56 protein-coding genes and 1 tRNA gene (2 of these 57 only partly in view) are annotated in these 56,552 nt (G+C 75.8%); 40 read left to right on the top strand and 17 right to left on the bottom strand.

What is annotated here, in order from left to right; translation table 11 throughout:
• The 6 genes from ACI8AC_RS12515 to ACI8AC_RS12490 form a co-directional block, all read left to right on the top strand.
• Window positions 1–493 carry the 3' portion of a site-specific tyrosine recombinase XerD gene (locus ACI8AC_RS12515; protein ID WP_456898132.1) on the top strand. The gene continues 476 nt to the left of window position 1, outside the view, so 493 of the gene's 969 nt are visible here — the last part of the coding sequence; the start codon falls outside the window, past its left edge; the stop codon is at window positions 491–493.
• Window positions 494–710: 217 nt separating this feature from the next.
• Window positions 711–1,622 (top strand): ParA family protein, encoded by a 912-nt coding sequence (locus ACI8AC_RS12510; RefSeq protein WP_456898107.1) that lies wholly within the window; start codon window positions 711–713, stop codon window positions 1,620–1,622.
• The gene (locus ACI8AC_RS12505) at window positions 1,619–2,119 is read left to right on the top strand and encodes a hypothetical protein (protein WP_456898106.1); all 501 of its coding nucleotides are present in this window, start codon (window positions 1,619–1,621) and stop codon (window positions 2,117–2,119) included. Before ACI8AC_RS12510 ends, ACI8AC_RS12505 begins: the two co-directional genes overlap by 4 nt.
• 22 nt (window positions 2,120–2,141) lie before the next feature.
• Window positions 2,142–2,978 carry a segregation and condensation protein A gene (locus tag ACI8AC_RS12500; protein ID WP_456898105.1) on the top strand — a complete coding sequence of 279 codons (837 nt, stop codon included), beginning with the start codon at window positions 2,142–2,144 and terminating at the stop codon, window positions 2,976–2,978.
• Window positions 2,975–3,811: an SMC-Scp complex subunit ScpB gene (gene scpB / locus ACI8AC_RS12495; protein ID WP_456898104.1), complete on the top strand. Its 837-nt coding sequence runs from the start codon at window positions 2,975–2,977 to the stop codon at window positions 3,809–3,811. Before ACI8AC_RS12500 ends, scpB begins: the two co-directional genes overlap by 4 nt.
• A gap of 223 nt (window positions 3,812–4,034) precedes the next feature.
• Window positions 4,035–4,871, top strand: a complete 837-nt coding sequence (locus ACI8AC_RS12490) for a pseudouridine synthase (protein ID WP_456898103.1) — start codon at window positions 4,035–4,037, stop codon at window positions 4,869–4,871.
• Between the two features lie 51 nt (window positions 4,872–4,922).
• Here the strand turns inward: ACI8AC_RS12490 and ACI8AC_RS12485 are convergent, their stop codons facing one another.
• Window positions 4,923–6,164, bottom strand: coding sequence for an ROK family protein (locus tag ACI8AC_RS12485; RefSeq protein ID WP_456898102.1), 1,242 nt, complete (start codon window positions 6,162–6,164; stop codon window positions 4,923–4,925).
• Window positions 6,165–6,256: 92 nt separating this feature from the next.
• Between ACI8AC_RS12485 and xylA the strand changes: the two genes are divergently transcribed.
• The 6 genes from xylA to ACI8AC_RS12455 all read left to right on the top strand — a co-directional run bounded on the left by xylA (window position 6,257) and on the right by ACI8AC_RS12455 (window position 11,664).
• Complete coding sequence (gene xylA / locus ACI8AC_RS12480) at window positions 6,257–7,462, top strand: xylose isomerase (protein WP_456898101.1); 1,206 nt, start codon at window positions 6,257–6,259, stop codon at window positions 7,460–7,462.
• A complete protein-coding gene (xylB, locus tag ACI8AC_RS12475; protein WP_456898100.1) occupies window positions 7,462–8,862 on the top strand; it encodes a xylulokinase in 1,401 nt (466 codons plus the stop codon). The genes xylA and xylB overlap by 1 nt, the downstream gene beginning before the upstream one ends.
• 92 nt (window positions 8,863–8,954) lie before the next feature.
• On the top strand, window positions 8,955–9,317 hold the full coding sequence (aroH, locus tag ACI8AC_RS12470; RefSeq protein ID WP_456898099.1) for a chorismate mutase: 363 nt from the start codon (window positions 8,955–8,957) through the stop codon (window positions 9,315–9,317).
• A gap of 104 nt (window positions 9,318–9,421) precedes the next feature.
• The gene (cmk, locus tag ACI8AC_RS12465; RefSeq protein WP_456898098.1) at window positions 9,422–10,135 is read left to right on the top strand and encodes a (d)CMP kinase; all 714 of its coding nucleotides are present in this window, start codon (window positions 9,422–9,424) and stop codon (window positions 10,133–10,135) included.
• Window positions 10,132–11,478 (top strand): ribosome biogenesis GTPase Der, encoded by a 1,347-nt coding sequence (der, locus tag ACI8AC_RS12460; RefSeq protein ID WP_456898097.1) that lies wholly within the window; start codon window positions 10,132–10,134, stop codon window positions 11,476–11,478. Before cmk ends, der begins: the two co-directional genes overlap by 4 nt.
• Window positions 11,479–11,590: 112 nt before the next feature.
• Window positions 11,591–11,664 (top strand) — tRNA-Pro (locus ACI8AC_RS12455).
• Window positions 11,665–11,766: 102 nt separating this feature from the next.
• Here the strand turns inward: ACI8AC_RS12455 and ACI8AC_RS12450 are convergent.
• Window positions 11,767–11,994: a hypothetical protein gene (locus tag ACI8AC_RS12450; RefSeq protein ID WP_456898096.1), complete on the bottom strand. Its 228-nt coding sequence runs from the start codon at window positions 11,992–11,994 to the stop codon at window positions 11,767–11,769.
• 222 nt (window positions 11,995–12,216) lie between these two features.
• Between ACI8AC_RS12450 and ACI8AC_RS12445 the strand changes: the two genes are divergently transcribed.
• The 3 genes from ACI8AC_RS12445 (at window position 12,217) to ACI8AC_RS12435 (ending at window position 15,304) form a co-directional block, all read left to right on the top strand.
• Entirely contained in the window at window positions 12,217–12,816 is a 600-nt protein-coding gene (locus ACI8AC_RS12445) for a GNAT family N-acetyltransferase (protein ID WP_456898095.1), read from the top strand.
• A gap of 386 nt (window positions 12,817–13,202) precedes the next feature.
• Window positions 13,203–14,165: an AraC family transcriptional regulator gene (locus ACI8AC_RS12440; protein WP_456898094.1), complete on the top strand. Its 963-nt coding sequence runs from the start codon at window positions 13,203–13,205 to the stop codon at window positions 14,163–14,165.
• Between the two features lie 815 nt (window positions 14,166–14,980).
• Window positions 14,981–15,304, top strand: coding sequence for a helix-turn-helix domain-containing protein (locus tag ACI8AC_RS12435; protein ID WP_456898093.1), 324 nt, complete (start codon window positions 14,981–14,983; stop codon window positions 15,302–15,304).
• A gap of 307 nt (window positions 15,305–15,611) precedes the next feature.
• Here the strand turns inward: ACI8AC_RS12435 and ACI8AC_RS12430 are convergent, their stop codons facing one another.
• The 4 genes from ACI8AC_RS12430 to ACI8AC_RS12415 form a co-directional block, all read right to left on the bottom strand.
• Window positions 15,612–15,890, bottom strand: coding sequence for a hypothetical protein (locus ACI8AC_RS12430; RefSeq protein ID WP_456898092.1), 279 nt, complete (start codon window positions 15,888–15,890; stop codon window positions 15,612–15,614).
• A gap of 181 nt (window positions 15,891–16,071) precedes the next feature.
• On the bottom strand, window positions 16,072–16,440 hold the full coding sequence (locus ACI8AC_RS12425) for an ANTAR domain-containing protein (protein WP_456898091.1): 369 nt from the start codon (window positions 16,438–16,440) through the stop codon (window positions 16,072–16,074).
• A 65-nt stretch (window positions 16,441–16,505) separates the two neighbouring features.
• Window positions 16,506–17,384 carry a PAS domain-containing protein gene (locus ACI8AC_RS12420; RefSeq protein WP_456898090.1) on the bottom strand — a complete coding sequence of 293 codons (879 nt, stop codon included), beginning with the start codon at window positions 17,382–17,384 and terminating at the stop codon, window positions 16,506–16,508.
• A gap of 888 nt (window positions 17,385–18,272) precedes the next feature.
• Window positions 18,273–19,520, bottom strand: a complete 1,248-nt coding sequence (locus tag ACI8AC_RS12415) for a PP2C family protein-serine/threonine phosphatase (protein WP_456898089.1) — start codon at window positions 19,518–19,520, stop codon at window positions 18,273–18,275.
• Between the two features lie 216 nt (window positions 19,521–19,736).
• Between ACI8AC_RS12415 and ACI8AC_RS12410 the strand changes: the two genes are divergently transcribed.
• The 7 genes from ACI8AC_RS12410 to ACI8AC_RS12380 all read left to right on the top strand — a co-directional run bounded on the left by ACI8AC_RS12410 (window position 19,737) and on the right by ACI8AC_RS12380 (window position 26,562).
• Window positions 19,737–20,240 (top strand): ATP-binding protein, encoded by a 504-nt coding sequence (locus ACI8AC_RS12410; RefSeq protein WP_456898088.1) that lies wholly within the window; start codon window positions 19,737–19,739, stop codon window positions 20,238–20,240.
• 900 nt (window positions 20,241–21,140) lie between these two features.
• Window positions 21,141–21,944: a TIGR02587 family membrane protein gene (locus tag ACI8AC_RS12405; RefSeq protein WP_456898087.1), complete on the top strand. Its 804-nt coding sequence runs from the start codon at window positions 21,141–21,143 to the stop codon at window positions 21,942–21,944.
• Between the two features lie 15 nt (window positions 21,945–21,959).
• Window positions 21,960–22,373 (top strand): hypothetical protein, encoded by a 414-nt coding sequence (locus tag ACI8AC_RS12400; RefSeq protein WP_456898086.1) that lies wholly within the window; start codon window positions 21,960–21,962, stop codon window positions 22,371–22,373.
• An 864-nt stretch (window positions 22,374–23,237) separates the two neighbouring features.
• Window positions 23,238–23,996, top strand: coding sequence for a GAF and ANTAR domain-containing protein (locus ACI8AC_RS12395; RefSeq protein ID WP_456898085.1), 759 nt, complete (start codon window positions 23,238–23,240; stop codon window positions 23,994–23,996).
• Window positions 23,997–24,351: 355 nt separating this feature from the next.
• Window positions 24,352–24,771: an STAS domain-containing protein gene (locus ACI8AC_RS12390; RefSeq protein WP_456898084.1), complete on the top strand. Its 420-nt coding sequence runs from the start codon at window positions 24,352–24,354 to the stop codon at window positions 24,769–24,771.
• 216 nt (window positions 24,772–24,987) lie between these two features.
• The gene (locus tag ACI8AC_RS12385) at window positions 24,988–25,767 is read left to right on the top strand and encodes an ANTAR domain-containing protein (protein WP_456898083.1); all 780 of its coding nucleotides are present in this window, start codon (window positions 24,988–24,990) and stop codon (window positions 25,765–25,767) included.
• A gap of 318 nt (window positions 25,768–26,085) precedes the next feature.
• Window positions 26,086–26,562, top strand: coding sequence for a hypothetical protein (locus ACI8AC_RS12380; protein WP_456898082.1), 477 nt, complete (start codon window positions 26,086–26,088; stop codon window positions 26,560–26,562).
• Between the two features lie 232 nt (window positions 26,563–26,794).
• Here the strand turns inward: ACI8AC_RS12380 and ACI8AC_RS12375 are convergent, their stop codons facing one another.
• Window positions 26,795–27,850, bottom strand: a complete 1,056-nt coding sequence (locus ACI8AC_RS12375) for a serine hydrolase domain-containing protein (RefSeq protein ID WP_456898081.1) — start codon at window positions 27,848–27,850, stop codon at window positions 26,795–26,797.
• Between the two features lie 278 nt (window positions 27,851–28,128).
• Window positions 28,129–29,700, bottom strand: a complete 1,572-nt coding sequence (gene dacB / locus ACI8AC_RS12370) for a D-alanyl-D-alanine carboxypeptidase/D-alanyl-D-alanine endopeptidase (RefSeq protein WP_456898080.1) — start codon at window positions 29,698–29,700, stop codon at window positions 28,129–28,131.
• A 175-nt stretch (window positions 29,701–29,875) separates the two neighbouring features.
• Here dacB and ACI8AC_RS12365 point away from each other — a divergent pair, with 175 nt between their 5' ends.
• From ACI8AC_RS12365 to ACI8AC_RS12350, 4 genes are all read left to right on the top strand, one after another.
• Entirely contained in the window at window positions 29,876–31,633 is a 1,758-nt protein-coding gene (locus tag ACI8AC_RS12365) for a sensor histidine kinase (RefSeq protein WP_456898079.1), read from the top strand.
• Entirely contained in the window at window positions 31,621–32,268 is a 648-nt protein-coding gene (locus tag ACI8AC_RS12360; RefSeq protein ID WP_456898078.1) for a response regulator transcription factor, read from the top strand. Before ACI8AC_RS12365 ends, ACI8AC_RS12360 begins: the two co-directional genes overlap by 13 nt.
• Window positions 32,269–32,377: 109 nt before the next feature.
• A complete protein-coding gene (locus ACI8AC_RS12355; RefSeq protein ID WP_456898077.1) occupies window positions 32,378–32,707 on the top strand; it encodes a hypothetical protein in 330 nt (109 codons plus the stop codon).
• Window positions 32,708–33,165: 458 nt separating this feature from the next.
• On the top strand, window positions 33,166–34,542 hold the full coding sequence (locus ACI8AC_RS12350) for an alkyl/aryl-sulfatase (RefSeq protein WP_456898076.1): 1,377 nt from the start codon (window positions 33,166–33,168) through the stop codon (window positions 34,540–34,542).
• A 95-nt stretch (window positions 34,543–34,637) separates the two neighbouring features.
• On the opposite strand, the gene ACI8AC_RS12345 is transcribed toward ACI8AC_RS12350, so the two are convergent.
• Complete coding sequence (locus ACI8AC_RS12345; RefSeq protein ID WP_456898075.1) at window positions 34,638–35,321, bottom strand: hypothetical protein; 684 nt, start codon at window positions 35,319–35,321, stop codon at window positions 34,638–34,640.
• Between the two features lie 43 nt (window positions 35,322–35,364).
• The gene (locus ACI8AC_RS12340; RefSeq protein ID WP_456898074.1) at window positions 35,365–35,610 is read right to left on the bottom strand and encodes a lipopolysaccharide assembly protein LapA domain-containing protein; all 246 of its coding nucleotides are present in this window, start codon (window positions 35,608–35,610) and stop codon (window positions 35,365–35,367) included.
• 289 nt (window positions 35,611–35,899) lie between these two features.
• Here ACI8AC_RS12340 and ACI8AC_RS12335 point away from each other — a divergent pair, with 289 nt between their 5' ends.
• Both ACI8AC_RS12335 and ACI8AC_RS12330 read left to right on the top strand, forming a co-directional pair.
• Window positions 35,900–36,658 (top strand): HdeD family acid-resistance protein, encoded by a 759-nt coding sequence (locus ACI8AC_RS12335; RefSeq protein WP_456898073.1) that lies wholly within the window; start codon window positions 35,900–35,902, stop codon window positions 36,656–36,658.
• A gap of 175 nt (window positions 36,659–36,833) precedes the next feature.
• A complete protein-coding gene (locus ACI8AC_RS12330; protein WP_456898072.1) occupies window positions 36,834–37,370 on the top strand; it encodes a hypothetical protein in 537 nt (178 codons plus the stop codon).
• A 53-nt stretch (window positions 37,371–37,423) separates the two neighbouring features.
• On the opposite strand, the gene ACI8AC_RS12325 is transcribed toward ACI8AC_RS12330, so the two are convergent.
• Together ACI8AC_RS12325 and ACI8AC_RS12320 are read right to left on the bottom strand one after the other, a co-directional pair.
• Entirely contained in the window at window positions 37,424–38,323 is a 900-nt protein-coding gene (locus ACI8AC_RS12325; RefSeq protein WP_456898071.1) for a DUF1028 domain-containing protein, read from the bottom strand.
• A 413-nt stretch (window positions 38,324–38,736) separates the two neighbouring features.
• Entirely contained in the window at window positions 38,737–39,690 is a 954-nt protein-coding gene (locus ACI8AC_RS12320) for an EamA family transporter (RefSeq protein WP_456898070.1), read from the bottom strand.
• Between the two features lie 150 nt (window positions 39,691–39,840).
• Between ACI8AC_RS12320 and ACI8AC_RS12315 the strand changes: the two genes are divergently transcribed.
• The 7 genes from ACI8AC_RS12315 (at window position 39,841) to ACI8AC_RS12285 (ending at window position 45,628) form a co-directional block, all read left to right on the top strand.
• The gene (locus ACI8AC_RS12315) at window positions 39,841–40,836 is read left to right on the top strand and encodes a patatin-like phospholipase family protein (protein WP_456898069.1); all 996 of its coding nucleotides are present in this window, start codon (window positions 39,841–39,843) and stop codon (window positions 40,834–40,836) included.
• 1 nt (window position 40,837) lies between these two features.
• Window positions 40,838–41,914: a 1-acyl-sn-glycerol-3-phosphate acyltransferase gene (locus ACI8AC_RS12310; protein ID WP_456898068.1), complete on the top strand. Its 1,077-nt coding sequence runs from the start codon at window positions 40,838–40,840 to the stop codon at window positions 41,912–41,914.
• A 79-nt stretch (window positions 41,915–41,993) separates the two neighbouring features.
• Entirely contained in the window at window positions 41,994–42,479 is a 486-nt protein-coding gene (locus tag ACI8AC_RS12305) for a DUF2975 domain-containing protein (protein WP_456898067.1), read from the top strand.
• Complete coding sequence (locus ACI8AC_RS12300) at window positions 42,479–42,748, top strand: helix-turn-helix domain-containing protein (RefSeq protein ID WP_456898066.1); 270 nt, start codon at window positions 42,479–42,481, stop codon at window positions 42,746–42,748. Before ACI8AC_RS12305 ends, ACI8AC_RS12300 begins: the two co-directional genes overlap by 1 nt.
• On the top strand, window positions 42,745–43,686 hold the full coding sequence (locus tag ACI8AC_RS12295; RefSeq protein WP_456898065.1) for an ABC transporter ATP-binding protein: 942 nt from the start codon (window positions 42,745–42,747) through the stop codon (window positions 43,684–43,686). Before ACI8AC_RS12300 ends, ACI8AC_RS12295 begins: the two co-directional genes overlap by 4 nt.
• Window positions 43,683–44,492: a hypothetical protein gene (locus tag ACI8AC_RS12290; protein WP_456898064.1), complete on the top strand. Its 810-nt coding sequence runs from the start codon at window positions 43,683–43,685 to the stop codon at window positions 44,490–44,492. The genes ACI8AC_RS12295 and ACI8AC_RS12290 overlap by 4 nt, the downstream gene beginning before the upstream one ends.
• Window positions 44,489–45,628, top strand: coding sequence for an FAD-dependent oxidoreductase (locus tag ACI8AC_RS12285; protein ID WP_456898063.1), 1,140 nt, complete (start codon window positions 44,489–44,491; stop codon window positions 45,626–45,628). Before ACI8AC_RS12290 ends, ACI8AC_RS12285 begins: the two co-directional genes overlap by 4 nt.
• 134 nt (window positions 45,629–45,762) lie before the next feature.
• Here ACI8AC_RS12285 and ACI8AC_RS12280 read toward each other — a convergent pair whose 3' ends face one another.
• Complete coding sequence (locus ACI8AC_RS12280) at window positions 45,763–45,936, bottom strand: hypothetical protein (protein WP_456898062.1); 174 nt, start codon at window positions 45,934–45,936, stop codon at window positions 45,763–45,765.
• Window positions 45,937–46,335: 399 nt separating this feature from the next.
• Between ACI8AC_RS12280 and ACI8AC_RS12275 the strand changes: the two genes are divergently transcribed.
• Window positions 46,336–47,031 (top strand): LuxR C-terminal-related transcriptional regulator, encoded by a 696-nt coding sequence (locus ACI8AC_RS12275; RefSeq protein WP_456898061.1) that lies wholly within the window; start codon window positions 46,336–46,338, stop codon window positions 47,029–47,031.
• 9 nt (window positions 47,032–47,040) lie between these two features.
• On the opposite strand, the gene ACI8AC_RS12270 is transcribed toward ACI8AC_RS12275, so the two are convergent.
• The 4 genes from ACI8AC_RS12270 to ACI8AC_RS12255 are packed head-to-tail and all read right to left on the bottom strand — an operon-like array spanning window position 47,041 to window position 50,519.
• Window positions 47,041–47,889 (bottom strand): ABC transporter permease, encoded by an 849-nt coding sequence (locus ACI8AC_RS12270; protein WP_456898060.1) that lies wholly within the window; start codon window positions 47,887–47,889, stop codon window positions 47,041–47,043.
• Window positions 47,886–48,944: an ABC transporter ATP-binding protein gene (locus tag ACI8AC_RS12265; RefSeq protein ID WP_456898059.1), complete on the bottom strand. Its 1,059-nt coding sequence runs from the start codon at window positions 48,942–48,944 to the stop codon at window positions 47,886–47,888. The genes ACI8AC_RS12270 and ACI8AC_RS12265 overlap by 4 nt, the downstream gene beginning before the upstream one ends.
• 2 nt (window positions 48,945–48,946) lie before the next feature.
• Window positions 48,947–50,017: a hypothetical protein gene (locus ACI8AC_RS12260; RefSeq protein WP_456898058.1), complete on the bottom strand. Its 1,071-nt coding sequence runs from the start codon at window positions 50,015–50,017 to the stop codon at window positions 48,947–48,949.
• On the bottom strand, window positions 50,001–50,519 hold the full coding sequence (locus ACI8AC_RS12255) for a sigma-70 family RNA polymerase sigma factor (RefSeq protein ID WP_456898057.1): 519 nt from the start codon (window positions 50,517–50,519) through the stop codon (window positions 50,001–50,003). The genes ACI8AC_RS12260 and ACI8AC_RS12255 overlap by 17 nt, the downstream gene beginning before the upstream one ends.
• A gap of 475 nt (window positions 50,520–50,994) precedes the next feature.
• On the opposite strand from ACI8AC_RS12255, the gene ACI8AC_RS12250 reads away from it, so the two are divergent.
• The 4 genes in view from ACI8AC_RS12250 to cydC are tightly spaced (at most 19 nt apart) and all read left to right on the top strand, a layout consistent with a single transcriptional unit that may run on beyond the window.
• A complete protein-coding gene (locus ACI8AC_RS12250) occupies window positions 50,995–52,419 on the top strand; it encodes a cytochrome ubiquinol oxidase subunit I (protein WP_456898056.1) in 1,425 nt (474 codons plus the stop codon).
• A 2-nt stretch (window positions 52,420–52,421) separates the two neighbouring features.
• Window positions 52,422–53,456, top strand: coding sequence for a cytochrome d ubiquinol oxidase subunit II (gene cydB, locus ACI8AC_RS12245; protein WP_456898055.1), 1,035 nt, complete (start codon window positions 52,422–52,424; stop codon window positions 53,454–53,456).
• 19 nt (window positions 53,457–53,475) lie between these two features.
• The gene (gene cydD / locus ACI8AC_RS12240) at window positions 53,476–55,134 is read left to right on the top strand and encodes a thiol reductant ABC exporter subunit CydD (protein WP_456898054.1); all 1,659 of its coding nucleotides are present in this window, start codon (window positions 53,476–53,478) and stop codon (window positions 55,132–55,134) included.
• A protein-coding gene (cydC, locus tag ACI8AC_RS12235; RefSeq protein ID WP_456898053.1) for a thiol reductant ABC exporter subunit CydC crosses the window boundary here: on the top strand, window positions 55,131–56,552 show its 5' portion. 222 nt of this gene lie beyond the right edge of the window; only the first 1,422 of its 1,644 coding nucleotides appear in the window; its start codon is at window positions 55,131–55,133; its stop codon lies beyond the right edge, outside the window. Before cydD ends, cydC begins: the two co-directional genes overlap by 4 nt.

Here is a 56,552-nt window from a genome sequence, read left to right as displayed (position 1 = left end):
CGGGGCGCGGATCTCCGAGGCGGTCGGGCTGGCCGTGGACGACCTCGACCGCGGGCAGGCCGTGGTGCGGCTGGCCGGCAAGGGCGGCAAGCAGCGGGTGGTGCCGGTCGGCTCCTACGCGCTGCGCGCCGTGGAGGACTACCTCGTGCGGGCCCGCCCGGCCCTGGCGGCGGCCGGCCGGGCCGGCGTGCGCGGCGGGGCCCTGTTCCTCAACGCGCGCGGCGGCCCGCTGTCCCGGCAGAGCGCCTGGGCGATCCTCCGGACGGCGGCCGAGCGGGCCGGCGGCGCCGACGGCGACCTGGCCCGGCACGTCTCCCCGCACACGCTGCGGCACTCCTTCGCCACGCACCTGCTCGACGGGGGCGCCGACGTCCGGGTCGTGCAGGAGCTGCTCGGGCACGCCTCGGTGACGACGACCCAGGTCTACACGCTGGTCACCGTCGACCGGCTCCGGGAGGTCTGGGCGACCAGCCACCCGCGCGCGGTGAGCTGACAGACCGCCCGGCGCGCAGACGGCAGGTGTTGCCGTCATCCCAGCCGGTCCCGCGCCTCTGTGTCAGCAACCGTCGCCAAGTCGACACGGCGCGCGGCGTGCCTCCTCGGTGAACGCTGTCCGTCTCCCTAGCGTCGGGGGCACCCGGCGGGCGGAACGGCCGCCCGCGACCGGCGGTGACCGGCCGGGACGGGCACGAGGTGGAGGCAACAGACCGATGGCGATGCGAGGGGACGCGGCCGGCCCGGCCGTTCCGTTCCCGACCGACACCGGACCCGAGATGGGCGCCGCCGCCTCGCGCGGGCTGGACCCGGCCCGCGCGCGGGTGCGCCCGCTGCCCGAGCCGCGGCCGCTCACCCAGCACGGCCCCGCCCGGGTCATCGCCCTGTGCAACCAGAAGGGCGGCGTCGGCAAGACGACGTCCACCATCAACCTGGGTGCCTCCCTGGTGGAGTACGGCCGCAAGGTGCTGCTGGTCGACCTCGACCCGCAGGGCGCGCTGTCGGTGGGCCTGGGCGTCCCGGCGCAGAACCTGGACCGCACCATCTACAACGCGCTGATGGAGCGGCGGACCTCGCTGAAGGACGTGCTGGTGCACACCGACGTCCCGGGTCTGGACCTCATCCCCAGCAACATCGACCTGTCCGCCGCCGAGGTGCAGCTGGTCAGCGAGGTCGCCCGCGAGCAGACCCTGCTGCGGGTGCTGGCCGACGTGCGGGCGGACTACGACTACGTCCTCATCGACTGCCAGCCCTCGCTCGGGCTGCTGACGGTCAACGCGCTCACCGCCGCGCAGGGCGTGATCATCCCGCTGGAGTGCGAGTTCTTCTCGCTGCGCGGGGTGGCGCTGCTGGTCGACACCATCGAGAAGGTCAAGGAGCGGCTCAACCCCGACCTGGAGATCTCCGGGATCCTGGCCACGATGTACGACACGCGCACCGTGCACTGCCGCGAGGTGTTCAGCCGGGTGGTCGAGGCCTTCGGCGACACGGTGTTCCGGACCGTCATCCAGCGCACCGTGCGCTTCCCGGAGACGACGGTCGCCGGGCAGCCGATCACCACGTGGGCGCCCACGTCGTCGGGCGCGTCGGCCTACCGCGACCTCGCCAAGGAGGTGCTGGCGCTGTGACGCGGCGTCCCGTGCTCCCCGGCGCGGCGGAGCTGTTCCGCCGCACGGACGCGCCCGAGACCCCCGAGGTCACCGAGCTGCCGAGCATCAGCGCCACGGTGAGCTCCCCGGCGTTGCGGGGGGGCGGCCCCCGGCGCGGCGAACCGGCCGCCCCGGCCGGCGGCGAGCCCACCTCGCTCACCCTGGTCCCCGGCGGCGCGCAGGACGACCCGCTGGCCGCCTACCGCACCCCGGCTCCGGTGCCCGCGCCGCCGGGGCGCCCGACCCGCGGCCGCGCGCAGCGCACGGAGCGCACCCGGCACGACGAGAAGATCACCGTCTACCTCTCGGCCGAGGAGCTGCTGGCGCTGGAGAGCGCCCGGCTGTCGCTGCGCGCCGAGCACGGCGTGGCGGCCGACCGGGGGCGGATCGTGCGCGAGGCGATCGCGGTGCTGCTGGCCGACCTCGCCGACTCCGGCGCCGACTCGGTGCTCGTGCGGCGGCTCACGGGCCGGTGAGCCCCGGGCTACGGTCGGTGGTGTGAGCGCAGACCGGGCGGCCGAGGCGGCACCCCGCTTCACCGTCCGGCTCACCAACTTCGAGGGCCCGTTCGACCTGCTGCTGCAGCTGATCGGGCGGCACAAGCTCGACGTCACCGAGATCGCGCTGTCGCGGGTCACCGACGAGTTCATCGCCCACCTGCGGGCGCTCGGCGACGAGCTCGACCTCGACCAGGCCAGCGAGTTCCTCGTCGTCGCGGCCACCCTGCTCGACCTCAAGGCGGCCCGCCTGCTGCCGGCCGCCGACGTGGAGGACGACGAGGACCTCGAGCTGCTCGAGGCCCGCGACCTGCTCTTCGCCCGGCTGCTGCAGTACCGGGCCTACAAGCAGGCGGCGGGGTTCCTCCGCGAGCGGGAGGCCGTCGCCGTCCGCCGCTACGCCCGGGACGTCGCGCTCGAGCCGCGGTTCGCCGGCCTGGTGCCCGAGGTGCTGCTGGGGGTGACCCCGCAGCGGCTGGCCGAGCTGGCCGCCCGCGCGCTCACCCCGCGCTCCCCGGCCACGGTCAGCACCGCGCACCTGCACGCCCCGCCGGTCAGCGTCCCGGAGCAGCTGCTCCTGGTGCGCAACCGGCTCATGGCCGCGGGGACGGCGAGCTTCCGCGCGCTCACCGCCGACTGCACCCGCACCCTCGAGGTGGTGGCCCGGTTCCTCGCCCTGCTGGAGCTGTACCGCCAGCAGCGGGTGGTGTTCGAGCAGCTGACCCCCCTCGGCGAGCTGCACGTGCGGTGGACCGGCGGCGAGGAGCCGGACGCCGTCCCTCTCGATGCCGTGCCCCCGGGTGCTGAGGCTCCCGCTTCCACGGAGGAGGTCCCGTGAGCGGGGACGAGCGCCCGCCCGTCTCCTGGGAGGCCCTCGCCGCGGAGCTGGCCGCCACCCGGGAGGAGGCCGAGGACCGCGGCGCCGACCCGGCGACGTGGGACGCCGTGGCCGCCGAGCTGGCCGCCCGCGTCGCCGAGCGGCCGTCCGCGCGGCCCGGGACGCCGGCCGACCCGGTCGCCGAGCCGCCCCCGCTGGCGCCGCCGTCCGCGACCCCGGCCGCGGCACCCGGACCGGCGCCGGAGCCCGAGCCCGAGGCCGAGCCGGAGCCGGAGCCGGAGCCGGAGCCGGCGGCGCTGCTCGGCGGTCTGGAGGCGCTGCTGTTCGTCGTCGACGGCCCCGCGGAGGAGACCGCGCTCGCGGACGCGCTGCGCTGCTCGGTGCCACGGGTCCGCGCGGCCCTGGCCGAGCTGGCCGCCGGCTACGACGCCCGCGGCGCGGGGATCACGCTGCGCCGGGTGGGCGGGGGCTGGCGGCTCTACACCCGGGAGGAGCACGCCGAGGTGGTCGAGCGCCACCTCGTCGGCGGGCAGCGCAGCCGGCTGACGCAGGCGGCGCTGGAGACCCTCGCCGTCATCGCCTACCGGCAGCCGGTGACCCGGGCGCGGGTGGCGGCGATCCGCGGTGTCGGGGTGGACGGGGTCATGCGCACCCTGCTCGCCCGCGGCCTGGTGCAGGAGGTCGGCAGCGACCCGGACAGCGGCGGCGGCCTGTACGCGACCACGCCCCTGTTCCTCGAGCGGCTGGGGCTGACCGGCCTGGACGAGCTGCCCGAGCTCGGCCCGCTGCTGCCCGATCCCGCGGTGCTGGCCGACGAGCACCCCGACGTCTGAGCGCCGCCGGCTGCGCACCGGTCCGCCCGGCGGCAGGCATCCCGGGTGACCCGTGCCGTGCCGTGCCCGGGCGAGCAGGGAACCGGACGGGCGGTAGACCGGGCGGCGGGGGAACCGGACGCCGCCGACGCGGGGAGCGGGCGTCGCGGCGGGGAGCGGGCGTCGCGAGGGAACAGCGGGAGGCGCGCAGCGCGCCGCCGCGCGGGTGGGAGACTGGTCGGCGATGGACACCGCCCCGCAGGACGACAGCACCCCCACCGACGCCGGGTGGCCCGACGGCGTGGAGCTGGCCCCGCCGCACCCGGCCGACCGCGCCGCCGAGCCCGAGGGAGAGCCGCAGGGCGAGCGGCTGCAGAAGGTCCTGGCCCGCGCCGGCGTGGGTTCCCGCCGGGTCTGCGAGGACATGATCGAGGCCGGGCGGATCGCGGTGAACGGCCGCAAGGTCACCGTGCAGGGCATGCGGGTCGACCCGCGGCGGGACCGCATCTCCGTCGACGGCGCCCGGCTCGAGCTCCGGGACGACCGGGTCACCTACGCCCTGAACAAGCCCGCCGGCGTCCTCACCGCGATGAGCGACGACCGGGCCCGCCCGACCGTGGGGGACATGGTCGGCGACCTCGCGCCCGGCCTGGTCCACGTCGGCCGGCTCGACCAGGACACCGAGGGGCTGCTGCTGGTCACCAACGACGGGGAGCTGGCCCACCGGCTCGCCCACCCCTCGTACGAGGTGCGCAAGACCTACCTGGCGCAGGTCTCCGGGTCGGTGCCCCGGGACCTCGGCCGCCGGCTGCGGGCGGGGGTGGAGCTGGAGGACGGCCCGGTGCGGGTCGACTCGTTCGCGGTCGTCGACACCCACGCCGGCCAGTCCGTGGTCGAGGTGGTGCTGCACGAGGGGCGCAAGCACATCGTCCGGCGGCTGCTCGCGCACGTCGGGCTGCCGGTCTCCCGGCTCACCCGCACCGCGGTCGGCCCGGTGCAGCTGCAGCGGATGCGCTCCGGTTCGATCCGGCGGCTCTCGCGCGCCGAGGTCGGCGCGCTGCAGGAGCTCGTCGGCCTGTAGCGGCCCGCCCGGCGGCCCCGCCGTCTCCCGCGCCACCCGGGCGCCCACCGCTCAGCGGCTGACGGCCGGCCTCGGCAGGCGAGCCGGGGCCGGCGCGCCGTCCCCGAGCCAGCGGGCCGGGTCGGCCACCACCCCGGCGAGGACGCGCAGCGCCGCCCCGGTCGCCCCGGCGGCGGGCGCGGCGACGGCGGCCTCGACCCGCGGCCGGCGCCAGCGGGCCGACAGGACGCGCCGGGCCAGGTGCTCCTCGACCCGCGGGGCGAGCAGCCCGCCGAGCTCGCCGAGCTGGCCGCCCAGCACGACCACCGGGACGTCGAGCACGTTGAGCACGCCGGCCAGCGCGACGCCCAGCGCCCACGCGGCCCGCTCCAGCGCCGCCCCCGCCAAGGCATCGCCGGCCGCGGCGCGGTCGGCCAGCTCCCGCGGACCGGCGCTCCGCGGCAGCCCGGCCGCGGCCATGAGGGCGTGCCGGCCGGCGTACTGCTCCAGGCAGCCGGTGGAGCCGCACCGGCAGGCCGGCCCGTCGGGGTCGACGCACACGTGCCCGACCTCCCCGGCCCAGCCCGCGCTGCCGGTCAGGGCCGCGCCGCCCAGGACGACCGCCCCGCCCACCCCGATCTGGCCGGAGAGGTAGAGCAGGTCCCGGTACCCCCCGGGCCGGCCCGGGGCGGCCTCGGCAACGGTGCGCGCGGCGAGGTCGGCCTCGTTGCCCGGGACCGGGACCAGTTCCGGCGGCAGCAGCCCGGCGAGGGTGTCGGCCGGCCGGACGGCGGACCAGCCGAGGTTCGGCGCCCGCAGCAGCACCCCGGTGCCGGGGTCGACGATGCCGGGCAGGGCCAGGCCGGCGCCCACCACGCGCACCCCGCCCGGCAGCGCGGCCAGGACCTCGCCGGCCAGCCCGGCCAGCCGGGTCAGCGTCGGGCCCGGCGCGCTGCCGACCAGGTCCCCCTCCACGACGCGCTCCGCGCGCACCCGGCCGCGCAGGTCGAGCACCCGGGCGGTCAGCAGCCCGGCGTCCACCTGCAGGCCGAGCGCGGCGACGCGGGCGCCGGGCGCCAGCGGGGTGGCCGGGCGCCCGCGGCGGGCCGGGGCCGGGCGCGCCACCTCGTCGAGCAGGCCGCCGGCGACCAGCTCGTCGACCAGCCGGGAGGCCGTGGCGCGCGTGGTGCCGGTCGCCGCCGCCACGTCGGCCCGGGACGGGGGGCCGTCCCAGCCGCAGACCGTGCGCAGGACGCGCGCCAGGTTCGCCGGGCGCACCGACGGCGAGCGGGCGGCCCCCTCGGGATCGGGCACGCCGCGAGGCTAGCTGTGACGCCGATTATGTTCCACACTGATACAAAGTCCGGCCCCCCATCGGGTCGACCCGCAGCCCCCGGAGGAACGAGATGACGACGCCAGCGACGACGACTCCCCAGCCCACCGCCGACGACCGGTTCTCCTTCGGCCTGTGGACCGTCGGCTGGCCGGCCCGCGACCCGTTCGGCGATGCCACCCGCCCGGACCTCGACCCGGTCGAGTCGGTGCACGAGCTGGCCGAGCTCGGGGCGTGGGGCGTGACCTTCCACGACGACGACCTGGTCCCGTTCGGCAGCGACGACGCCGCCCGCGCCCGGCGGATCGAGGCGTTCAAGAAGGCGCTGGCCGACACCGGCCTGGTCGTGCCGATGGTGACCACCAACCTGTTCACCCACCCGGTGTTCAAGGAGGGGGCGCTGACCGCCAACGACCGGGGCGTCCGCCGGTTCGCGCTGCGCAAGGTCATGCGCAACATGGACCTCGCCGCGGAGCTCGGCGCGCAGACCTACGTGCTCTGGGGCGGCCGGGAGGGTGCCGAGGTCGACAGCGCCAAGGACCTCCGGGCCGCGCTGGACCGCTACCGCGAGGGCATCGACACCCTGGCGCAGTACTCGGAGGACCGCGGCTACGGCCTGCGCTTCGCCCTGGAACCCAAGCCCAACGAGCCGCGCGGCGACATCTTCCTGCCGACCATCGGGCACGCCATCGCCTTCATCGCCACCCTCGAGCACGCCGACCTGGTGGGCGTGAACCCCGAGGTCGGGCACGAGCAGATGGCCGGCCTCAACTACACGCACGGCATCGCCCAGGCGCTGTGGCAGGGCAAGCTGTTCCACCTGGACCTCAACGGCCAGAAGGGCCCGCGCTACGACCAGGACTTCGTCTTCGGCCACGGCGACCTGCTGTCGGCCTTCGCCACCGTCGACCTGCTGGAGAACGGGTTCCCCTCCGGCGGCCCGCGCTACGAGGGCCCACGGCACTTCGACTACAAGCCGCTGCGCACCGAGGACGTGACGGGCGTCTGGGAGTCCGCCGCGGCCAACATGCGCACCTACCTGCTGCTCAAGGAGCGGGCGGCCGCGTTCCGCGCCGACCCGGAGGTGCAGGAGGCGCTCGCCGACGCCGCGGTGCCCGAGCTCGCGCAGCCGACCCTCGGCGACGGCGAGACCCACGAGCAGCTGCTGGCCGACCGCTCGGCGTTCGAGGACTTCGACGCCGAGGCCGCCGGTGCCCGCCGCGGTGGCCAGGTGCGGCTGTCCCAGCTGGCCCTCGAGCACCTGCTCGGCGCCCGCTGATGTCCCTGGTCGCGGGGGTCGACACCTCGACCCAGGCCTGCAAGGTCGTGGTCCGGGACGCGGCGTCCGGAGCCCTCGTGCGCGAGGGCCGGGCACCGCACCCGGAGGGCACCGAGGTGGCCCCCGCGGCCTGGGCCGCGGCGCTGGAGCAGGCGGTGGCGCAGGCCGGCGGCCTCGACGACGTCGCCGCGGTCGCCGTCGGCGGGCAGCAGCACGGCATGGTCTGCCTCGACGAGGACGGCCGGGTCGTGCGCGACGCCCTGCTCTGGAACGACACCCGCTCCGCCGGGGCCGCCGCCGACCTCACCCGGGAGCTCGGCGGCCCGCAGGCCTGGGCCGACGCCGTCGGCCTGGTGCCGGTGGCGTCGTTCACCGTCACCAAGCTGCGCTGGCTGGCCGAGCACGAGCCGGGCAACGCCGCCCGCACCGCCGCGGTCTGCCTGCCGCACGACTGGCTGACCTGGGTGCTGGCGGGGGAGCCGGGCCTGGAGGCCCTCGTCACCGACCGCGGCGACGCCAGCGGCACCGGCTACTGGTCGGCGGCGACGGGGGAGTACCGCCCGGACCTGCTCCGGCGGGCGCTCGGCAGCACCCCGGTGGTGCCGCGGGTGCTCGGCCCGGCCGAGGTCGCCGGGACGTCCACCACCGGCGCCGTCCTGGGCCCCGGCACCGGCGACAACGCCGCCGCGGCGCTGGGGCTGGCGGCCGAGCCCGGCGACGTCGTCTGCTCGATCGGCACCTCCGGCGTCGTGTCGATCGTCTCGACGACACCGGCCGCCGACGCCAGCGGCGCCGTGGCCGGGTTCGCCGACGCCACCGGCAACTACCTGCCGCTGGTGGCCACGCTCAACGCCGCCCGGGTGCTCGACGCCACCGCGCGGCTGCTCGGGGTCGACCACGACGAGCTGTCCCGGTTGGCGCTGTCGGCCCCGGCCGGCGCCGGCGGCCTGGTCCTGGTGCCCTACCTCGAGGGCGAGCGGACACCGGACCGCCCCGGCTCGACCGGCGCCCTGCACGGGCTGACCCTCGCGACCTCCACCCCGGCGCACGTGGCCCGCGCCGCCGTCGAGGGGCTGCTGTGCGGCCTGGCCGACGGCCTCGACGCCGTCCGGGCCACCGGGGCGCAGGTGCACCGGGTGTTCCTGGTCGGCGGCGGCGCCCGCTCCGAGGCGGTCCGCCGGATCGCGCCCGCCGTCCTCGGCGTGCCGGTGCTCGTGCCGCCGCCGGGGGAGTACGTGGCCGACGGCGCCGCCCGTCAGGCCGCCTGGGTCCTCTCCGGCGCGCAGGCGCCGCCGGAGTGGCCGCGGCCGGGCACCGAGGTGCACGAGGCCGACCCGACCGCCGCCGTCCGCGAGCGCTACGCCGAGGTCCGCGACCTCACCGCCGGGCGGCCGGGCTGACCGGCGGCGCCCGGGGGCCGGTGGCGGGCGCTCCCTAGACTCGACCGAGGGGCACGCCGGACGCGTGCCCCTCGCCGATCGAGGGGAGTGCCGTGGCCGTCCGCGCCATCCGGGGTGCCACACAGGTGGACGCCGACGACCGGGAGGAGATCCTCGCGGCCACCCGCGAGCTCGTGAGCACGGTGATCGAGCGCAACGGCCTGACCTCCGAGGACCTGATCAGCATCCTGTTCACCGCCACCCCGGACCTCGTCTCGGAGTTCCCGGCGCTGGCGGCACGGGAGCTGGGGCTCGGGGACGTCCCGCTGATGTGCGCGACCGAGATCGACGTGCCGCACGCGCTGCCGCGGGTGCTGCGGCTGATGGCGCACGTGGAGACCCAGCGGCCGCGGGGCGAGGTGCAGCACGTGTACCTGCGGGGGGCCGTGGCGCTGCGGAGGGACATCGCACAGTGAGCGAGCGGAGCGAGCGGATGAGCACTGTGCGGGGTGATCGCACAGTGAGCGAGCGGGTGAGCACTGTGCGGGGTGATCGCACAGTGAGCGAGCGGAGCGAGCGGATGACCGCCCTGCGGGGTGAGGGTGCGGGGTGCGGCTTCCGGGGGCAGGTGACCCTCGACGGACCGTCGGGCACCGGCAAGTCCAGCGTGGCGCGGGCGGTGGCCACCCGGCTGGGCGCGGCCTACCTCGACACCGGGGCGATGTACCGGGCGGCGACCGTCGCCGTCCTCGACGCCGGCGTCGACCCGGAGGACGCCGCGGCCGTGGCCGCGGTGGTCGGCCGGGCCCGCATCGAGGTCGGGACGGCGGCCGACACCGAGCTGGTGCAGGTCGACGGCGTGGACGTCGCGGTGCGCATCCGCGGGGCCGAGGTGACCCGGGCGGTGTCGGCGGTGTCCGCGGTGCCCGCCGTCCGCCGGCAGCTGGTGGACCAGCAGCGGGCCCTGGTGGCCGAGGCGGACGCCGTGGTGGTCGAGGGCCGCGACATCGGCACCGTCGTCCTCCCCGACGCGACGCTGAAGGTCTACCTCACCGCCGCCCCCGAGGCCCGGGCCGAGCGGCGGGCCGGGCAGCTCGGCATCACCGACCCCGACGAGGTGCGGGCGCTGGCCGCCGACCTGCGCCGGCGCGACGAGTACGACAGCAGCCGCGCCGACAGCCCGCTGCGGCCGGCCGCCGACGCGGTGGTCGTCGACAGCACCGACCTCTCCCGCGAGGGCGTGGTCGACCGGGTGGTCGAGCTGGCCACCTCGGCGGTCGGGGTGCGGTCGTGAGCGTCGAGGGCAGCGGCGGGCCGTTGCCGGTGGTGGCGATCGTCGGCCGGCCCAACGTGGGCAAGTCGACCCTGGTCAACCGCTTCCTCGGCCGGCGGGCCGCGGTGGTGCAGGACGTGCCCGGGGTGACCCGCGACCGGATCGCCTACGAGGCGCTGTGGAACGGCAGGCGGTTCACCGTCGTCGACACCGGCGGCTGGGACCCCCGGGCCGCCGGGCTCGGCGCCTCGATCACCCGCCAGGCCGAGTACGCGATGCGCACCGCCGACGTCATCGTGCTCGTCGTCGACAGCTCGGTGGGCGCCACCGACACCGACCTGGCCGCCGCCCGCGTCCTGCGGCGCAGCGACCGGCCGGTGCTCGTGGTGGCGAACAAGGTGGACGACGAGCGCAGCGAGGCCAACGCTGCGGAGCTGTGGTCGCTGGGCCTGGGGGAGCCGCAGCCGGTCAGCGCCCTGCACGGCAGGGGCAGCGGCGACCTGCTCGACCTGGTGCTCGACGCGTTGCCCGAGGCGCCCCGCGAGCAGCCCGAGGAGGGCGGCCCGCGACGGGTGGCCCTGGTCGGGCGGCCGAACGTCGGCAAGTCCAGCCTGCTCAACCGGCTGGCCAAGGACGAGCGGTCGGTCGTCGACTCGGTCGCCGGCACCACGGTCGACCCGGTGGACTCCATCGTCACCCTCGGCGGCGAGGAGTGGCGGTTCGTCGACACCGCGGGGCTGCGGCGCAAGGTGAACACCGCCAGCGGCACCGAGTACTACGCCAGCCTGCGCACCGAGGCCGCCATCCAGGCCGCCGAGGTCGCCGTCGTCCTGCTCGCCGCCGACGAGGTGATCAGCGAGCAGGACCAGCGGGTCATCACGCAGGTGGTGGAGGCCGGCCGGGCGCTGGTGCTGGCGGTGAACAAGTGGGACACCCTCGACGAGGACCGGCACGCCCAGCTCGAGCGGGAGATCGAGCGCGACCTCGCCCGGGTGCGGTGGGCCTCCCGGGTGAACATCTCCGCCACCACCGGGCGCGGGGTGGGCAAGCTCGCCCAGCACCTGCGGGACGCGCTGGCCTCCTGGGAGACCCGCGTGCCGACCGCGGAGCTGAACACCTTCGTCCGGGCCCTGGTGCAGGAGACCCCGCCGCCGGCCCGGGGCGGCCGCGCGCCGAAGATCAAGTACGTCACGCAGGCCGACGTCCGCCCGCCGCGGTTCGTGGTCTTCTCCACCGGGTTCCTCGAGGCCGGGTACCGGCGCTTCCTGGAGCGCAAGCTGCGCGAGCGGTTCGGCTTCCACGGCACGCCGATCGACATCTCGGTCAAGGTCCGGGAGGGGCGGGGGACCGACAAGCGGGGCTGAGCGGCGCGGCGCCGACCGGCCCCAGCCGCCCGCGGAGCCGGGCGCAGCGGAGCGGGGGGCGTGCGGTAACCTCGACGGCGCAGCGATCGGGCGGTGCGAGCCGCCCGGCGCTCGGGCTGTAGCGCAGCTTGGTAGCGCACTTGACTGGGGGTCAAGGGGTCGCAGGTTCAAATCCTGTCAGCCCGACAGCGAAACCGCAGGTCAGAGGCGGGTCACCCGATGAGGGTGGCCCGCCTCCCGCATGAGTACAGCAACGCGTACAGCAAGGGGAAGCGCGGACAGCAGCGCTCACCAGCGAAGCGCCTGGTCGAGCCGGTCGGCCGCCTCCCGCTGCTGGGCCGGACCCACGTGGCTGTAGATGTCCGCCGTGATGACGTACGAGGAGTGCCCGAGGTGCTCCTGGACGACCTTGGTGTGCGTGCCGGCCGCCAGCAAGAAGCTGGTGACCGGACCGGGCGGGTAGGCGTGGTTGACGGCGTCGGCGACCGCCTCCCACGCGGCCAGCTCCAGCGCCACACGGTCGCTCTCGGATGGGTCGAGGGCATCGAGCCACCCGTCGAAGTCGCGCCGCAGCTACCGCAGCTCCCCCGGGGTGGTCGTGACCTCCTGACGCTGGCGGTGCTGTGGGACCCGCCGCGGTGAGGGCCACCGGTCCACCGGAGTGGAGGCGGGCGTGGCGAGGTGGGTGTTCGCCAACCACTCGGCCTCCGCGCCGCGCGCCGCGCCCGCGTGTGGGCGATGACCGACGACTCCGAAATGGGCTTCGCCGTAGGGGTCGCATGGTCGAGGGTGGCCGTCGTGCTGCGACCACTACGCGCGAGTGGCCTACCGGCGGTGCGCGACCTCGTCGTCGCGGCCGGCATGTTCACGGCCGAGGAGGCCGCCTTGCTCGACGACGAGCTCGGACCGCTCACCCGGAGACCGGGCGACGGCGACGGCGATGGCGATGGCCGGACCTGCCTGGTCGAGGAGGCCTGGTTGACGGTGCATCCCGCCGCGCTCGCCGGCCCGCCTGCGGCGCGGACGGTGACAGCGGTCGTGTGCTACCGGCCCGAAGAGGCCGCCGACCGCGTCTGGGACCTCACCATGATCGCGGTCCGTCCCGACGTGCAGGGTCGCGGTACCGGACGGATGCTGATGCGCCACGCCGAAGCCGACCTGTCCGCCCGCGGCGGGCGCTCGCTGGCCGTGCGCACCTCGGGCACCGCGCAGTACGCCGGCACCCGCGCCTTCTACGACCGGTGCGGCTACGAACGGGTCGGCCAGATCCCGAACTGGTGGACCGACGGTGACGACCTGGTCCTGTTCACCGAGCGGCTGACCGCACGGACGCGGTGAGCGGCCAATCGGCCGTCCTCACCGAGATCTCCACGGGTGCCCAGGCCGGCGACCGTCCGTGCCGGCAGCTTCGTCGGCCACTCCGCCCTTGTCGGCGAGCGGCATGGTCGCGCCGTGCGAGCCTGGGATTGCGGCGGGGTGCGTGGGCGTGATTGCGGTGGCGTGCGTGAGGTTGCGGCGGCGAGCGTGACTGCGGCGCCCGCCTGGGGTAGCCCCGTCCGCCGGCCCGGCCGTACTCCGTCAAGTGCGTGCGCGAAGCGGCATCCACTGCGCTGCGGGGCGAAGGGCTTCGCACAGCGGGTGTCGGCGGTTACCGTCGGCCGGGCCGGCGCTGCCGGCGGCGGCTCAGCCACGGCCCCTCGAACGCGCACCCTCGGAGTCGCGTCATGCCGGTCGAGGTCGTCGAGCTGTCCATCCGGGAGCCGGACGTCGCCCAAGCCGTGCTCACCGACCTCTACCGCTCGGAGCGTCCGCTCGCGTTCTCCGGCGTCCGCGGGTCGTTCACCTGCGAGCTCCGGTCGGCAACGGCCGGTCACCTGACCGCGGACCGGCTGAGGTTCACCGCGGGCATGCGCTGCGCGGTCGCCCCGCTGAGCGACCTGGTGGTGACCAGTCCGGTGAGCGGTGGGTGCCGGTACGTGGCGGGCCGGGAGCAGGTCACCACACGACCGGGTGTGGTGTTCCGGTGCCCGACCGGCGTGCCGTTCACGAACGAGTGGGACGACGTGGACGTGGGCATCGTGCGGCTGCCGCTGGCGGTGATCGAGCGGGTGGCCGAGGAGCGGCTGGGTGTCCCCGGGGCCGACGTCCGGTTCGACGGGATGAGCCCGGTGTCCGAGCCGATGCGCCGCACCTGTCTGGGGCTGATGCGGTTCGTGCACCAGCAGGTGGCCGATCCCGGCAGCGGGCTGGCCGAGCCGCTGGTCGCCGCGCAGCTGGCCGAGCTGGTGGCGGCGACCGCGCTGGCGGCGTTCCCGAACACCACGATGACGTCGGGCTACCTGCCCGGCGCCGGCGCGGTGGCGCCCGCGGTCGTACGGCGAGCGGTGGCGTTCGTCGACGCGCACGCCTCGCTGCCGATCAGCGTCACCGACGTCGCCCGCGCCGCCGGGGTCGGGCCGCGGGCGCTGCAGCTGGCCTTCGCCCGCCACCTCGGGCTCAGCCCGATGGGCTACGTGCGGCGGGTGCGGCTGGAAGGCGCACACCGGGAGCTGCAGGCCGCCGACCCCACCGCCGGGGACACGGTGGCGGCGATCGCGCGGCGCTGGGGGTTCGCCAAGCCCGACCGGTTCGCCGCCGCCTACCGCGCCGCCTACGGGGTGACCCCCGCCCACACCCTGCGCACCTGACGGTCCTGGGACTGACATCGCCCTGCGAGTTGACATCGCCTCACGAGCGGGAGGGGAGGGCGGCATGGGAACCGCCACACCGGGAGCACTACGGCGGCATGAGTACGCCACGTCTGACCCGGGCGAGGCGCGAGAGCTCATCGACAACCTCTTCGGCGGCCGGCTGCAGCTGAAGGCTTCCCCGGACACCAGGTGGGAGGCCAGCGTCAGGATGCTGGACGCGGGTGCATTCAGCATCAGCGATGTCATGGTGCCCGCCGACCTCACGTTCGACTTGGCCGGCCAGGACGATTTCCTCATCTCCGTAGCCGTCGCCGGTGCCATCGGGTACGACCTCGGGCACGACCTCGAGCGGTACGTGCCCGGGGACGTGTTCATCGCCAATCACCCCGACACCCGAGCCATCGCCGACAGTCATGAAGCTCGGACCCTCAGCGTCGCCCTCCCGCAGTCACTGCTCACGGACGTCGCCCGGGGCACTCCCGCCACGAACGAGCCGTGGCGGTTCACCGCCTCGCAGGCCACTCCCGGCGGAGCTGCTCGATGGCGGCAGGTCGCCCGCTTCGTCGACGACCTGGTCGCCGAGCGCGAGGCCGCGGCCTCGCCGCTGCTGCTCGGGCCGGCCGCACGGCTGCTGGCCGCGACCGCGCTGACGATCTTGCCGAACACCGCCGTTGCCGAACCCGCGGCTGCGGACCGCGCCGACGCCCACCCCGGCACGCTGCGCCGCGCGACCGCGTTCATCGACGCCAACGCGGACGCCGACATCTCCCTGGCCGACATCGCCCGCGCCGCCTACGTCACCCCCCCGCGCGGTGCAGCTGGCCTTCCGCCGGCACCGGAACACCACCCCGACCGCCTACCTCCGCCAGGTGCGGCTGGCCCAGGCGCACCGGGAGCTACGCGACGCCACCCCCGGCGACGGGGTCACCGTGACCGCCGTCGCCGCCCGCTGGGGCTTCACCCCCAGCCGGTTCACCGAGCGCTACCGCGCCGCCTACGGCGTGCTGCCAGCTCCACCCTGCGCACCTGAGCCGCCGCCTCGTCCGGCCCGCAGCCGGCGGCCCTCCAGTCCCCGGCGCAGCGCCTCCGCCCGCTGCTGGCATGCGGCGGCGTCGGTGACGAGCTCGACCGCGTAGCGCCAGGCCCGCTCGGCCGCAGCGGCGCGACGCGCCGCCATCTCGGACAGGTCGATCGGCGTCGCACGCTGCGCGTGCCCCCGACTGTCGGCCCTCGCGCCCACCGGTGCCCTCGCTGCCTGCTCGTGGGGCGCGCCGCGTGCGGAGGGCCACCGCCTGGGCTCAGCGGGGCGCTGCTCGTCCGAGAAACCGGCCGCACGCGGCGACCCGCGGTCAGCGAACTCCCCGGCCGCGGGCGGCGCCGACCGAGCAGGCACGCGGCTGCGCTTCGTGGGGGTGGCGGTTCGTCTGCCCGGGGAGCTGCCGGTCAGTGCGCAGCGGACTCGAGCGCGTCGGCCCGCGCCCACATCCGCAGCGCCAGGCGGCGTAGCGCGTCGGCCCGTGTGCGCGCCCATGCCGCCCGGTTCCGGTGCGGCTCGGGCTCATCGGTGGTGCCGGCGGCCGCGTCCGCGGCGTCCGCGACGGCGTCGTAGCTCAACGCCGCGGCTGCGGCCGTCGCGGCGGCCGCCCGGATCGCTTCAGCGGACTGGCGAACGGCCGCGGCCCGCCTACAGCTGAGCGGCGACCGCTCGGGTGCTGCCGTCACGGGGTGAGCGTGCGCAGCCCGTCACGGGCCCGCTACACCTGCGGGCGAACGGTCCACCCCGCGGACTCGCCCGGGAACGAAGCACGCCGCCAGAGGGCCGCCGACATCGGACGAGGCTGCGCCACAGCACTCGGTGCCCGGGACTCGGTGGGGTGGACGACCACGGCGACCTGCGGCCCGGTCAGATGCGGTCGAGGATGGTCAGCACGTCCCGATTGCCCGCGACCACCATCGGGGCCGGGTCGCGGAGCCTGGCGTTGAGCGCCTGGCTGAGCCGGGACAGCCGGTCGAACGCGTCCTCGGCGGAGCCGCCGGTGCGGGCGATCAGCACTCCTTTCGCCTGGTCGATGACCGCCCGGGAGGTCAGCGCCCGCTCCAGGTTGGCCGCCAGCTGTCCGAGCGCGGCCCGCTCGGCGACCTCACGCAGGATGGCGGCGACCGCCGCGGCGACCATCTCCCCCAGCCGGACGCTGCCGCCGGTGAACACGCCCGGGCGGTCGCTGTAGACGTTGAGGACCATCCACCGCTGGTCGGGCAGTTGCGCCGGCACGGCCAGCGGGCGTCGGTGGTGACGTCGGCGGTGACGTCGGCGGTGACGACGACGGCTCGCTGCTCCTAGGCGTCCTGGCAGGGGCCCTCCCCTGCGAGCATCTGATGGCCGTCGAAGACCTGCGCGACGGTGTCGTCGCTGGCCAGCAGCTGTGGTTCCATCGGCGGGCCGACGTTGATGCTCAGCGCGGTCGCGCCGGGCACTGCTCCGCGGACGACGGTGACGATCCGGTGCAGCAGCCGCTGTTCGTCACCGGCGTCCAGCGGCAGCAGGACCAGCTCGGCGAACGCCTGGGCCATCGCCATCCCCGCGCCGCCGGCGTCGCCGGCCGCCTCCGTGGCCACCGGCTCGGTGGTTGCCGCCTCACCGGCCAGGGGCAGCGCGGCCGGGCTGCCGGTGGCGGGCGCTTCGATGCCCAGCCAGCGCAGCACCGCCGGCCCCGGCGAGGTGGCCTCCGGCCAGCCGAACAGCCGGACCGGCCGGGCCCGCCCGTCCCGGCCGTGGAAGGTGACGTCGACCTGGACCTCGCCACGCTCGCCGGTGGCCAGCACCGACAGCGCCCGGCGCAGCGGGCCGCGGTCGGCCAGCTCGACCGAGGCCAGCAGCACCCGCCGGGCCAGCCGGGCTGCGGGCAGGCCGAGCAGCTGGGCCGCGGCGGGGTTGCCGTGCAGGATCTGCCCCTCGGCGTCGGTACGCAGCAGCGCCACCGGCAGCGTGTCGACCAGCTGGTGTTCCCGGCGCCGCCGGTCGGTGGCCAGCAGTTCAGCGATCGTCTCCTGCTGGGTGCGCAGCTCCTCCTCGGCTACCTGCAGCTCCTCGTAGGCGACCTCGAGCTCGCCCAGCGCCTCCAACAGCTGTTCCTCCGGCGCCGGCGGAGCGCCCCGGAGCCGCTCCAGCGCGGCGGCGATGACGGCGGAGTCCACCTGCGTCGGCGGTTCGGCCACGGTGCCCTCCCCGCGAGGCGGGATGTCAGCGCGGAGCCCGTGCGCCACCGAGCGTACGGCCGGCCGCGCCGGTGATGGCGCTGGACCCGACGGAGCTGACCTTCTGCGACTCCGCCGGGCTGCGGGCGCTGGCAGTGGCCCACCGTGCGGCCACCGAGGCGGGTGCGGTCATCGTCCTCGTCGGTGCGCGCCCGTCCTGCGGCGGCTGCTGCCGCTGGTCGACCTGGAGGACGTGCCGATCCCCCCTCCGCGCGCCCGGCATCCGTGCCGGCTGCTACCGGTGCCGGCCGTGTCGCCGCGGGAGCGGGAGGCCGACCAGATGCCCCCGGTCGAGCCTGAGCCACTCGCCGGACCGCCGGAGCCGGCCGGAGGCCGTCCGACCGGCTGAAGGCACCCGGGCGGCATGCCGTCGACGGTGGGCCTACCGGGGCACCGGGAGGCGGCGGACGGCGAGGACGGCGGCGCCGGCGTCGGCGGAGCCGGTCAGGACGGCGAGCTACGTCCGCCATCGGCGATGATCGGCCTCCCGGTGGACACGGCACCGCACGTGTTGCAGGGCGGCATCAGCGCAGGTCAGCTGTGCCTCCAGCAGGATCGCCTCCGCCCGGTCACGCACGGACCTGCTCCGCAGCCGGAGCACGATCGCCGTCTCCCGTGCGGTTCGGGGCCGGATCCGCTGCATGGCCTGTCCCTCCCCGTCTCGTGCCCGGGCTGGCTTGGTGCGCCACCTCAGCATCGCCCCCGGCGGTTGCCCCGGTTACCCCGTGCGCACTGGTGTCGCACCCTCGGTGACCCCGCGCCGAGACCGCGGACATCGTGCGGTCACGCCCCGCCGACAGGACCCGTCTCCGGAAGCCCTCCCGGAGCTGCGGGCTTCCGAGGTGCGGATCAGGCGCTCGGCGAGGTGCGGTCGGGATCGGCCCCCTGCTCGGTGGTGCGGGCGCGCGGCGGCCCGCCGTACCAGTCGAAGCAGAGCATCGTGGCGTCGTCGCGGAGCTTCCCGCCGGTCGCGGTCAGTACGGCGGCCCCGAGGGCGTGCACGACCTCCCGCGGGTGCAGGTCCGCGGTGTCGGCCAGCGCCGCGGCCACGTCGAGGGATGCCGCGTTGCGCTCGAGCATGCCGTCGGTGAGGAAGACGATCCGATCGTCGGGCTCGAGGGGGAAACGCTGCACGTCGAAGGCCTTGCGGGGCAGCACCCCGAACGGTGCCTCGACGCGCAGGGCGATCTCCTCCACGACCCCGCCGCGCAGGCGCAGCGGCAGGGTGTGCCCGGCGTTGACGATCTCGGCGGTGCCCGCGCGCAGGTCCACGCGTACGAGCTGACCGGTGACGAACTGCCCCGGAGGCGCGTTCTCGGCCAGGCAGTCGTTGGCGTAGCCGGCCTGCGCGGCGAGGTCGAGCCCCTTCCGGCGGCCGTTGCGCAGGCCGCCGACCAGCAGGGTGGCCAGCAGGGCTGCCGCGACGTGGTGCCCCACCGCGTCGGTGATCGACAGGTGCAGGAAGTCGCGGTCGAGGTTGTAGTCGAAGGTGTCCCCACCCACCGCGGCGGCCGGCTCCAGCCAGCCGGCGAGGGTGAACTGCCCGGCCTCGCAGGTGTACGCGCCCGGCAGCAGCCGGCGCTGGATCTCCGCCGCCAGGGAGAACGGAGTCGTGCGCATGCCCCACTCGAACACGTCGGTGTGCCGCCGGGCGGCGACCAGGACGTAGGCCAGCGCGTGCGCGGCGTCGCCGATGTCGGCGACCTCCCGGGCGGAGGGGAAGCGGGGCAGCGTCAGCTCCAGCAGCCCGATGGCGTCGCCGCGGTCGGTGACCGGAACGACGAGCCGGGCGCCGCCGGCGACCCGCCGCACATCGGTCTGCTGCGCGCGCAGGACGCGGTCGTACACGGTGCCCGGCAGCGGAAGCGTCTCGGCCTGCTCCGGCCCGCGGCTGCGGGCGCCGTCGACCCGGTCGGCCGACGTCAGCCGCACGACCGCGCGGCCGCTGAAGTCGACGAGGAGCAGGTGCACCTGGCGGGCGTCGACCATCTCCGCGAGCGCGGCCGCGACCGCCGGCACCGCGTCGACCGGCGCGGCCGCCTCGACCTCGTGCAGCAGTCCACCGACATCCAGCCGACCCCCGCCCCGTCCATCCACGCGCCGACCCTAGCCGGGCGACGACGGCCCACAGCGGCACTGCTCCAGCAGGCCGATCCGGCCAACCGCGCCGGTTGGCGCAGGTCACGGCCGGATACGGTCGGCGCCGCGGAACGAAGCAGACGAGACCGGCTCGTTCCACGCGGCAGCGCAACGGCCTCCCCGGCCGCGCCCCACTGCGCACAGGGCGGCCCATCCCTGTACCGAACGAGGCACATGAACGCGCACTGGCAGCAGCGGCCACCTCCCGACCTCGCCACCGGCGCGGCGTGGCTGGGCACGCCGCGCACCGCCGCCGAACTCACCGCGCTGCGCGCGGACCTGCACCACGCCCTGCGTGACGGGCCGCTGGCCACCGCCGCCGACGCCGTCACCGCCGCCGACGCTGACGCCGATGCGATCGACACCGCACTGCTGACCTTCGAGGAGCTGGCCTCCAACGGGCTGCGCCACGGCCGCCCGCCCGTACACGTCATGGTCACCGCCGCTGGCGCCGGCTGGCTGCTGGAGGTCAGCGACGCCGCCGCCGACCGGCCGCCCACCCCCGCGACCGGCCGGGACCCCGCCCGCGGTGGCCACGGGCTGCATCTGGTCGCGCGGCTCTGCGCCGCGCACGGGTGGTTTCCTCGCGACGGCCGCAAGTACGTCTGGGCGTACGTGGCACCTGCCGACGTCGCGTCAATGCCATCACCGCCGCCGGGTGGCCGCCCGCGCCGCTGAGTCGGCGGCGGTCGCCGCCGCGGTCAGCAGCACACGGCGCGCGAGCCCCCGACAGCGCCCCGGGCCGCCGAGGACGTCCGGGGCCGTGACCGTGATCGCGGGCGTACTGCCCTGAAGCCCTGACTGGCGCGGCGGTGCCCGGCGAGGCTCGGAGACGGCCACACCCGGCGCACCACGACCGCGTCCGGGCCGCAAACGCGCCGCCACAGCGGGAGCACGTGAACGGAACGCTCCCGATCACGGCGGAAGCGTAGGCACTCGAGTCGTCGCCGGAGGTGTCCCACAGGCCGACTGCAGAGACAGGAGCGAGGCGGGGCGGCGATGTCCCGGGGACTGTCGATGACACGCCCGAGTGCGGGAGAGTCGTACAGCAACCCATACAGCAACGGGCTACGTATGGAAGCGAACCAGGGCGGACCCCTCGGGACGTCACAAGGCGTTGACCTGCAGGAGCAGAGCCGGGGCGGACGACGGCGAACGCCCCGGACATGACTGGGGGTCAAGGGGTCCGTCGGCCGATGCCCCAGCACCCCACGCGCACGCTCGCGGCGGGCACGAGCGTGAACGTCGTCTCCGTCGTCGCCGGGATGGGGTCGTTCTGCTGCTGGCCCAGTCGATGTCGCACATCGCCGGGGATCGCCCACCGTTCGTGACGTTGCGATGTCAACGCCGGCTCCGCCGGTGGGCGTTCTTCCCGCGGTTCGGGCACGCCTGTCAGACTCATTTCTTCTGGTGAGCCACGGGACCGGAGAGCGTTCTGCACCCTGCTCCCGGGACCTCGCGGAAGCGTCTCGCCCGTGGCAGGGACAGGGCTGGACGCTCGCCGGAGGACCGCCCGAACCGACCGGCTCCGTTCATCTCTGCGGACCTCGCGCGACGACCTGACCGGAGTGGAGCGCGATGCCGCAGCAGACCGAAGCACGCCAACTGATCAAGGGATTCGGCCGGGCCGTCGGCGGAGCCCTGCTGTTCGCCATGCCCGTCCTGATGACGATGGAGGTGTGGCGGCTGGGGGTGGCCGTCGACCGCTACCGCCTGGCCGCCCTCGCGGTCGGCACCGTCCTGCTGGTCATCGGCCTGGCCCGTCACCTGGGAGGCTCCGGGGCGTCCGGGTGGCGCCCTGCCCTGGTCGACGCGGGGGTCGCGTTCCTCGCTGCGGCCGTCGCCGCTGCGGTCGTCCTCACCACCCTCGACGTCCTGGACTGGCTGCGGGACTGGCGCGACGCGACGTCGATCGTCGGCCTGGAACTGCTTCCGGCCGCGGTCGGCGCCTCCTACGCCCGCGCCCAGCTCGGGGAGAGCAGCGCCTCCCCGGGCAGGTCCGGGTACGGCCACGAGCTGTTCCTGATGGTGGCCGGGGCGGTGGTGTTCGCCGCGAACCTGGCACCGACGGAGGAGATCGTGCTGCTGGCGGCGAAGATGACCCCTTGGCACACGCTGGTCCTCGTCGCCATCAGCCTGGCGCTGATGCACGCCTTCGTCTACGGGGTCGGCTTCGGCGGGCAGGAGGAGGACGAAGGACCGGTCAGGGCCTTCGTCACCTTCACCGTCGTGGGCTACGCCCTCGCACTCGGCGTCTCGGCCTACCTCCTGTGGACGCTGGGCCGCTTCGTCGACACCGGGCTGCTCATGGTGGTCACCGAGTCGGTGGTACTGGCCCTCCCCGCGAGCCTGGGCGCTGCGGCGGCCCGGCTCATCCTGTGACGAGAGGAAAGCCCCATGTCTGAGTCCGTCGAGGACGCCCAGGGCCAGGGCTCTGGTGGTACGTCAGCGGCCGAGTACGCCATGGGGGGGCTGGGCGGGCTGCTGGTGCTCCTGCTGATCGCCTTCCTGACCTACCAGGCCGTCGCGGTCCGGGAGAGCGGCCCAGAGCTGGACGTCGAGATCACCGCGGTACAGCAGGCAGGGTCCGGGTACGAGGTGCACCTCCGGGTGCGCAACGAAGGCGGGACCACGGCTGAGACGGTGCAGCTCGGCGGTCAGCTGACCCGGGACGGGCGTCAGGTCGAGCAGGCCTCGGCCAGCATCGCCTACGTTCCGCCGGAGAGCCGACGGGAGGCGGTGCTGGTGTTCTCGGCCGATCCGCGCGACGGCGAGCTCACGGTCGGTCCCGAGGGGTACAAGGTCGCCTGAGCCAGTGACCTCCGCTCCGGGAATGCCGGGGCCTCCGCCTGCTCAGGTGGGCGTTCCGGCTACCGCCCTCACCGCTGAGCGCACCGACCTGCTGTTCGGAGTGGACGCCGACACCGAGCTCCTGACCGACCCCGATCGGTACGCGGACTGGAACCCGCTCATGCCCCGACCGTCCGGTCGCTTCGCTGTCGCGAGTGCGTCGATGCCGGTCGTCCGCCCCGGGGAACCGGACGACGACGTGCCGGCCCACCGTGCCAGGGGTCGGGGACGGCGCACCCATCCGCTGGCGCGGACGGCTCTCCGGGCCCGGCCTCCTCGACGGCGGGCACGAGCTGCGCGTCGAACCCGCACCCGACCGTGGGACGCGCTCGCTAGCGACGGCCCTCATGGCGGGGGAAGCCACATCCGCGCTGATCGCAGCAGCAGTCCCGGGCCACCACTTCCACACCAGTGCACGCTCTTCAGGCCGGTTCGCCAGCGTTCGCCGTCGTCCCGCATCTCGGGCGGCCTGCCCAGGCGGACTTCCGCGGACGACCGCGAACCCGCGGCCGACGGCTGGGGGTCGAAGGGGCGCGGGTTCACATCCTGTCAGCCCGACAGCGGGAACCGCAGCTCTCGGGCGGATCGGCCGAGGAGGCCGGCCCGCTCCCCGCGTGAGTGCTGCAACGCGGGCGACGGCCGAGATGGTGGCATCAGCGTTGTGTACGGTGGTCGAGCGGATGCTGATGGGCTTCCGTGGTCGACAGCCGACGGGTTGAGCACGCAGCCGGTCGCGGCTGCTGCGCAGGTCCCTCGGGGCTGTCGTGTCCTCGCCTCGTACGGTGCCGCACCGCTTCGATCAGAGCGGAAGGCCACGAACGGGCCGTGCCCGACGAACCGATGATCCCCGCCGGCCCCGGCGACGAGCCGACGGCCGGCCCGGCCATGCAGCCCGAGCAGGCCTTCGCCGAGCTGGGCCGCATCCCGCTGGGCGACCTGCAGCTCGGACAGGTGCTCCAGCGCGTGGCCACGCTGGCCGGGGCCACCGTCCCCGGCGCCGAGCAGGTCTCGGTGACCCTGGTGGAAGACGGCCGGGCCAGCAGTGTGGCCTTCACCGGGTCCTTGGCCGCGCAGTTGGACGAGCGCCAGTACGACAAGGGCTTCGGTCCGTGTCTCGACGCCGCGCTGAGCGGGACCACGGTCGTCCTGACCGACCTGGACAACGAGCAGCGCTACCCCGACTTCGCCGCGGTGGCCCGACGCGCCGGGGTCACGGCCGCAGCGTCCGTGGGCATGCCCGTGCCGAGCCGGACCGTCGGCGGCATCAACGTGTACTCCCTGAACGGGAGAGGCCTGGACGAGGAGTCGGTGCGCGTGGCCGAGGTCTTCGCCAGCTACGCGGCGGTCGCGGTGGCCAACGCCGGGCTGCTGCACTCCACCGCCCAGCTGGCCGAGAGCATGCGCCGAGCGATGGACACCCGCGCCACCATCGAGCAGGCCAAGGGCATCCTGGTCGCCCGCACCGGTTGCACCCCGGAGCAGACCTTCGACTTCCTGGTGAGCCAGTCCCAGAAGACCAACCGCAAACTCAGGGACCTCGCCGCCGAGCTCGTCGCCGAGGCCCAGCGGGACCGCCGGGACTGACGCACCGGCGCTCGGAGCCTCCCACCGATCCACCTCGTCCGACGACGCGGACGACCCGGCCGGCGCCCGCACGCCGACATCGGCTCCGGCACGCGGTGGACGGCGTCGACGGACCCGGTCGACGACTCCGGACCGGAGTCGCACCGTTGTCCCCGGACGGCCGCTGCGGCACCGGTGCTCGGCGCCGTCCCCAGGGGCGGTGACGGGCGGCTCGAGCGTGCGTTTGCATCGCACGGTGATCCGACGCATGCTCGGCATGGGTTGACAGTGCAGCCCGAGGAGCGTCGATCCGGCGCAACGTCCAGGCTGTGCTCAGCGGCGCCGCTGTGGACTCGGGCACCTCGAAGGATGCGGCATGTCGCACCCCCCGATGCATGGACCTGCCGCCGGCAGCCCTGCTCCCGGTCAGCTGGTGATGACGGTCGACCTGAGCTCCGGGCACGTCCGGCTGGTCGGGCGGCTGGACCGCAGGACCGTTCACCACCTGCTCGACGCGGTTCGTGCCCTCAGCGCCACCGACCATCCCCGGTGGTCCATCGACGCGGCGGCGTTGGAATCCTGCGATGCCACCGCTGTGCGCGCCCTGGGCGCGTGCTACCGCCGGGCGCGGGGCAACCGGGCGCAGCTGCGCGTCGTGGCAGCCCGACCCTTCCTGGTCACCGCGCTGTCCGCGGTCAGGGTCGACAGCCGCGTGGTGAGCGAGGAATCGCTCGTCCCCAGCGCGCACCCGGCCTCGACGACCGGGAGCGCCACCTCCCGGTGCACGCCCACGTGATCGCTGCTGCGGAGGCCCTGACCGGTCAACAGCCCCTGGGCCGGAACCGGCGCACACCGGTGATCCGCCCGCTTCGAAGGCTCGGACGCGGTGACGGGCACCGGTGGAGACGGCAAGGCGTAGGCTCGTCCCGTCGCCGGGTCCACCACCCGGGCATCGAAGGTGCACCAGACAGCCGAGGTCGCGCCCCGGTACCAACCAGACCGGAGGCCCGCGGTGGCCCGCAGCGAGGAACGGCGATCCGTCGAAGCCGCCGAGGCGTTGGAGCACCTGGGCCAGCTGTCCTTGCGGGAACTCTCCATGGAGAGCCTGCTGCAGTCGATGGCGGACCTCACCAAGAGGGTCATGCCCGGTGATCCCGAGGCATCGGTCACGCTGCTGGTCGAAGACGAGCCGAGCACCGTCGTCGACACCGGACCACTGGCCCTCGGCCTGGACGAGGTCCAGTACGACCGCGGGGACGGCCCGTGCCTGCACACCGCCCGCAACGGCGTCCTGGTCGAGATCGGCGACACCCGTGCGGACAGCCGGTGGCCGGACTACGCGCGGTACGTCGCCGAGCAGGGCGTCCTCAGCGTGCTGGCCGTGCCGCTGGTCCTCGGCGGGGAGGAGCAGGTCGCGGGATCGCTGAACGTCTACGCCCGGAGGCCGGATGCCTTCGACGAGGCCAGCCGGGCGGTCGCCTCAGGATTCGCCCCCTACGCGGCGGTCGCTGCCGGCACCGTCCAGGCCTACCGCCGCGCCCGGGAGACGGCCGACAACCTGCAGAGGGCGCTCGAGTCCCGAGCAGTCATCGAGCAGGCCAAGGGCATCCTCATGGAACGCCACAAGCTGACCCCCGACCAGGCGTTCGAGGCCCTGGCCACCGTGTCCATGAACAAGAACGTCAAGCTGCGCGACATCGCGGAGAACCTGGTCCTCACCGGCGAACTCCCACTCGTCCGGACCCGGTCCTCGCGATCGGCGGACCAGGCGACGGCGCGGCGAGACCTCTAGCATTTCCTCGCCGGCCACCTGTGCAGCCGCGGCGACCACCCGGGGGGCGTGCCGCGGTCAGGCCCCGCCACTCCAAGAGCGCGGGTGGCGGGGCCGCCTCCCGTCCGGGACGCACCATCGCGATGCCAGGTCCTGCACTCGGTGCGTCAGGTCCGGATCGGGTGCCCAGGTCCGCCGGGGGGCCACCATGCCGGACGCGAGGGCCGTGCGGCCGCGGGCGCCGATGGAGGCATGAACCGACGGGACCGGGTACCCGGGCTGTCAGGGCGGTTCCCCACGGCCGGGGCGCGCCGGCACCGAGGGCTCGAGGAGGACGTCGTGCCGACAGGCAGGGACACCGACAGCGTGGGCAGCACCGTCGTGCGGGGCATGCGCAGCACGGTGGGGCGGGAGAGCACCACCTTCGGCTTCTCCATCCTCGTCACCGTCACCTTCGGGGCCTGCCAGGTCACGCAGGGTTCCCCCGACCTGCCGCGCATCTTCCTGTACGCGGCCGGTGCGGTCATGTCCTTCACCCTCCTCGAGGGGCTGCTCTCCGGCGGCTTCCGGCGGCCGATGCCCCAGCACCCCACCCAGACGCTGGCGCTGGGCACCAGCATGAACATCCTCTCCGTCCTCGTCGGGCTGGGCGCCGCGACGCTGCTGAGCGCGTCGTTCTCGCACCTCGCCGTCTGGGCGCTGGCGCCGTTCGTCGCCGGCGTGGGCTACCTGCTGACCGAGAGCCTCGAAGCCGCCCTCGCCGAGCGGATCCTCGTCTCCTCGGGGGACGCCGAGGCCCGGGACGTCTCCAACTAGCGCCGCACCGGCTGCACCCGGTGCGATCTGCCACGGCACGCCTCGGTGCACGGCACGGCACGGCTCGGCGCGTGGGCCGTCCGCTGACCGGTCAGGCTGCCCAGGGACCTCCGGTACGGCAGGACCGGTGAGCGTGTCCCCCGGTCACGGTCGGCCAGGGCGGAGCCAACGCCCCGGCCGGAGCGCCGTCCGGGCGCCTGGTCCCGGGAGCGAGGGGTGCCGGACGTGCCGATCAGTCGGCGTAGAGCTCGGCGATCACCGCCCTGGCGAGCTCGACGGCCGGGCCGTCGCCGTTGGGTGCGGGGGCGGTGGAGGCCCAGGTCACGACGGTGATGTCCCGGACCGGGTCGTGACCCATGAAGGAGTTGGTCCCGGGCAGTTCACCGCTGTGGCCGTACACGGGCCCGAAGCTGGCCAGGCCGAGCCCGTAGCCGGGGCTGGCCGGGTCGTCCGGGTCCAGCGGCTGGACGCTGGCGATCCGCTCCTGCTGCAGCTCCGGGCTGAGCAGGCACCCGTCGACCAGTCCCTCCACGTGGTCGGCGAGGTCGTGCGCGGTGGAGATCCCGCCCCCCGCGGTCCACGCCCAGGAGGGGTTGGCGTCGGTGACGTCCATCGGCTCGAGGGTGCCGGCGCTGGCTGCGGCCTGGACCTCCGGTGAGAGCACCAGGCTGTCGATGGTCTCGACGTTCGTCCCGAAGGTGTACATCTGCGGGTGCGGCTGCGGGATCGAGGCGTCGATCAGCGCCGGGAAGGAGGTCTCGGTCAGCTCCAGCGGGTCGAAGATCCGGGTCCGGAAGGCCTGCTCCACCGGCTTGCCGGTGAGCTGCTCGATGATCAGGCCCAGGAGCACGTAGTTGGTGTTGGAGTACAGGAACCCCTCGCCCGGGGGGAAGGCGGGCGGCTCGGCGAGCCCGATCGCGAGCAGTTCCTCCGGGCTCCACACCCGGCCGGGGTTGCTGTCCATCTGCTCGTTCAGTTCCAGGTCGGTGGTGTAGTTGGCCAGCCCGCTGCTCATGTCCAGCAGCTGGGCGATGGTGATGTTCTCCCCGTTGGGCACGTCCGGGCGGTACCTCGACACCGGGTCGTCCAGGCCGATCCTGCCCTCGTCGACCAGCTGCAGGATCACCGTGGCGGTCCAGGTCTTGGTGTTGCTGCCGATCCGGACGTGGTCGGCGAGCGTGACCGGCTCGGTGCCGTGCCAGGTCCGGGTGCCCATCGCGGTGGCCCAGTCGCCGAGCTCCGGGGACCGCACCAGGACGACGGCGCCGGTGACCGCCAGCTCCCTCATCAACCGGTCGAGTTCGGGCTGGACCGCCGCGGCGTACGCCGGATCCTCCGACGGCGCCGCCGCGCTCCCCGGCGACGCGTCCGCCGGGCCGGGAGCGACGACCAGCAACGCGACGGCGGTCGTCGCGATCGAGGCCGCCAGCGAACCGGGTGGCCGGGAACGACGCGACCTGCACGAGCGCTCTACAGCTGTCATGGTCGACCTTCCGATGGGTAGCCGGTCAGGGGGTGTCCGTGTGTCCGCGCCGCGCAGCTCACCGGCCCGGTGCACCGCCGGCGTCACAGCGCCTGCTGGAAGGCCGCGGCGACGGCCGCCACGTCCTCGTTGGCGTCGTGCAGACCGGTGGGCACGTCGGGGTACGTCGCCCCGCTCATGGACAGCGAGAACACGAACCGCTCGCCCCGCTCGGTCGTGAAGTAGCCGGCGAGGCTCTGCACCTTGTACAGCACGCGGCCCGTGGTGGGGTCGACGTCGACGCTGGTTCCCGTCTTGGCGGCGACGTCGCCCGCGGCGGGACCGTCCTGACCCGTGCTCGCCAGCGTCCCGCTCACCCCGAGGACGGGCTGGTCGGCCGCGAACTGCTCACCCCAGGGTTGCGTCTGCGCCCACCTCATCCAGGTGACCATCTGGTCGGGGGTCGTCGAGGCCGGGTCGGCGCCCTGCCCGTCGAACAGCACCACGTCCTCGGCGACGACGCCGGCCCGGTCGAGCTGGTGGTGCACCGCCGCCAGCCCGTCGAGGCAGTCCGGTGAGCCGCCGTGCACCGCGAGCAGGCACATCAGGACGTTCGCGCCGGTGTTGTAGCTGGTCTCGAGGATCATGCGACCGAAGGCCCTCATCGGCGGGGAGGTCAGGGAAGCCACCTGGTCCTCGGCCGGGTAGGAACCCGCGGGCGGCAACCCCGCCTGGTCGTTGGGTCCGACGGCAGTGGCGGTGACCGTGACCCCGGCGCGACCGAGCGCCTCGACGAACAGCGTGCGCGCCCAGGAGGCCGCGTCAGGGACCCGGTAGATGGTCAGCTGGGACGTGCCGGCAGCGATGGTGCCGCTGACCGTGACCGATGTGGGATCGCCCGGATCGGGGGTGACGGTGAGCGACGTCGCCGTGCCCGGGTCGGTGGTGGTCACCGTCGAGGTCACGGTCACGGCCTGCGTCTGCGGGCGGAGGTCGAGGACGGCGGGTTGCCCGACCCCGGCCGCCGCCACGGTGATGTCCAGGATGTTGTCGTTGACGTAGATCGACGGTGCGGGTCCCTCCTGGCCGTCGAACGTGTCCCACAGCCGGGTGTCGACGACCACGTCGCCGGAGATCTCGGTGACGCCCGAGGCGGCCACCTGCCGGGCGAGGTCGTCCAGGCCGGCCAACGGGTCGTCCGGGACGAGCGCCGCGTTCGGCGCGATGTCGCCGTAGACGTGGTCGATCGTGTCGGCGGTGAACGCGTGGTCCACGCGGCCGCTCATGGCGCCACGGCCGCCCATGGCGAGGTCTCCCGACGCCACCAGCACCAGATCGCCGGCCAGGACGCCACCGGCCGGCTCGGCCGTGGTGTACACCGGCGTGGTGAGCGTGGCGTCGGTGCCCAGCGTCGCGTACGTGGTGCCGACGGTGAAGTTCTTCGCGGTCGACGCGGTGAAGACGGACTCCCCGGCCCGGCCGGCCAGGACGACGCGACCCGTCTCCGCCTCGGCAACCGAGTAGAGCCAGCGGGCCGTCTCGAACTCCGGCTTCGCCATGACGGCTGCGGCGGCGGCGGGGAGCTCGCCGACCTGGGGCTGGCTGCCGGACCCCTCGCCCGGCGAGGCTGCCGACTCGGTCGACGAGGTGAACGCGGTGAGCACGACGGTCGACACGAGCAACGGGAGGGCAGCCGCTCGGCGAGTCACGTAGGCGACCATGGCGACGTCGGAACCGCCGGGCAATGGACCGCAGTGGCCCGCCCACCTGGACCTGGGTACAGGGTCGCGCGGGAGTCGTCGCCGGTGCGACGCCGCACCGAGGGCGCGTCGCCGGTGCCATGCTGCCCCGGTGGTGCGTCGGGGAGGTCCGCGATCGTCGCTGGCGCGGGCGCTGATGGTGAGCCTCGGGCTGATCGGCGCGTTCGGTGCCGTCGTCGCCGGCGTCGAGATCGCCCTGTTCGCCGACCAGGACGTCGCTCCGTGGTGGCTGCTCGCCCTGTTCCCGGCCGGGGGACTCGTCTACCTGGCCGCAGGCCTGGAGGCGTGGCGGCGCCGGCCGAGCAACCGGACCGGCCCGATCATGGTCATCGGGGCTCTGTCGTGGTTCGTGGTCGCTCTCGCCAACACCGGAACACCGGTCCTGGTGGCGGTCGGTGTCGTGCTCGCCACCACCCCGCTCGCCGTGGTGGTGTGGCTGCTGCACGCCTTCCCGTCCGGTCGCCTCCGCTCGCGCACCTCCCGCCTGACGGTGGTGGGCGGCTTCGTGGTGTCGCTCGTCCTGCAGGTCCCGGCTTACCTCTTCGACCCGGCTGCCAGCCCGGGCGGCATGCTCTCCGTCGGTCACCGGGTGGATCTCCTCTCCGCCGGCACCTGGCTCCAGCGAGGTGCGGGGATGGTCGTCATGCTGATGACCGCGGGTGTGCTCGTCGACCGGCTGCGCACCGCGACGCCCGGCCAACGCGGGGTCCTGCTGCCGCTGTACGCCTACGGCATCCTGGCTGTCCTGGCGATGCCGCTCGGTCCTCTCCTGGGTCCGTCCGCCGGCCTCTCGGTCGTGCAGGTGGTCGGGCTCCAGATCGTCCTGCTGGCCGGGGTACCGGTCGCCCTGGCGGCGGCGATGCTGCGGGGCGGGTTCGCGAGGACGGCCGAGATCCAGGAGCTCAGCGCCTGGCTGGCGTCGTCCGCGGCCACCCCGGAGCTGCTCGCCGATGCCCTCGGGCGCACCCTCGGGGACGCGTCGTTGCAGGTCGTCTACGCGTCGCGGGACGGGCGCGCCTCCGTGGACGGCGACGGCGCCTCGTTCGACACGTCGGCGCTGGGCGAGCACCGCGCCGTGGTCGACATCGAGCTCGGGTCGAGACGGATCGGCGCCATCGTCTACGACGCGACGGTCGTCGACGACGCCGAGCTGGTCCGCGGCGCGGGTCAGGTGGCCGCCTTCGCCATCGACCACGACCGGTTGACCGCCGAGCTGCGTGCCAGCCATGCCGACCTGCAGCGGTCGCGCGCCCGCCTCGTCGAGGCAGGCGACCGGGCGCGGCAGCGCATCGCCCAGGACCTGCACGACGGTCTGCAGGTGGAGCTCGTCCTGCTGGCGCTGGAAGCACAGCAACTGGCCCGCATCGACCGGTCGGCCGATCTCCCCGACGCGGCGACGCACCTCCGTGTCGGCATCGACGGTGCCGCCCGGCACCTCCGGGGGGTCGTCCACGCCCTGATGCCGGCCGCCCTCGTCGAGCGGGGCCTGACCGCGGCGATCGAGGACCTGGTCGATCGCATGCCGCTGCCCACCCGGCTCGCGGTGGCCGAGGTCGACGGGCGCCTGCCGGCGACGGTCGAGAGGACGGCCTACTTCGTGGTCGCCGAAGCGCTGACCAACGCGGTCAAGCACGCCGCGGCCGACACGTTGACCGTGACGCTCGAGCACGCGCCGACGGGGCTCGTCATCGGCGTGACCGACGACGGCGTCGGGGGTGCGACCCAGGAGGGGGGCGTGGGGCTGCACGGTCTCGCCGATCGTGTCGACGCCCTCGGCGGCCGGTTCACCATCGAGAGCCCGGCCGGCGGGGGCACACGTCTGCTCGTGGAGCTGCCGTGCGGGTCGTGATAGGCGAGGACGAGGCGCTGTTGCGAACCGGGCTCACGCACGTGATGCAGGCGGCCGGGTTCGACGTCGTCGCTGCGGTCGGGAATGCACCGGAGCTGGTCCGCAGCGCGCAGGAGCACGTCCCCGACATCGTCGTCACCGACATCCGGATGCCGCCCGATCACAAGGACGCCGGCCTGCGGGCGGCGATGGAGATCCGCCGAGAGCACCCCGGGATCGCCGTCCTCGTGCTGTCGCAGCACCTCCAGCGCGCCTACGCCGTCGAACTGCTGGGCGATCGCTCCTCGGGCGTCGGGTACCTCCTCAAGCAGCGGATCGCCGACATCGACACGTTCACGGACGACCTCCGCCGCATCGCGGCCGGCGGCACCGTCCTCGACCCCGAGGTGGTGAACCTCATGGTGGCCCGCGCCAGGGGGCACCACGACGCGCTCGACCGGCTGACGCCTCGCCAGCAGGAGGTGCTGGCCCTGATGTCCCAGGGCCGGACCAACGCGTCGATCGCCCGGACCCTGTCGATCACCGAGCGGGCGGTCGTGCAGCACACGTCCCACATCTACGACCAGCTCGACCTGGCGCCCAGCGACGACGACCACCGGCGAGTGCTGGCGGTGATCCGCTACCTGTCGTCGTGATCGGCCCGCCGGGGTCCGGGTGCGCGGTCCGGGTGCGCGGGCCGATGAGTGCGCGGGCCGGGCCGGGTCACCACTGGCGACCACCACCACCTGTGGACGGAGAGCGGGCATGACCGAGCACGTGACCACGTCCGCCGGCGACACCGTCGGGTACGACCGCCGGGGTGAGAGCCCCGCCGTCGTCTTCGTCGCCGGGGCCGGACCCTTCCGCGCGATCGATCCCCAGACCACCGGGACCGCCGAGATCCTGGCCGACCGCGGGTTCACCACCGTCGTCCACGACCGGGCCGCCTCGCTCGCGACCGCGCTGCCGGACGCCGTACGGGCCGAGCTCCCCGGCTCGCAGCACAGCTGGGAGCCGGGGGCCATGGCCGACCTGCTGGCGCGCTCCATCGGTGGCCGGCGGAGCCCCACCACGCCGGGCCCCGCTCGCCGCTGAGCGAGGTCCGGCCGGGATCCGCCCGGTGCTCATCCGCGGCGGACGAGGCGGCGGGCGGCCGCCGCCCCTTGACTGGCGGCGGCCGGACGGCGACGGCTCCGCTGCTCCCTGAGCCGGGACTGCGACGGCAGCCGACGAGGGGGTTCGGGTGGACAGGGAGCGGAAGGCCGCGACGGCGACGATCGTCGCCCAGCACGAGCAGCTGGCGAAGTCGCTGCCGATGCACGACCAGCAGGACTTCGCCGACGCGCAGCGCGGGTTCCTCGGCGCCCTGGAACCGGGGGTCGTGCGCGCCGACGGCCGCGTCGTGTGGGACGGCGACTCGTACGCGTTCCTCACCGGCGACGCGCCGCCGACGGTGAACCCGAGCCTGTGGCGCCAGTCCACGCTCAACGCGATCCAGGGGCTGTTCGAGGTCGTGCCCGGCATCTACCAGGTGCGCGGGCTGGGCCTGCCGGGTGCCGGTCCTGGCCCCCGAGGGCTTCGTCGAGCACGCGGTGACCGAGAACGTGTACGCCGGGGCGGCGATGGGCCGACGGGCCGGATACATGTACGGCGCCGCGCTGCCCCGCGGCCCGCAGGGGCAGGTGAGCGCAGGGCTGGGCCAGACCACGTCGACCGGCAGCGTCGGCCTCATCCCGCCGACGGTGGAGGTCACGGCGACCGGCCAGGAGGAGACGGTCGACGGCGTGCGCATGGTGTTCCAGATGGCGCCCGGCAGCGAGGCGCCTGCCGAGATGCACGTCTGGTTCCCGCAGCGGCGCGCACTCTGCACGGCGGAGAACGCCACGCACGTCCTGCACAACGTCCTCACCATCCGCGGCGCGCAGGTGCGCGACGCCCACGCCTGGGCCGGCTACCTCACCGAGGCGGTCGGCCTGTTCGGCACCGACCTCGAGCTGGTCTTCGCCTCCCACCACTGGCCCACCTGGGGCCGGGAGCGGGCCGTGGAGTTCCTCGCCCTGCAGCGGGACCTGTACGCCTACCTGCACGACCAGACCCTGCGCATGCTCAACCAGGGCATGACCGGGGCGGAGATCGCCGAGGCCATGGTGCTGCCGCCGGCGCTGGAGGACGCCTGGCACGCGCGCGGGTACTACGGCTCGGTCAGCCACAACGTCAAGGCCGTCTACCAGCGCTACATGGGCTGGTACGACGGCGACCCCGCACGCCTGTGGCCGCACCCGCCGGAGGCGGCCGCGCGACGCTACGTCGCCTTCATGGGCGGCGCGGACGCCGTCGTCAGGAAGGCGCGGGAGTCCTTCACGGCCGGGGACTTCCGGTGGGTCGCCGAGGTGCTCGACCACGTCGTGTTCGCCGAGCCGGACCACGAGGCCGCCCGGGAGCTGCTGGCCGACACCTACGAGCAGCTCGGCTACGGCGCGGAGAACGGCACCTGGCGCTGCGCCTACCTCTCCGGCGCCCACGAGCTGCGCCACGGGAGCTTCGGCACACCCGTCACCCCGGCCTCCCCGGACGTGCTGGCCCAGCTGACCCCCGAGCAGCTCTTCGACGCCCTGGCCGTCCGGGTCGACGGCCCCCGCTGCTGGCACGAGCACGTCCGGCTGGACGTCGACCTGACCGACGCCGGGACCCGCTACCGGGTGACCCTGCGCAACGGCGTGCTGACGTACACGACCGCCCCGCAGGCCACCGCCGCCGACGCGGCGCTGCACATGCCGGCGGCGGCGCTGCCGGCGCTGGCCACCGGAGCCGCGGACCCGGCCGCGCTCGCCACCGCGGGCGTCCGGGTCGACGGCGACCCGGCAGCGCTCGGGCGGCTGCTCGCCGCGCTCGACGCACCCGACCCGGACTTCGCCGTCGTCACCCCCTGACGAGCCCGTGCACCGGTCGGCCGTCTTCGGGGGCGGGTGAGAGGGCGAGACCCTCCGCCGGACCTCGTGGGGCACGGGCACCGCGCGGGACGTCCTCACACGGGGGTCGGCGCTCCGGGACGGGCGGTGGACGACCGCACCAGGAACAGCACGCTGACCAGCAGCGCCCAGGCCGGGAAGACGAGGGTGGTCCACAGGCTGAGGGTGGTGACGACGAGCAGGACGAGGGCCAGCGCGTAGGTGAGGACCACGAGCCAGCGCGGCATCAGCCCGGTGCGCAGCCAGATCGTCGCCAGGGAGATCATGAACGCCGCGGCCATCCGGAGCGCGTAGACGTCGCTGATCTGCAGCATGGTGGCCCGGGAGAAGCGGAGGACGGCCGGGTCGTACACCTGGCCTCCGTCGGAGGCGCTGATCAGGATGCCGCCGGCGATCGCCGTCGACGCGGAGGTCATGGCGAGGAACAGCAACCCGCTGCCGAGGAAGACCGAGGCCAGGAACCGGTCCTCGAGGTCGCCGAGCCGGTCCCGTACGACCCCCAGGAACCACAGGAAGGCGATCCCGGCCAGCGGCACCAGCGTCATCGCCCACCTCAGCCGACCGGATCCCGCGGCGACCCAGTCCGGGTCGGCGAACGGGTCCGCAGGGATCCACAGCCGCACGAGCACCAGACCGGTCCCGAACAGCGCGGCGAACAGCACCCCGGCCCAGGCCGCGGCCCGGGGCGTCGTGAGACGACGCAGCCCGGGGATCGGGGCCGTGCCCGGGTCCGGGGTCACGGCATCCGGGGCGGCGCCGGGCGGTCGCCCGGGTGCCGCCGGCTCACCTCGGGTTCCGCCGCCGGAGCAGCGCGCCGACGGCGGCACCGGCCAGCGCGGTCAGGGTGAGCAGGAGCCACTGCGGCGCGGACAGGGTCGCCCAGAGCAGGTGGACCGAGACCGAGTCGCGGTTCTGCGCGATGAACACCAGGACGGCGAGGCCGAGCACCAGTGCCAGGACGACCGGCGGACGCAGCCACGTCCGGGCGGGCTGCTCGGGTGACGGTGCGCGGGACGCGGTACCTGCCATGGGAACGGCCCTCCTCTCCCGGCGTGCGTGCGCGGTGCGCCCCATCGCGGTGCCTCGGCCGGATGCCTCTCATCGTCGGCACGGTCCCGTCCGGGGCGTCGTCCGGCGGGGGTGATCTCACCGGTTCGCGCGGCGGGCCCGGCCTCCGCCGGCCGCGGCGGCGGGTCCCGTCGGCCCCGCCCGTGCGGGCGGCCCTCATCCACGGGGGGTGAGGCGGGCGGGCGCGCGTCATCCCACGATGCCGGCGGACGCCCCTGCGGGAGGGGACGCGGGCATCGCGGGAGGGGACATGGCCGTCGGGGAGCGCAGCGCGGGTGTCGAGGGGCGTGGTGCCGGTGTCGAGGGGCGTGGTGCCGGCGAGGACGCCGCCGACGCGCTGGACGGGATCCTCGCGGCCCGGGCCGCCCGGTACTGGTGGGTCGTCCTCCTGACCGGGATCGCCTGGCTGTTCGTCTCCTGGCTGGTCCTGCGCATGGACGTCGGCTCGCTGGTCGCGGTCGGTGTGCTCATGGGCGTGGTCTTCCTGGCCGCCGCGGTCGAGGAGGCCGCGCTCGCCGCCACGGTCCGGGGCGGGTGGAAGGTGCTGCACTGGGTCGTGGCGGTCGGATTCGCGCTGGCCGCGGGCTGGGCGTTCGTCCGGCCGATCGAGACCTTCTTCGCGCTGGCCTCGGTGCTCGGGCTGGTGCTGCTCGTGATGGGCGCCTTCGACATCGCCCGCGCGGTCGCCGGCAGGGCGGAGAACCCCTACTGGTGGACCGGGCTGGTCTCCGGCGTCCTGCTGCTGCTGCTCGCCTTCTGGGTCTCCAGCTCCGACCGCGGGTTCGAGCTCGGCACGCGTGCGGTCCTGCTCCTGCTCTGGGTGGGGTTCATGGCGCTGTTCCGCGGGTTCTCGCACATCATGCTGGCCTTCGGCCTGCGCCGGCTCACCGCCGGCTCGGCACCGCCCGTGCCCGCACCACCGGCGCCGACCGGCACCCGGGAGGCGCCGGGCATCCCGGTGCAGGACCGCACGCACGACCAGGTCCGGCCGCAGGCCACGACGTCCTGACGCCGGCGTCCCGTCGCCGGTCACCGGGGCCCGCGCACGGGCACCGCTGCACCCGTGGGTCGGCCGGCACCCGGTCCACCGGGCTGTCCGTGCCCGGGCGCGGCGAGCTCGAGCGGAGGAGGCGGGGAGGTCGGTGACCGGTTCCGCGGGCTCCGCAGGCGCACCGTTCCCACGCGTGCGCGAACGGCGGGAGGAGGCGCGTCCCGGGGATCCGCGCGCGACCGCCGCCGTCGTCGACCTCTTCGTCTACGTCGTCGTCCTCAACCTCTACGTGGAGTACCTCCCCGGCGTGCTCAGCGAGACCTTCACCCTCTCCCTGCTCACCGCCGTCCTGTTGAAGGTCGTCCTCGAGGCGGTGGTCGTCGTCAAGAAGCGGGTCGGGCGGAGGGTCCGGCAGGCGTCGACCCCGGCGGGGAAGGCGGCGGCCGCGCTGGTGCTGTGGGTGGTCCTCGTCGGGAGCAAGTTCGTCGTCCTGGAGGCGGTCGACCTCGTCTTCGGTCCACGCGTCAGCCTGGGAGGTTTCCTCCCGGTGACGCTGCTGATCGTCACGCTCCTGCTCTCGCGGGCGTTCGTCCGGCGCCTGCTCCGTGGTGCCCGGCCGGCCGGGGCCGTCCCCGTCGGTGGTCCGCTCCCGGGCGCCGGGGACGTGCCGGGCGGCGCGCGGGCCGGGACCCGACGCCACCCCGAGCCGGGTCGACGTCGATCCCGGTGACGGCTGCCCGGCCGTCGCCCGCGGCCCCGACCACGGCGCCCGGTGGCCGGCGCTCAGGCGCCCGGAGGGAGGACCCGGTCGAGGACGTCTTGCGGCAGCAGGCCGGCCGGTCCGAAGCGGCGGGCGGCCTCGAGGAACTGCGGCGCGGTGGCGGCCAGGTCGGCCAGCTGCGCGCGGGCGGCCTCCTCGCGGCCGGCCAGGGCGGCGACGACGGCGCGCCACAGCACCTGGTCGGGCTCGGTCACCGGGTCCTGCGCGCGCATGTCCTCGAGCTGCCGGTCGGCGGTGGCCGGGTCGCCGTCGAGCGCGAGCTGGAACGCGGCGACCACCCGCTGGTAGCGCAGCCGCTTGGCGACCAGCCGGTCGAGCTCGCTGACGGGGTCGGGGTCGTCGTCGACGCGCAGGTCGACGACCCGGTCGTGCCAGGGGCGGCCGGTGGTCCGCGCCCGGACGACCATGACCGCCGCCGACCGTCGTCCCCGGAAGTCACCGCCGGCGTCCTCGGCCGCGTGCAGCGAGCGCAGGAGCCGCTGTGCCAGCGGGCCCGCCTGGGACTCGAAGGAGTCCACCATGGCCTGCCACACCCGCGGCCCGACGACCATGTTGGCCAGTGCCGCGCAGTCGGTGCCGACGGCGTGCCCGGCCGCGGCCACGCAGCCGTCCCCGGTGTAGAGGGCGACGTCCCCGGAGGCCTCCAGGACGGCGACCTGGCGCCGCTCGGGGTGGGGGTCGACGCTCTGCAGGGCGGTGAGCGACTCCTGGGCGGTGAACCCGCCGCGCAGCAGGTCCAGCCCGATCTCGCCGTACATCGGCTCGCCCATCGACTGCGTCGCGATGACCCCGTGGCCGGGGAGCGAGAAGGGCACGCTGCTGCCGACGGCGAAGGCCTGGGACTGGGTGGCGACGCCCATCTCGCCGGTGTCGCGGTCGCGGGCCACGATCGAGTAGGTCACCCGGCACGGCCTACCCCTGGCCCGACGCCCGACACGCCGCGCGGACCGGCCGGGCCCGCGGCCGGGTCCGCCGGGCCGCCGCAGGTCCGGAGGGGCCGCCCCGACGGCGCCCTGGTCGCCGAGGCGGCCGGGCTCCAGCCCGGGCGGGCGCTCGACGTGGGCTGCCGCGGTCGCCCCCCGGAGGCACCCTGCTCGTCGTCCACCCCGACGTCGATGCCGGGCACGCCCGTGCCGCCGGCTTCGACCCGGCCGACCACGTCAGCCCCGCGGACGTCGCCCGCGTGCTCGGCGAGGGCCGGCCGGTCGAGGTCGACGAGCGGCGGCCGCGGCGTCGCGTCCGGCGCCGGCGCGCCCCACACCGCCGACCCGGTGCTGCGGCCGGCCGGCTGCGCCGAGGCCGGGGAACCCGGCGGTCAGCCCGCTCCCGTCCGTCGGCGCCGGGCGGTGCGCCGGCGGCCGGCGGGCAGGGAGGTGCGGGCGGGGGAGCGGGCGGCACCGATGCTGGCGAGGACGACCAGCCCGACCGCGAGCAGCTGCACCGGGGTGAGGACCTGGCCGAGCACGAGCAGCCCGGCCAGCGCGGCCGCGGCCGGTTCGAGGCTCATGAGCACCCCGAACACCCGGCTGGGCAGGGCGCGCAGCGCGGTGAGCTCGAGGGCGTAGGGCACCACCGAGGACAGCAGCGCGACGGTCAGGCCGACCAGCAGCACGTCGGGCCGCACCAGCGCCGGGCCGGCCGCGGTCACCCCGACCGGCAGCACGAGCAGCGCGGCCGCCGCGCTGGCCAGGGCCAGCCCGTCGAGACCGGCCGAACGCCGGCCGGTCTCGGCCGACAGCAGGATGTAGCCCGCCCAGCAGACCCCCGCGCCCAGGGCGAGGACGACGCCGGCCGGGTCCAGCCCGGTCAGGGAGCCGTAGCCGAGCAGGAGGACGCCGGTGGCGGCCATCAGCACCCAGCCGAGGTGCTGCAGCCGGCGGGAGAGCACCGCGGCCAGGCCCAGCGGCCCCAGGAACTCCACGGTCACCGCCGCGCCGATCGGCATCCGCGCGAGCGCCTCGTAGAACAGCCCGTTCATCGCGGCGAGCGAGAGCCCGAAGGCCGCGATCACGGCCCAGTCGGCGCGCGAGCGGCCCCGCCAGCGGGGCCGGACCGCCACCAGCAGCACCAGCGCCGCGCCGCACAGCCGCAGGGTGACCATGCCGGCCGGGCCGGCCCGGTCGAACATCGTCGCGGCCAGCGCGCCCCCGAACTGGACGGAGAGGATGCCGCCGAGCACCATGCCGACCGCCGCGCCCCTGCCGGGCGTGGACCAGCGGCGCGGCACGGGGGTGCGGGTGCCGGCGGCAGCCGGCGGCGGGGTGCTCATGGTGGGTGCGGTCCCGGGGCGCTCGGGGGCGGACGCCGTCGACGCTAGGCGCCGCGCTGCGACGACCGGCACGCGGTCCCCTCCGGTGCGGGCCGGGCGGGCGTCGGGCCGCCGCGTCGGGCCGGGGCGTCGGGCTGGCAGGATCCGGCCATGGACCCGGCGACGCAACCGGCCAGGGACCCGGCGGCGCACCCGGCGGCGCACCCGGCGGCGCACCCGGCGACGGACCCGGCGACGGACCCGGCCGGGCGGGGCGGCACGGCCTTCGTCCTCGGCGGCGGGGGAGTGCTGGGCGCCGCCGAGGTCGGGATGCTGCGGGCGCTGTTCGAGCGGGGGATCCGCCCGGACCTGGTCGTCGGCACGTCGGTGGGGGCGATCAACGGGGCGCTCGTCGCCGCGGACCCGGGGCCGGCCGCGGTCGACCGGCTGCGCACGGTGTGGGAGGACCTCGCCTCCGCGGGGGTCTTCGCGGGGTCGGTGCTGACCCGCGCCCGCACCCTCGTGCGGACCCGCACGCACCTGCACCCGCGGGAACCGCTGCGCGACCTGCTGGCGGCCCACCTGGGGGTGCGGACCTTCGCCGAGCTGGCGGTCCCGTTCCAGTGCGTCGCGGCCAGCATCGAGCGGGCCGCCGAGCGCTGGTTCACCGAGGGCCCGCTGCTGGACGCGGTGCTCGCCTCCTGCGCCGTCCCCGGGCTGCTGCCCCCCGTGGAGCTCGGCGGCGAGCACTACCTGGACGGCGGCCTGGTGCACAGCATCCCGGTCGGCCGCGCGGTGGCCCTCGGCGCCGACCGCATCTACGTGCTGCACGTGGGGCGGATCGACCGGCCCCTGCGCCCGCCCGCCCGGCCGTGGGAGGTGGCGCAGGTCGCCTTCGAGATCGCCCGGCGGCACCGCTTCGCCGCCGACCTGGCCGCCCTGCCAGCCGGCGTCACGCTGCACGTGCTGCCCTCCGGCGAGCGGGCCGCGCCGTCGGCCGGCGACCTGAGAGACCTGCGCTACCGGGACTTCTCCCGCGTGCCCGAGCGGATCGACCGGGCCTACGCCGCGGCCGGGCGCTACCTGGCGCAGACCGACGACCTGGCCGGGGCCGACCGCCCGGCAGGGGAGCCCGGCGGCGCCCCGGCCGGCAACCAGGAGGTCTGACGTGCTGCCACCCCGCCCCGTCCGCAGGGTCACCGGCCCCGCGCTGGTCGCCGCGCTGGTCGCCGGCGTCCTCGCGCTGCCGGTCCTCGTGCCCGTGGCCGCGGTCGCCTCGGTGTGGCTGCCGGGGCGCTGGTACGCGCTGCGGCTGCTGTTCCTGGCGCTGGTCTACCTGGCGCTGCAGGTGCTCGGGCTGGCCGCCGCGGCGGTGCTGTGGGTGCTGGGCGGCTTCGGCCGCCGGCTGGACACCCCGGCCTCCCGGGCCGCGCACTACACCGTGCTGCGCCTGCTGCTCGACGCGCTGATGCGGGTGGCGCAGCGGCTGTTCGCCCTGCGGCTGGTCACCGACGGGGAGTCCTGGTCACCGCTGGACGACGGGCTGCCGGGCTCGACGAACGCGATGGTGGTGCTCTCCCGGCACGCGGGCCCGGGTGACTCGTTCCTGCTGGTGCACACGCTGATGAACCGCGACCACCTGCGCCAGCCGCGGATCGTGCTCAAGGACGTGCTGCAGCTCGACCCGCTGCTCGACGTCTACCTCAACCGGCTGCCCAACCACTTCGTCACCGTGAAGCCGGTGGACGGGTACAGCTCCACCGAGGCGATCGCCGACCTGGCCCGCGACCTGGGCGAGGAGGACGCCCTGCTGATCTTCCCCGAGGGGGCGAACTTCACCCCGCAGCGCCGCGTCCGGGCCATCGAGCGGCTGCGCGGCCGGGGGCTGTCCGCCGCGGTCCGCCGCGCCGAGGCGATGCGCCACGTGCTGCCCCCGCGCCCGGCCGGGGTGGCCGCCGCGCTGCGGGCGGCCCCGCACGCCGACGTCGTCCTCGTGGCGCACACCGGGCTGGAGCACCTCTCCACCGTCCGGGACCTGTGGCGGGGCCTGCCCGTGGACAAGACCCTGCACCTGCGCTGGTGGTTCGTCCCGGCCGCCGAGGTGCCCCGCGGCGAGGCCGAGCAGACCGACTGGCTCTACCACTGGTGGGAGACCATCGACGCCTGGGTCGAGAGCACGCGGCGGCAGGAGGCGGCCGGCGGGCCAGCGGCGGACCCCGCCAGGCCGGGCGGTCCGGCCCGGTGACCGGGGACGACGCGGGGACCGCACCGCGCGTCCTATTGACATTCGATAGGCGCCTATCGAAACTCGATGCATGCCCTAGGTGCGCCGGGCCGTCGGCCCGCTCCGGATCCTGCTCGCGATCGTCTTCGCGGCCCTCATCGCCGCGCAGGTCCTGGCCCTGCCCGCGATGGTGCCCGACCTGGCCGACCCCTCGCTGGAGCAGTCGTTCATGCGGTGGGCGATGCTCGCGGTCTCGGTGCTCGGGCTGCTGTGCGTGCAGGTCGTCATCGTCTGCACCTGGCAGCTGCTGACCCTGGTCGAGCACGACCGCATCTTCAGCGCCAGCTCCCTGCCGTGGGTCAATGCGATCGTGGCGGCGATCGCCCTCGGCTGGGCCATGCTGCTGGGCGCCTTCGTCTGCAGCTACTACTTCATCATCGACGAGGTCAGCGACGACCCGGTGCTGCCCGCCCTGCTGCTGGTGCTGCTGCTGGTCGGGGCCGTGGTGGGGCTGCTCATGGTGGTCATGCGCGCCCTGCTGCTGCAGGCCACGACGCTGCGGGCCGACATGGACGCGGTCATCTGATGCCCATCGTGGTGCGCATCGACGTCCAGCTGGCCCGGCGCAAGATGAGCGTGGGGGAGTTCGCCGAGCGGGTCGGGCTCACGCCGGCCAACGTGGCCGTGCTGAAGAACGGCCGGGCCAAGGCGGTCCGCTTCAGCACCCTCGAGGCCATGTGCCGGGTGCTGGACTGCCAGCCCGGCGACCTGCTCGAGTGGGTGCCCGGCGAGCACGGGGAGGCCCTCGGGGACGACCCGGCCACGCCGCACGCCCTCGACGGGGCCCGCCGGTGATCGAGGTCCGCGGCCTGACCAAGCGGTACGGCGACGTCCTGGCCGTCGACGACCTGACCTTCGACGTGCAGCCCGGGAAGGTCACCGGCTTCCTCGGCCCCAACGGGGCGGGCAAGTCGACGACGATGCGGATGGTCCTCGGCCTCGACCGGCCCACCTCGGGGCAGGCGCTGGTCGACGGCCGGCCGTTCGCCGGCCTCGCCGAACCGCTGCGCGAGGTGGGCGCCCTCCTCGACCCCGGCGCCGTGCACCCGGGCCGCACCGGCCGCAGCCACCTGCGCGTGGCCGCCCGCACCAACGGCATCCCGCAGCGCCGGGTGGACGAGGTGATCGAGCTGGTGGGGCTCGGCCGCGCCGCCCGCCGCCGGATCCGGGGCTACTCCCTGGGCATGCGCCAGCGCCTCGGCATCGCCGCGGCCCTGCTCGGCGATCCCCGCGTGCTGCTGTTCGACGAGCCGGTCAACGGGCTCGACCTCGACGGCGTGCGCTGGATCCGGGCGCTGCTGCGCCGGCTGGCCGACGAGGGCCGCACCGTGCTCGTCTCCAGCCACCTGCTCAGCGAGATGCAGCAGACCGCCGACCGCCTCGTCGTCATCGGCCGCGGCCGGCTGATCGCCGACGCCACGACCGAGGACATCCTGCGGGGGCTGGGCACCGCCGCGGTGCGGGTCCGGACGTCGCGGGCCGACGCGCTGGCCGCCGTCCTCCGGCAGCACGGCGCCACGGTGGAGCGCACCGGCGCGCACGAGCTGCAGGTCGCGGGCCGCAGCGCCGAGGAGGTGGGCGAGCTCGCCGACGCCGCCCGCGTCCCGCTGTCCCACCTCTCCGAGGCGGCGCAGTCGCTCGAGGACGCCTACCTGGCCCTCACCGGCGTCAGCGTGGAGTTCCCCGGCGGCCGCGCCGAGCCGGCCGGGACGGCGACCGGGGGCACCCCGTGACCGCGCCGGGAACCGCCCCCGCCGGGCGCACCCGCGCCGTCCCCACCCTGCGCGTGCTCGCCCGCACCGGGGCCGCCGAGTGGACCCGGCTGTGCACGGTGCGGGCGACCTGGTGGCTGCTGCTCGCCGCGGCCGTGGTGTGGACCGGCATCGGCACCCTCGCCGGCCTCGAGTCGGCCGGGGACACCCCGCAGGGCGACCCGGCGTGGGTGGTGGCCTCGGTCGCCACGATGCCGGCCCAGTTCCTCCTCCTGGTGCTCGCGCTGACCGCGGTGACCGGCGACCACGCCACCGGCGGCATCGTGCCGACGCTGCAGTGGACGCCGCGGCGCACCGTCCTGTTCACCGCGCGCACCCTCGTCCCGGTGGCCGTGACGACGGGCCTGGGCGTGCTGCTGGCGCTGGCCTCGGCCGTCGCGGCCTGGACCACGGCCCGGACCGCGGCCGGGCCGGTGCTCGGCCTGCCCGCCGGCGAGGGGGCCGAGGTGCTGGCCACGGTGGCCCTGGTCCTCGCCGCCGGCAGCGCGCTGGCCGTCGGGCTCGGGTTCCTGCTGCGCAGCACGGCCGGCGCCCTGGTCGCCGTCGTCCTGCTCATGCTGGTCCTCCCGCTGTTCCTGCCCCAGTTCCCCTTCGACTGGACCGCCGCGCTCGCCGAGGTCCTGCCCGGGTCCGGCGCGGCGTTCCTCCTGCTCGGCGAGGTGCCCGGGATGACGCAGGCCTCGGCGGTGGGCGTCCTGCTCGCCTGGGCCGGCGGCGCGCTGCTGCTGGGCTGGCTGCGGCTGGTCCGGGACGACGCGAACCGGTGACCGGGGCCCACGTCCCCGCCGACGTCCCCGCCGACGTCCTCGTCGTGGGCGCCGGGCTGGCCGGGCTGCACGCCGCCACCCTGCTGGCCCGGCACGGCCACGACGTGCTGCTCGCCGAGCGGCGCCCCGACCTCGGCGGGGCGGTCCGCACCACGGGCATCTTCGTCCGCAAGACCCTCGACGACTTCCCGCTGCCGGCCGAGCACCTCGGGCCGCCGATCCGGCGGGTGGTGCTCCACCCCCCGGGGCGCGGCCGCCCGGTGACGCTGGACAGCGCCCGCGACGAGTTCCGGGTGGGCGACATGGCGCCGCTGTACCGGGCGGCGGGCCGCGCCGCGGCCGACGCCGGCGTGCGGCTGGCGCTGGGCACCCGCTACGCCGGCCGGGGGGACGGGGCGCACGTCCTCGTCGGTCGGGGCGGCCCCGTCCGGGTGCGGGCGCGGTTCGTCGTCGGCGCCGACGGCGCCCGCTCCCGGGTCGCCCGCGACCTCGGCCTGGACCGCAACGACGCCCTGCTGGTCGGCGCCGAGGAGGTCTTCGCCGTCCCGCCCGGCGCGCGGGCGCCGGCCTTCCACTGCGTGCTCGACCCCTCGCTGGCCCCGGGCTACCTGGCCTGGGTGGTCGACGACGGCCGGCACGCCCACGTCGGCGTGGCCGGCTACCCCGACCGCTTCCCCGACGGCCTGCGCGGCGCCCTCGAGCGGTTCCGGGCCACGGCGCCGGGCCTGCCCCCCGCCGCGCGCCCGGGGGAGGTCGAGCGGCGCGGCGGCCCCATCCCCGTCGGCGGGGTGCTGCGCCGGATCAGCTGCCCGGACGGGCTCCTGGTCGGGGATGCGGCCGGTGCGGTGTCCCCGCTGACCGCCGGCGGGCTCGACCCCTGCCTGCGGCTGTCGGAGCACGCCGCCGCCGTCCTGGACGAGGCCCTGCGCACCGGCCGGCCCGAGCGGCTGTCGGCCTACGACGGCGCCGCGCTGCGCGCCCGCTTCCGGGGCCGGCTCCTGCTGCGCCGGGGGCTGGCCGGGGTGCGCACCCCGGCGGTGGCCGCGGCGGCCTTCGCCGTGCTGTGCACCCCTCCCGGGCGGGCCGCCGCCCGCCGCGTCCTCTTCGGCGACCGCTCCTTCCCGGCCCCCGGGTGACGGAGCCTCCGCCAGGCCGGGCCGGGCCGGCCACCGTACCGTTATCCCCAACCTCCGTGCCGCAACGGCGGCCGCTGCGGTGGGGGGGCGGACCGGTCGGCGACGGGGAGCGGATCACCCGGCCCGCGAGGCGGTCACGGGCCGCCCAGCAGCCAGGCGAGGACGACGCACGCCATCAGGATGCCGGCGGTGAGGGCGAGGGCCGCGGCCGCGAAGGCGAGGCTGTACCCGTCGTCGTCCGGGGCGGTCGGATCGGGGAGCCCGGGAGGGTCGGGCGGGTCGGGGTGGCGCACGTCGAGCCCGGTCATCGGGGACCTCCTCGGCCGAACACACCGGTGCCCGGCAGCCTGCCGGGGACCGGCGGGCGCCGGCCTCGTCCGCCGGGGACGAGAGGTCGCCGCAGGAGGGGCCGAGGACCCTCCGCGCGGGGCGGACCGGAACTGTCGCAAGCCTCTCGATCGTCGTAGTTCCGGAGGTGCGATGGACGCCCGACCGGTCGCAGCGGAACGCGGCGCACGGCTCTCCGGGGTGCCCGCGCGAAGACGGCCGTGCCCCGGCTCCCCCGGGGTACGTGCAGCGCCCCCGGTTGCTGGCGGCGCTCGAGGCCGCCGCCCCCGGCCAGGTCGTCGTGGTGTCCGCACCGGCCGGCTTCGGCAAGACCCTGCTCCTGGCCGACTGGGTGCGCCGCGGCCCCGCTGGCGCCTCCCGTGGTCGCCCTCGTCGCCCTGCTCGAGCACGGCGTCGCCCTGGCCGCCGGGCACCAGGAGCAGGCCCGTGCCGCGCTGCGGTGGGCGGAGGGCGCGCTGGGCGACGGCGGCGAGGTGGCCCTGATGATGCGGGCAGCGCGGCCGGCCACCCTCGGCCGGCCCGCCGCCGCGGGCGAGGTGCTGGCCCCGGTGCTGGCCGGTAGCCGGCCCCCCGTCACCGGCTGGGCGGTCGTGGAGGCGTGGGTGCTGGCCGGCCGGCTCGCGCTGCAGGAGGGCCGGCCGGCGCGGGTCCGCACCGCCCTGGGCCGGGCCCTGGCGCTCGCGCGGGAGACCGACGTCCTGCGGCCGCTGGCCCTCGCGCCGGGGGAGGTCCTCGACGTCCTGGCCGGCCACGTGGGCGGCTTCGGGTCGCTGGAGACCACCGCCCGGCGGGTGCTCGGCGCCCGGCACGCGCTGGGCCGGGAGGGGCGGCCGGCGGCGCTGACCGAGCGCGAGCTGGCGGTCCTGCGGCTGCTGCCGTCGCAGCGGTCCTTCGAGGAGATCGCCGACGACCTGACCGTCTCGCACAGCACGGCGAAGACCCACGTCCGCGCCATCTACGGCAAGCTCGGGGTGAACACCCGGCGCGACGCGGTGCACCGCGCCCGGCGGCAGGGCATCCTCGCCGTCGCCCCGCCGGGCGACGGCGCCCGCTGAGCCCGGCGGTCAGAGGTCGCGGCGGCGGAAGGCCATGGCCGCCAGGCCGAGGACCAGCGCCACCCACAGCGCGGCCCAGGCCAGGTAGGCCGGCGTGAGCGGCGCCTCGCCGAGGAAGGGGAAGCCGTCGAAGCCGGGGCCCAGGGTGGTGAGCAGGGTGGGGTCCTGGAAGGCGTGCATGGCCCCGCGCCACAGGCCGTCGGTCGGCAGGAGCATCCGTGAGACGGTCCCGACCCGGGCCACGCCCTCGTTGCCGAGCGACTCGCCGATGCCGCCGACGACGCCGGCGATCCAGGTGGCCCCGAAGAGCCCCACCGCCACGACGCCCGAGGCCATGGGCGAGATGACGGTGGCCAGCAGCAGACCGAGGGTGAGCAGCACGGCCGTCTGCCCGGCGAGCAGCGCCAGGCCGGTCACCGGTTGCGGGGGCCAGTAGCCGACGGTGACCTGCACGACGAGGAACTGGGCGAGCCCGGCCAGCACCACGAAGCCGGTGCCGAAGGCGACCAGCCCCAGCCACTTGCCGACCAGCACCGCCGAGCGCCGGACCGGCCGGGCCAGCATCGCCAGCGCCGTCCCCGACTCGACCTCGCCGGCCAGGGTCGGCCCGGCGAGGAACGCCGTGCCCAGCGCGGCGATGAGGCTGAACCCGAACATGACCAGGTTGAGCACCGTGGCCGCGGCGAAGCGGGCCTCGCCGCTGGTGAGGCCGCCGAACTCGGTGGAGATCCGCGAGAAGCCCCAGGCCGAGAGGGCCAGCAGGACGACCGTCAGGCCGGCCAGCGCGCGCAGCACCTTGCGGCGGGCGGCCTCCCGGAGGGTGAGCCCGGCGATCGTGAGGACGACGCGAGCGGTCACCGCTGCTCCCCGGTGCGCAGGATGTCCAGCAGCCGCTCCTCGAGGCTGACCCGGCCGGGTTCGACCGCGTGCACCCGGACCCCGAGGGCCACCAGGTCGGCCACGAGCTCGGGCACCCGGGCGGTGCCGTCGTCCGCGGTGCCGTCGTCCGCGGTGTCGTCGTCGGCCAGCTCGACGGTGAACCAGTCCCCGGTGCGGGTCAGCCGGCCGGCGACGGCGAGCCGCCGCTCGGCCGCCGCCCCGACCCCGTCCAGCCGCAGCCGCACCTCGCGCCGGCCCAGCAGCTCCGCAAGGGTGCCCGCGGCGGCCACCCGGCCCCGGTCGAGGATGACGACCCGGTCGCACACCCGCTCCACCTCGCCGATGAGGTGCGAGTTCAGCAGCACCGCGACCCCGCGCTCCTTGAGGGAGAGGACGAGGTCGCGCACGTCGACCCGGCCGAGGGGGTCCAGGGCGCTGGTCGGCTCGTCGAGGACGACGAGCTCCGGGCGGGCCACCAGCGCGACGGCCAGGCCCAGCCGCTGCTGCATGCCCTTGGAGAAGCCGCCCACCCGGTCGCCGGCGCGCTCGGCCAGCCCCACCAGGGCCAGGCACTCCCGCTGCTCGGCGGCCGGCACGGCCGCGCCGGCCAGCCGCACGTGCAGCCTCAGCACCTCGGCCGCGGTGAGCCAGGGCTGGTAGCGGAACAGCTCGGGCAGGTAGCCGACGCGGGCGCGGGCCTGCGGGTCCCGCGCCGGCCGACCGAGCAGCAGCACCTCCCCGGCGTCGGGCCGGACGAGGCCCAGCAGCATCTTGATCACGCTGGTCTTGCCGGCCCCGTTCGGCCCGAGCAGCCCCAGCACCTCGCCGCGGCCCACGGCGAAGGACACGCCGTCGACCGCGGTCCGCCGCCCGTACCGCTTGCGCAGGCCCGAGCACCACACCGCCGCGGACGGTGGCAGGTCGGCGAGCAGCTGCCGCGCCGTGTCCAGCCGTGCGGGGTCGAGGTGCGCGGGGTCGAGGTGCGCGGTGCCGGGGGAGGAGCCGCCCCGGCGGGCGGCGGGGCCGGCGGTCACCGCTACCGCAGCCCGCGGGCCACGGCCAGCACCTCGTCGGCGCTCAGCGACCCGGCCACCGCGGTCACCACGCCGTCCTCGACCCACACCACGCCGGCCAGCACGCCGTCCCGCGAGGTGAGCACCGTGGCGGGCAGCCCGTCGACGTCGGCGGGGGCGCTGCTGACGAAGTCGGCCGGCACCGGCAGGGGCAGCGTCGTCCCGTCCGCGGTGAAGGCCCGCAGCTGGGCGGCGAGGTCCCCGGGCAGGCCGGGCAGGGAGAGGACGTAGTCGCGGGCGGTCTCGAAGGGGACGCCCGAGGAGTCGGCGGTGGGCGCCACCGCGCGGCCCACGACCAGGGCCGGCAGGCCGCTGGCGCCCGGCCACACGGCGGCCACCCCGGGGCCGGCGGTCAGCCGGAACCGGCTGCCGTCCAGACCGGGGGGCGGGGGCGGCAGCGTCCCGCCGGACGCCTGCGCCGCCTGCTCGGCCGAGAAGGTGAACACCACGCTGAGCGGGCCGCCGGCCTGGTACGCCGGCGCCCCGGTCACGCCGCCGGGCAGCTGCTCGACCTGCGGGACGGCGAGCCCGGTGGCGGCCTCCGCGGCGGCGGCGTCGGCCACCCCGCGGACGTCGGGCTCCTCGAGCACCTCCACCTCGCCGAAGGCGGACAGGTCGGGCAGGGACACCAGGTCCGCCTGGGTGATCGCCACCGGGGCGACCTGCTCGGTCCGGAAGATCTGCAGCCAGTCCGCGGCGGCCGCGGCGCCGGCCCCGGTGAGCAGGGCCACCACGCCGACGACGGCGACCACCGGGCTGCGCAGCAGGGCGCGCCGGCGGGGGGCCGGGGCGCGGGCCGGCACCGGCCGGCGCCCGTCCGCGGCGACCGCGTGCGACAGCCGGCGCCACCCGGAGTCGACGTCCACGGCCGGTGTGGCGGCCAGCGCCGCGCCGGTGGCCGCCGCGTCCTCGCGGGCGGTGGCCAGCCCGGACAGGCAGACGGGGCAGGCGGCGACGTGCTCGCGGTCGGCGTCGGCGACCCCGGCCGGCTCGTCCAGGAGACGGCGCAGCGTGCCGTCAGTGGGATGACGCATGACGGTTCAACTCCTCGCGCAGGGCGGACTCGGCGCGTCGGACGGTGGTGCCGACGCTGCCGGGGGACAGATCGAGGGCGGCGGCGACCTCGGCGTAGGACAGGCCGCTGTGCCGGAGGACGAGGGCGACGGCCTGCCGGCGCGGGAGCCGCCGCAGCGCCGCCCGCACGCGGCGGCGCTCGTCGAGGGTCACGACCGCGTCGGCCACGTCCGGGGAGACGGCCTCGCCGTCGCCGGCCGCCTCCTCGCGCGCGGCGCGGCGGCGGTCGGACCGCAGGTGGTTGAGCGCGGTGTGGGCGGCGGCCACGGACAGCCACCCACCGGCCTCGCCGGCCGGGACCGAGGACCGGGCGAAGGCCAGGAAGACCTCCTGGGCGACGTCCTCCGCCGCGTCGCGGGCACCCAGCACGCGGGCGGCGACGGCGACGACCCGCGGGTAGGCGGTGCGGAAGACCTGCTCGAGGTCGGCCCGGACGGCCCCGCCCCCCCGAGGAGTCGCCACGGCTCCGCCGTCCTCCCGCTCCGCCCGTCCGGCCGCCGCGCCGCGCCCGCCCGGGGACAGGATGCGCGGTACCGCGGCGGCGGGTGCGGTCGCACCGCGCCATGGGATGTCCACGTCTGCAGAGCACCGCCGACGCCCCGGATGTGACACGGACGGCGGCAGGCGTACCCGTACCGGGGCTCCCGCCGCCGGCCTCCTCCGGGGACCGGCGCGACCGGGCCCTGCTCGGGCCCGTCGTCAGGGGGAGCGGGGACGGCGCCGACGTCCCGACCGCCGTCCCGGGGCGACCGCTGAGGGCTGCACCGGGCCGACCGTGCCCCGGCGGGGTGGTCGCCGTCGGGGGCGTCGTCCCGGTCCCCGTTCTCGGCAGGCCGACCGATGTGTCGCGTGCGACTCTTCTCGGCGGGGACCGGACCCGCGCAACCCGTCGCGCCCGGAGCGGTCCCCGCCTCCGACGACGATGGGGATCCCGCCTGTGGACGTGGTCGACCTCTCCCGCTTCCAGTTCGCCTCGACCAGCATCTTCCACTTCTTCTTCGTCTCGCTGACCGTCGGCCTGGCCTTCCTCATCGCCGTGATGGAGACCTTCGCCCACGTCCGCAGCGAGCGCCGCGAGCTCTACGGCCGGATGACCAACTTCTTCGGCCACCTGTTCCTCATCAACTTCGCCGTCGGCGTGGTGACCGGCATCGTCCAGGAGTTCCAGTTCGGGATGAACTGGAGCGAGTACTCCTACTTCGTCGGCAACATCTTCGGCGTCCCGCTGGCGCTCGAGGTGCTCATGGCCTTCTTCCTCGAGAGCACCTTCATCGGGCTGTGGTGGTTCGGCAAGGACCGGCTCAAGCCCTGGATGCGGCTGGCCAGCATCTGGCTGGTGGCGATCGGGACCCAGATCAGCGCATTCTGGATCGTCCTGGCCAACGCGTGGATGCACCGCCCGGTCGGCTACGAGGTGGTCGACGGGCAGGCCCGCCTCACCGACTTCGGCGCCGTCGTCTTCAACTACAAGGCCTGGCTGTACTTCGCCCACGTGCAGGGCAGCGCCTGGACGGTCGCCGGCTTCTTCGTGCTCGCGATCAGCGCGTTCCACCTGCTGCGCCGGCAGAACGTGGACGTGTACTCCCGGGCGCTGCGCATCGCGCTGGTGTTCGCCGCCGTCGGGACGGTCTTCTCCGCCACCAGCGGCCACACCGAGGCGCAGGTGGCCCGCGAGGACCAGCCGATGAAGTTCGCGGCCATGGAGGCGCAGTGGGAGACCTCGGAGTCCCCGGCCCCGTGGTCGCTGTTCGCGATCATCGACGAGGAGGAGCGCACCAACCGGTTCAACGTCGAGATCCCGTTCGTCGGGTCGATCCTCGCCTACAACAGCCTCGAGGGCCGCTACGAGGGGATCAACCAGCTCGAGGAGGAGTACGACGAGCTCTACGGCCCCGGGGACTACGTGCCGCCGGTGACCTGGGTGTACTGGTCCTTCCGGATCATGGTGGCGATCGGGGTGCTGCTGCTCGCCACCGCCTTCCTCGGCCTGTTCCTGTGGTGGCGCAGGCGCGGCCGGCTGGACGAGACCCGGTGGTACCTGCGCGCGCTGGTGCTCATGGTCCCGCTGCCGTGGATCGCCAACTTCACCGGCTGGATGGTCACCGAGATGGGCCGCCAGCCGTTCATGGTCTACGGGTTGCTGACCGTGGAGGAGGGGGTCAGCAACAACACCGCCGGTGAGGTCCTCGCCGGCCTGGTCGGGCTGTGGGCGGTGTACCTGGCTCTCATCGGGCTCGACATCTTCCTGCTGACCGTCACCGCGCGGGCCGGCATCCACCGGACGCCGGAGGCCCAGCTGGTCGCCGCCCCCGCCCCCAGCTACGACGGGCCGGGCTTCCAGGGCTACGAGAGGCGGGACTGACGGTGGACCTCGTCGCGCTGTGGTTCTGGCTGATCGCGCTCACCTTCACCCTCTACTTCTTCCTCGAGGGCTTCGACTTCGGCGTGGACATCCTCCGGCCCACGCTGGCCCGGACCGAGGCGGAGGAGCGCGCCCTCACCGGCACCATCGGCCCGTTCTGGGACGGCAACGAGGTGTGGGTGATCGCGGCCGCCGGGCTGATGTTCTCCACGTTCCCCATCTGGTACGGCGCGGTCTTCAGCGGCATGTACCCGCTGTTCGTGCTGATCCTGCTGGCCCTGCTGCTGCGCGGGGTCGCCTTCGAGTACCGCAACCAGGTGGACAGGGAGCGCTGGCGGGACTTCTGGGACTGGATGTCCTTCGGGGGCAGCGTCGTCCCGTCCTTCCTCTGGGGCGTGGTGATGGCCAAGATCATCGAGGGGCTGCCGGTCACCGGGGACCGGGAGGTCGCCAGCGGGTTCGTCGAGCTGTTCACCCCCTTCTCCCTCGTCGGGGGCTTCACCACGCTGCTGCTGTTCATGCTGCACGGCGCGAACTTCCTCCTCCTGCGCCTGCACACCGACACCCCGCTGTACGCCCGGGCGCGGCAGGCGGCGCTGCGCTGGGGGGCGCTGGCCACGGTCGCGATCGTCGGCTTCGTCGTCATGGGGTACGTCACCGAGGACCTGTTCGAGGACTTCGGGGTCGCCTCCTGGCTGTTCCCGGTCGCGGCCTTCCTGACGCTGGCCAGCATCTGGCTGGCCCTGTCGCTGCGGCGGGACACGCTGGCGTTCGTGATGAGCGGCCTGACGGTGCTCTTCGCCACCGTCACGGTCTTCATCGCGCTGTTCACCCGCGGGGAGGTGCTGCCCTCCACGCTGGACCCCGACTTCGGCCTGGACCTCCGGGAGTCGGCCGCCCAGCCGGAGACGCTGGAGCTGATGACCTGGGTCGGCGGCATCTTCCTCCCGCTGATCATCGGCTACCAGATCTGGAACTACTACGTGTTCCGCGAGCGGGTGCGGCCCGACGAGGGCGCCCTCAGCAAGGGCTACTGATGGGGCGGGCGGACCCGCGGTGAGGAGCGGCGCCACGGGCCGGGTGCTCGCCCTGCCCGTCGCCCGGCGGCTGGGGGTCACCTGCGGGGTGCTCGCCGTCCTCGCCTGGTCGCTGGTCGTCCTCCAGTGGGCCCTGGTGGCGGCCGTCGTCGCGCGGGTGGCCGGGGGCGTGGCGACGCCGGCCGGTGCGGCCGGGCTGCTGGCCGGTGCCCTCCTGGCCTGGTGGTCGCGGGCCGGGGTGCTGGGCCTGCGCGACCTGCTCGCGGCCCGGGCCTCGGCGCAGGCCCGGCGCGGCGCCCGGGAGGCGCTGGTGGCCAAGCTGCTCCGCCTCGGCCCCGAGGTCATGGTCGGGCAGCGCGCCGGCGAGCTGGTCACCACCGCGACGGCCGGCGTCGGACGGCTGGACGGCATCGTCGCCCGGCTGCTGCCCGGGGCGGTCTGGGCCGCGGTGCTGCCGCCGCTGCTGGTCGCCACCGTGCTCGTCCTGGACCTGCCGAGCGGTGGGCTGCTGCTGCTCACCGGACCGCTGCTCGTGCTGTTCCTCTGGCTGGTCGGCGGCCTGGCCGAGCGCTCGGCCCGGGAGCAGTGGGGCACGCTCGGCCGGCTCGGGGCGGTCCTCGTCGACACGCTCCGGGCGCTGCCCACGTTGGTGGCCTACGGCCGGGCCGACCGCAGCCGGCGGGAGCTCACCGAGGTCAGCGAGGCCCACCGGGCCACCACGATGCGGGTGCTGCGGACGGCGTTCCTCTCCGGGTTCGTCCTCGAGTTCGGCGCCGTGCTGTGCACCGCCCTGGTGGCGGTCACCGTGGGGGTGCGGCTGTTCGAGGGACACCTGGGGTTCGAGCGCGCCCTGCTGGTCCTGCTGCTCACCCCGGAGTTCTTCGCCCCGCTGCGGGCGCTGGGCGCCGACCGCCACGCCGCCCTCGAGGGCCGGCCGGCCGCCGAGCGGCTGTTCGCCGTCCTCGACCTGCCGGAACCGGCCCGGGGCAGCGGGCCGGTCGGCGACGGCGTCCCGCACCTGCGGCTGCGGGGGGTGGGCCTGCGGCCGGACGGGCGCACCGTCCTCGGCGGGGTGGACCTGGACCTGCCCCCGGGCTCCCGGACGGCGGTCGTCGGGCCCAGCGGCGCGGGCAAGAGCAGCCTGCTGCACCTGCTGCTCGGGCTGCGCGACCCCGACGAGGGCGAGGTCCTCGTCGACGGCGTCCCGCTGGCGGCACTGGACCCGGCGGCCTGGCGGGCCCGCGTGGCCTACGTGCCCGAGCGACCGTGGCTGCTGCCCGGCACCGTCGCCGACAACGTGCGGCTGGGCCGCCCCACCGCCGGGGTCGCCGAGGTCGAGGAGGCGCTGCGCCGCGCGCACGCCCTCGAGTTCGTCCGCGGCCTGCCCCGCGGCCTGGACACCCCGCTCGGGGAGGACGGCGCCCGGCTCTCCGGCGGGGAGCGGCTGCGGCTGGCGCTGGCCCGGGCCTTCGTCAAGAACGCCCCGGTCGTCGTCCTCGACGAGCCCACCGGGCAGCTCGACGCCGCGGCCGAGGCCGCCGTCCTCACCGCCCTGGAGGAGCTCGCCGCCGGCCGCACCGTCGTCACCGTCACCCACCGCACCGCGCCGCTGGGCCTGCACGACCGGGTCGTGCACCTCGACGCCGGCCGGCTCCGCGAGGCCGAGGCGGCCCCGTGAGGGACGTGCTGCTCCTGGTGCACCGCGGCCGGGCGGCGCTGGCCGTCGTCCTCGGCGCGCTGACCGTGCTCGCCGGCGCCGCGCTGCTGGCCACGTCCGGGGCGCTGATCACCGGGGCGGCGCAGCAGCCGGCCACGCTGCTGGTCCTCATGCCGCTCATCACGGGGGTGCGGCTGTTCGGCGTGGCGCGCGCCGCGCTGCGCTACGCCGAGCGGCTGGTCTCCCACGACGTCACCCTCCGGGCGGTCGCCGGCCTGCGGGCCACCGTGCTGGCCCGGCTCGTGCCGCTGGCGCCGGCCGCCCTCACCGGCGCCCGCGGCGGCGAGCTGCTGGCGCGGGTGCGCGCCGACGTCGACGAGCTGCAGGGCGTGTTCCTGCGGCTGGTGGCGCCCACGGCCGTCGCCGTCCTCGCGGGCGGGGCGGCCGTCGGGCTCACCGCGCTGGTCTCCCCGCCGCTGGCCCTCGTGCTCGCCGCGCTGCTGCTCGCCCTGGGGGTGGCCGTGCCCGCGGTCGCCCGGCGCGCCGGCCGGGGCGCCGCCGTGGCCGCGGCCCGGGCCGACGCCGCCTTCGGCGCCGACGCCCTCGACCTGGTCCGCGGCCTGGCCGACCACGTCACGGGGGACGGCGGGACCACCGCGCGCCGGGGTCTGGACGACTCGCTGTCCGCGCAGGAGGCGGCCGAGCGGGCCGGGGCCCGGCTCACCGCGGTCACGACCGTGCTGCGCGAGGGCGTGCCGGGCCTCGGCGTCCTCGCCGCGCTGCTGCTGGTGGGCCAGGACGTCGCGACCGGCCGGACCGACCCGGTGCTGCTCGCCGCCGCCGCCCTGGGTGTCCTCGGCTCGTTCGAGGCCGTGGGCGGGCTCGGTGCCGCCTGGGGGGCGGCCGGGGGCCTGCGCGCCGCGGCCGGGCGGGTCCGCGACCTCGGCCGGGTGCCGCCCGCGGTCACGGACCCGGCGCGGCCCCGTCCGCGGCCCGCGGGAGCCGTCCTGCGCCTGGAGGCGGTCACCGTCGGCCACCCGGGCACCCGCCGGGCGGCGCTGCGCGGGTTCGACCTGACCGTGGGGGAGGGGGACAAGGTCGCCCTGGCCGGTCCCAGCGGCGCGGGCAAGAGCACCGTCCTCGCGCTGGCCCTGCGCGCCCTCGACCCGGGTGCCGGGCGGGTCACCCTCGGCGGCGCCGACCTGCGCGAACTGGCCCTCGCCGACGTCCGCGCGACCACGGCCTGGGCACCGCAGGTCCCGCAGGTGCTGGGGGGCACCCTGGCCGGCAACCTGCTGCTGGCCCGCGAGGACGCCGACGACGCGACCCTGGTCGCCGCCCTCGAGGCGGTGGAGCTCGGCGGGCTGCTGGCGACCGTGGGCCTGCACGGCTGGGTCGGGGAGTCCGGGGAGCGGCTCTCGGCCGGGGAGCGGGCCCGC

The sequence above is a fragment of the Geodermatophilus sp. SYSU D00758 genome, from assembly GCF_054049955.1.
Note: the sequence above shows the minus strand (reverse complement) of the source record. Positions and strands in the feature narration are given on the sequence as shown.

Excerpts from the sequence above, each read along its gene's own strand:
- ACI8AC_RS12300 (WP_456898066.1), top strand. The coding sequence starts at position 42,479 with ATGCCCATCGTGGTGCGCATCGACGTCCAGCTGGCCCGGCGCAAGATG.
- ACI8AC_RS12490 (WP_456898103.1), top strand. The coding sequence starts at position 4,035 with ATGGACACCGCCCCGCAGGACGACAGCACCCCCACCGACGCCGGGTGG.
- ACI8AC_RS12280 (WP_456898062.1), bottom strand. The coding sequence starts at position 45,936 with ATGACCGGGCTCGACGTGCGCCACCCCGACCCGCCCGACCCTCCCGGG.
- cmk (WP_456898098.1), top strand. The coding sequence starts at position 9,422 with ATGACCGCCCTGCGGGGTGAGGGTGCGGGGTGCGGCTTCCGGGGGCAG.
- ACI8AC_RS12315 (WP_456898069.1), top strand. The coding sequence starts at position 39,841 with ATGGACCCGGCGACGCAACCGGCCAGGGACCCGGCGGCGCACCCGGCG.
- ACI8AC_RS12405 (WP_456898087.1), top strand. The coding sequence starts at position 21,141 with ATGCCGCAGCAGACCGAAGCACGCCAACTGATCAAGGGATTCGGCCGG.
- ACI8AC_RS12400 (WP_456898086.1), top strand. The coding sequence starts at position 21,960 with ATGTCTGAGTCCGTCGAGGACGCCCAGGGCCAGGGCTCTGGTGGTACG.
- ACI8AC_RS12335 (WP_456898073.1), top strand. The coding sequence starts at position 35,900 with ATGGCCGTCGGGGAGCGCAGCGCGGGTGTCGAGGGGCGTGGTGCCGGT.
- ACI8AC_RS12445 (WP_456898095.1), top strand. The coding sequence starts at position 12,217 with ATGACCGACGACTCCGAAATGGGCTTCGCCGTAGGGGTCGCATGGTCG.
- ACI8AC_RS12410 (WP_456898088.1), top strand. The coding sequence starts at position 19,737 with ATGAACGCGCACTGGCAGCAGCGGCCACCTCCCGACCTCGCCACCGGC.
- ACI8AC_RS12340 (WP_456898074.1), bottom strand. The coding sequence starts at position 35,610 with ATGGCAGGTACCGCGTCCCGCGCACCGTCACCCGAGCAGCCCGCCCGG.
- ACI8AC_RS12390 (WP_456898084.1), top strand. The coding sequence starts at position 24,352 with ATGTCGCACCCCCCGATGCATGGACCTGCCGCCGGCAGCCCTGCTCCC.
- ACI8AC_RS12440 (WP_456898094.1), top strand. The coding sequence starts at position 13,203 with ATGCCGGTCGAGGTCGTCGAGCTGTCCATCCGGGAGCCGGACGTCGCC.
- xylA (WP_456898101.1), top strand. The coding sequence starts at position 6,257 with ATGACGACGCCAGCGACGACGACTCCCCAGCCCACCGCCGACGACCGG.
- ACI8AC_RS12320 (WP_456898070.1), bottom strand. The coding sequence starts at position 39,690 with ATGAGCACCCCGCCGCCGGCTGCCGCCGGCACCCGCACCCCCGTGCCG.
- ACI8AC_RS12260 (WP_456898058.1), bottom strand. The coding sequence starts at position 50,017 with ATGCGTCATCCCACTGACGGCACGCTGCGCCGTCTCCTGGACGAGCCG.
- ACI8AC_RS12355 (WP_456898077.1), top strand. The coding sequence starts at position 32,378 with ATGACCGAGCACGTGACCACGTCCGCCGGCGACACCGTCGGGTACGAC.
- ACI8AC_RS12510 (WP_456898107.1), top strand. The coding sequence starts at position 711 with ATGGCGATGCGAGGGGACGCGGCCGGCCCGGCCGTTCCGTTCCCGACC.
- xylB (WP_456898100.1), top strand. The coding sequence starts at position 7,462 with ATGTCCCTGGTCGCGGGGGTCGACACCTCGACCCAGGCCTGCAAGGTC.
- ACI8AC_RS12375 (WP_456898081.1), bottom strand. The coding sequence starts at position 27,850 with ATGAGGGAGCTGGCGGTCACCGGCGCCGTCGTCCTGGTGCGGTCCCCG.